The sequence below is a fragment of the Halonotius sp. F2-221B genome (genome assembly GCF_046719765.1).
Classification (GTDB): domain Archaea; phylum Halobacteriota; class Halobacteria; order Halobacteriales; family Haloferacaceae; genus Halonotius.
The window spans coordinates 55,528-103,739 of record NZ_JABEBY010000014.1 but is presented as its reverse complement, the minus strand read 5'-3'; the positions used below and the strand labels follow the sequence as shown (position 1 = coordinate 103,739).

39 protein-coding genes and 4 pseudogenes are annotated in these 48,212 nt (G+C 57.4%); 23 read left to right on the top strand and 20 right to left on the bottom strand.

Features of this window, described 5'->3' with window-relative positions; translation table 11 throughout:
• Positions 1 to 80: 80 nt before the first annotated feature.
• A pseudogene (locus HKK80_RS11415) lies at positions 81 to 377 on the bottom strand (IS5/IS1182 family transposase); the annotation flags it as partial.
• A gap of 238 nt (positions 378 to 615) precedes the next feature.
• Here HKK80_RS11415 and HKK80_RS11410 point away from each other — a divergent pair.
• From HKK80_RS11410 to HKK80_RS11385, 6 genes are all read left to right on the top strand, one after another.
• Positions 616 to 4,074: a choice-of-anchor L domain-containing protein gene (locus tag HKK80_RS11410; RefSeq protein WP_411799724.1), complete on the top strand. Its 3,459-nt coding sequence runs from the start codon at positions 616 to 618 to the stop codon at positions 4,072 to 4,074.
• Positions 4,074 to 5,753: a hypothetical protein gene (locus HKK80_RS11405; protein ID WP_411799723.1), complete on the top strand. Its 1,680-nt coding sequence runs from the start codon at positions 4,074 to 4,076 to the stop codon at positions 5,751 to 5,753. The genes HKK80_RS11410 and HKK80_RS11405 overlap by 1 nt, the downstream gene beginning before the upstream one ends.
• A 483-nt stretch (positions 5,754 to 6,236) precedes the next feature.
• Entirely contained in the window at positions 6,237 to 6,494 is a 258-nt protein-coding gene (locus tag HKK80_RS11400) for an AbrB family transcriptional regulator (RefSeq protein ID WP_411799722.1), read from the top strand.
• Positions 6,494 to 6,937, top strand: a complete 444-nt coding sequence (locus HKK80_RS11395; RefSeq protein ID WP_411799721.1) for a type II toxin-antitoxin system VapC family toxin — start codon at positions 6,494 to 6,496, stop codon at positions 6,935 to 6,937. Before HKK80_RS11400 ends, HKK80_RS11395 begins: the two co-directional genes overlap by 1 nt.
• 158 nt (positions 6,938 to 7,095) lie before the next feature.
• On the top strand, positions 7,096 to 7,224 hold the full coding sequence (locus tag HKK80_RS11390) for an AbrB/MazE/SpoVT family DNA-binding domain-containing protein (RefSeq protein ID WP_411799720.1): 129 nt from the start codon (positions 7,096 to 7,098) through the stop codon (positions 7,222 to 7,224).
• Positions 7,224 to 8,462, top strand: coding sequence for an RNA-guided endonuclease InsQ/TnpB family protein (locus HKK80_RS11385; RefSeq protein ID WP_411799719.1), 1,239 nt, complete (start codon positions 7,224 to 7,226; stop codon positions 8,460 to 8,462). The genes HKK80_RS11390 and HKK80_RS11385 overlap by 1 nt, the downstream gene beginning before the upstream one ends.
• Positions 8,463 to 8,616: 154 nt before the next feature.
• Here HKK80_RS11385 and HKK80_RS11380 read toward each other — a convergent pair whose 3' ends face one another.
• From HKK80_RS11380 to HKK80_RS11365, 4 genes are all read right to left on the bottom strand, one after another.
• Entirely contained in the window at positions 8,617 to 8,781 is a 165-nt protein-coding gene (locus tag HKK80_RS11380) for a hypothetical protein (RefSeq protein WP_411799718.1), read from the bottom strand.
• Between the two features lie 92 nt (positions 8,782 to 8,873).
• Positions 8,874 to 9,131 carry a hypothetical protein gene (locus tag HKK80_RS11375; protein WP_411799717.1) on the bottom strand — a complete coding sequence of 86 codons (258 nt, stop codon included), beginning with the start codon at positions 9,129 to 9,131 and terminating at the stop codon, positions 8,874 to 8,876.
• A 78-nt stretch (positions 9,132 to 9,209) separates the two neighbouring features.
• Complete coding sequence (locus HKK80_RS11370; protein WP_411799716.1) at positions 9,210 to 9,398, bottom strand: hypothetical protein; 189 nt, start codon at positions 9,396 to 9,398, stop codon at positions 9,210 to 9,212.
• Positions 9,399 to 9,401: 3 nt separating this feature from the next.
• A complete protein-coding gene (locus HKK80_RS11365) occupies positions 9,402 to 9,665 on the bottom strand; it encodes a hypothetical protein (protein ID WP_411799715.1) in 264 nt (87 codons plus the stop codon).
• 530 nt (positions 9,666 to 10,195) lie between these two features.
• Between HKK80_RS11365 and HKK80_RS11360 the strand changes: the two genes are divergently transcribed.
• The 9 genes and pseudogenes from HKK80_RS11360 to HKK80_RS11320 all read left to right on the top strand — a co-directional run.
• Positions 10,196 to 10,387, top strand: coding sequence for a hypothetical protein (locus tag HKK80_RS11360; protein ID WP_411799714.1), 192 nt, complete (start codon positions 10,196 to 10,198; stop codon positions 10,385 to 10,387).
• Between the two features lie 102 nt (positions 10,388 to 10,489).
• Complete coding sequence (locus tag HKK80_RS11355; protein ID WP_411799713.1) at positions 10,490 to 15,556, top strand: surface glycoprotein; 5,067 nt, start codon at positions 10,490 to 10,492, stop codon at positions 15,554 to 15,556.
• Between the two features lie 150 nt (positions 15,557 to 15,706).
• Positions 15,707 to 16,678, top strand: a complete 972-nt coding sequence (locus tag HKK80_RS11350) for a hypothetical protein (protein WP_411799712.1) — start codon at positions 15,707 to 15,709, stop codon at positions 16,676 to 16,678.
• A gap of 76 nt (positions 16,679 to 16,754) precedes the next feature.
• Positions 16,755 to 19,076: a hypothetical protein gene (locus HKK80_RS11345; protein ID WP_411799711.1), complete on the top strand. Its 2,322-nt coding sequence runs from the start codon at positions 16,755 to 16,757 to the stop codon at positions 19,074 to 19,076.
• 113 nt (positions 19,077 to 19,189) lie between these two features.
• Complete coding sequence (locus HKK80_RS11340) at positions 19,190 to 20,086, top strand: hypothetical protein (protein WP_411799710.1); 897 nt, start codon at positions 19,190 to 19,192, stop codon at positions 20,084 to 20,086.
• Between the two features lie 362 nt (positions 20,087 to 20,448).
• Positions 20,449 to 23,265 carry a BGTF surface domain-containing protein gene (locus tag HKK80_RS11335; protein ID WP_411799709.1) on the top strand — a complete coding sequence of 939 codons (2,817 nt, stop codon included), beginning with the start codon at positions 20,449 to 20,451 and terminating at the stop codon, positions 23,263 to 23,265.
• Positions 23,266 to 23,789: 524 nt separating this feature from the next.
• A pseudogene (locus HKK80_RS11330) lies at positions 23,790 to 23,978 on the top strand (IS6 family transposase); the annotation flags it as partial.
• A 78-nt stretch (positions 23,979 to 24,056) separates the two neighbouring features.
• Positions 24,057 to 24,884: an IS5 family transposase gene (locus HKK80_RS11325; protein WP_411799708.1), complete on the top strand. Its 828-nt coding sequence runs from the start codon at positions 24,057 to 24,059 to the stop codon at positions 24,882 to 24,884.
• A 39-nt stretch (positions 24,885 to 24,923) separates the two neighbouring features.
• Positions 24,924 to 25,385, top strand: a pseudogene (locus HKK80_RS11320) (DDE-type integrase/transposase/recombinase); the annotation flags it as partial.
• A 23-nt stretch (positions 25,386 to 25,408) separates the two neighbouring features.
• Here the strand turns inward: HKK80_RS11320 and HKK80_RS11315 are convergent.
• The 8 genes from HKK80_RS11315 to HKK80_RS11280 form a co-directional block, all read right to left on the bottom strand.
• On the bottom strand, positions 25,409 to 25,945 hold the full coding sequence (locus HKK80_RS11315) for a hypothetical protein (protein ID WP_411799707.1): 537 nt from the start codon (positions 25,943 to 25,945) through the stop codon (positions 25,409 to 25,411).
• A 681-nt stretch (positions 25,946 to 26,626) separates the two neighbouring features.
• Positions 26,627 to 26,902, bottom strand: a complete 276-nt coding sequence (locus HKK80_RS11310) for a hypothetical protein (protein ID WP_411799706.1) — start codon at positions 26,900 to 26,902, stop codon at positions 26,627 to 26,629.
• A gap of 3 nt (positions 26,903 to 26,905) precedes the next feature.
• Positions 26,906 to 27,280 (bottom strand): hypothetical protein, encoded by a 375-nt coding sequence (locus HKK80_RS11305; RefSeq protein ID WP_411799705.1) that lies wholly within the window; start codon positions 27,278 to 27,280, stop codon positions 26,906 to 26,908.
• Between the two features lie 36 nt (positions 27,281 to 27,316).
• Positions 27,317 to 28,108 carry a cytochrome bc complex cytochrome b subunit gene (locus tag HKK80_RS11300; protein WP_411799704.1) on the bottom strand — a complete coding sequence of 264 codons (792 nt, stop codon included), beginning with the start codon at positions 28,106 to 28,108 and terminating at the stop codon, positions 27,317 to 27,319.
• Positions 28,109 to 28,110: 2 nt separating this feature from the next.
• Complete coding sequence (locus tag HKK80_RS11295) at positions 28,111 to 28,905, bottom strand: cytochrome b (protein ID WP_411799703.1); 795 nt, start codon at positions 28,903 to 28,905, stop codon at positions 28,111 to 28,113.
• A gap of 3 nt (positions 28,906 to 28,908) precedes the next feature.
• Entirely contained in the window at positions 28,909 to 29,301 is a 393-nt protein-coding gene (locus HKK80_RS11290; RefSeq protein WP_411799702.1) for a hypothetical protein, read from the bottom strand.
• A complete protein-coding gene (locus HKK80_RS11285) occupies positions 29,301 to 29,954 on the bottom strand; it encodes a halocyanin domain-containing protein (RefSeq protein ID WP_411799701.1) in 654 nt (217 codons plus the stop codon). The genes HKK80_RS11290 and HKK80_RS11285 overlap by 1 nt, the downstream gene beginning before the upstream one ends.
• A gap of 62 nt (positions 29,955 to 30,016) precedes the next feature.
• Positions 30,017 to 30,892 (bottom strand): phage holin family protein, encoded by an 876-nt coding sequence (locus HKK80_RS11280; RefSeq protein WP_411799700.1) that lies wholly within the window; start codon positions 30,890 to 30,892, stop codon positions 30,017 to 30,019.
• A gap of 94 nt (positions 30,893 to 30,986) precedes the next feature.
• Here HKK80_RS11280 and HKK80_RS11275 point away from each other — a divergent pair, with 94 nt between their 5' ends.
• Positions 30,987 to 31,466 carry a hypothetical protein gene (locus HKK80_RS11275; RefSeq protein ID WP_411799699.1) on the top strand — a complete coding sequence of 160 codons (480 nt, stop codon included), beginning with the start codon at positions 30,987 to 30,989 and terminating at the stop codon, positions 31,464 to 31,466.
• A gap of 52 nt (positions 31,467 to 31,518) precedes the next feature.
• Here HKK80_RS11275 and HKK80_RS11270 read toward each other — a convergent pair whose 3' ends face one another.
• The 4 genes from HKK80_RS11270 to pan1 form a co-directional block, all read right to left on the bottom strand.
• Positions 31,519 to 31,914 carry a PIN domain-containing protein gene (locus HKK80_RS11270; protein ID WP_411799698.1) on the bottom strand — a complete coding sequence of 132 codons (396 nt, stop codon included), beginning with the start codon at positions 31,912 to 31,914 and terminating at the stop codon, positions 31,519 to 31,521.
• A complete protein-coding gene (locus HKK80_RS11265; protein ID WP_411799697.1) occupies positions 31,911 to 32,108 on the bottom strand; it encodes an antitoxin VapB family protein in 198 nt (65 codons plus the stop codon). Before HKK80_RS11265 ends, HKK80_RS11270 begins: the two co-directional genes overlap by 4 nt.
• Positions 32,109 to 32,153: 45 nt before the next feature.
• On the bottom strand, positions 32,154 to 32,837 hold the full coding sequence (nth, locus tag HKK80_RS11260; protein WP_411799696.1) for an endonuclease III: 684 nt from the start codon (positions 32,835 to 32,837) through the stop codon (positions 32,154 to 32,156).
• Positions 32,838 to 32,903: 66 nt separating this feature from the next.
• A complete protein-coding gene (pan1, locus tag HKK80_RS11255; protein ID WP_411799695.1) occupies positions 32,904 to 34,118 on the bottom strand; it encodes a proteasome-activating nucleotidase Pan1 in 1,215 nt (404 codons plus the stop codon).
• A 125-nt stretch (positions 34,119 to 34,243) separates the two neighbouring features.
• On the opposite strand from pan1, the gene HKK80_RS11250 reads away from it, so the two are divergent.
• From HKK80_RS11250 to rad50, 4 genes are all read left to right on the top strand, one after another.
• Positions 34,244 to 34,504: a MarR family transcriptional regulator gene (locus tag HKK80_RS11250; protein ID WP_142442678.1), complete on the top strand. Its 261-nt coding sequence runs from the start codon at positions 34,244 to 34,246 to the stop codon at positions 34,502 to 34,504.
• Positions 34,505 to 34,686: 182 nt separating this feature from the next.
• The gene (locus tag HKK80_RS11245; protein WP_411799694.1) at positions 34,687 to 34,986 is read left to right on the top strand and encodes a hypothetical protein; all 300 of its coding nucleotides are present in this window, start codon (positions 34,687 to 34,689) and stop codon (positions 34,984 to 34,986) included.
• Between the two features lie 10 nt (positions 34,987 to 34,996).
• Positions 34,997 to 36,391 carry a DNA double-strand break repair protein Mre11 gene (mre11, locus tag HKK80_RS11240; protein WP_411799693.1) on the top strand — a complete coding sequence of 465 codons (1,395 nt, stop codon included), beginning with the start codon at positions 34,997 to 34,999 and terminating at the stop codon, positions 36,389 to 36,391.
• Positions 36,388 to 39,093, top strand: a complete 2,706-nt coding sequence (rad50, locus tag HKK80_RS11235; RefSeq protein ID WP_411799692.1) for a DNA double-strand break repair ATPase Rad50 — start codon at positions 36,388 to 36,390, stop codon at positions 39,091 to 39,093. Before mre11 ends, rad50 begins: the two co-directional genes overlap by 4 nt.
• On the opposite strand, the gene HKK80_RS11230 is transcribed toward rad50, so the two are convergent.
• From HKK80_RS11230 to HKK80_RS11220, 3 genes are read right to left on the bottom strand one after another with little or no spacing between them, the layout of a single operon-like run.
• Complete coding sequence (locus HKK80_RS11230) at positions 39,094 to 39,552, bottom strand: hypothetical protein (protein WP_411799691.1); 459 nt, start codon at positions 39,550 to 39,552, stop codon at positions 39,094 to 39,096.
• Between the two features lie 26 nt (positions 39,553 to 39,578).
• Positions 39,579 to 40,091: a hypothetical protein gene (locus tag HKK80_RS11225; protein WP_411799690.1), complete on the bottom strand. Its 513-nt coding sequence runs from the start codon at positions 40,089 to 40,091 to the stop codon at positions 39,579 to 39,581.
• A 42-nt stretch (positions 40,092 to 40,133) separates the two neighbouring features.
• Positions 40,134 to 40,307, bottom strand: coding sequence for a hypothetical protein (locus HKK80_RS11220; RefSeq protein ID WP_411799689.1), 174 nt, complete (start codon positions 40,305 to 40,307; stop codon positions 40,134 to 40,136).
• 133 nt (positions 40,308 to 40,440) lie between these two features.
• On the opposite strand from HKK80_RS11220, the pseudogene HKK80_RS11215 reads away from it, so the two are divergent.
• The 3 genes and pseudogenes from HKK80_RS11215 to HKK80_RS11205 all read left to right on the top strand — a co-directional run.
• A pseudogene (locus HKK80_RS11215) lies at positions 40,441 to 41,382 on the top strand (3'-5' exonuclease); the annotation flags it as partial.
• A 90-nt stretch (positions 41,383 to 41,472) separates the two neighbouring features.
• Positions 41,473 to 47,112, top strand: coding sequence for a DNA polymerase domain-containing protein (locus tag HKK80_RS11210; RefSeq protein ID WP_411799725.1), 5,640 nt, complete (start codon positions 41,473 to 41,475; stop codon positions 47,110 to 47,112).
• Positions 47,113 to 47,241: 129 nt separating this feature from the next.
• Positions 47,242 to 48,162: an ABC transporter ATP-binding protein gene (locus HKK80_RS11205; protein WP_411799688.1), complete on the top strand. Its 921-nt coding sequence runs from the start codon at positions 47,242 to 47,244 to the stop codon at positions 48,160 to 48,162.
• The last annotated feature ends 50 nt before the right edge of the window (positions 48,163 to 48,212 follow it).

Here is a 48,212-nt window from a genome sequence, read left to right as displayed (position 1 = left end):
TGCTCAATCTCCTTTCGACGTGAGCGCTCCATTACTCCTCTATCAAGCTTAGCTAACAAAACTTTTCGTACTCATTATTCGCCGAGAAACGCACGCCACGTTTTAGTCGAGATTCGTTCAAACCACGTGCGGAGAACAGTGTAGTGTGGAAGTCTGGTGAGGCCAATCTCAGCAAGCACGTTGGGCATTTCACTGAGCAAATCCACCGCGACGCGGTATGATTTGCCCAGTTCGATACGAAGTGCATGCAGCGTGAGCATCGCCCACTCGGCGAACCCGCCACCCCTTTCGGGGTCGGCGGGTTCGTCCGGATCAGCGACAACTGCTTTAGCTTTCGCCGCCGTAACACGGGTGAAGAGACGGATTTCCGAAGTCACAATACTCCATCTCTTCGTTTTCTATCGAGATAACGAGGCTGTTGCTGCTGCGTCTAGCGAAACTACAGAGCCGAATTCTCTCGTTGGTAGCCGATCGCTTCTCTTGATTATTTTCGGGTAAATATATCACAAAATAGACAAAATGATATTCAGATATGATTTATTATAAATGTAACGAAATTAAAATGAAGGAAAATAATTAAGTATTAGTATAATTATCAGCTTAGACGATCGTACGATGCCTGATAACGACAATAACGAACAAGTAACCAACTGGTGGATTAATCGAAGAGAATTCATCGGATCATCGGTTGCATCTGGTGCTTTCTTTTCGATCGGTGGTGCTTCGTCTGTCGCCGGTCAAGAGGATCGTCCCGGTGAAACACTGTTCACAACAGCCTCGTTTTCAGAAGACAAAATCGACAGCTTTGTTCAGACGTTTGCTACGCCGGAATTCTATAATAACGTTACAAACGTTGAATATTTAGGGGAAACACCCCAATTATCGGCGTTTGCAAAATCGATGCAGGAGTTTCCACAGGACGGAAACTCTCATCTCGTTTTAAGCAGCGGCAACGCGTCTGAAGCCGATAATCCACCAAGCAATTTTGCAAGTACCAACGTTAACGGACGGAGTATACAGAACTACTCACCCGACAACTATGACGCAAATGACGTAGCAGAAATCCGTATTGATTTTACAATCCCAGCAGGTGCTGAAGGGATCAAATTTGAGTATCAGTTTGGAAGCGATGAGCCTCCAACATATACCGACAGCCAGTTCCAAGACTTTTTTGAGGCGATTCTGATTCTTCCTAACGGCACCAAAACGAATATCGGGACTCTTCCGAACGGTGATCCTGTCACTGTCAGTAATGCCATTGAGTATTCTAATGAGCCTGGCGGTGGATCACAGAGTCCAACCCCCCCACTTCCAGAACCACAAGATATCACGTACAACGCGGTGACAGAGTTGCTGACGGCGGAGCGATCACTTGGCGGTTTCCAAGGAGAAACGGCACGGCTCATCGTTCGGGTCGCGGATGCATCCGACGGTGTCTTCGATAGTGCTGTCCTTCTTGATAACCTCCGATTCGCTGGCGATATCGACGGCGGGACAGGACCAGTTGAACAGGCTTTGAATACACACCGAGATGCGGTTCGGGATTCACTTGAGGAAGCGATCCGGCTTGAGGCACAGGCTGCTGCTGACGTATATAATGAACACGGATCAGTGTATGCCGACAAGTTTGTGAACTATTTGGGATATCAAGCTGGTGTCGTTGATCCAGCAACGTTGGATGATGAGTTCCGTGACACACTTGAACAGACAAAAACGGAGACGGACGGTGATGACACCGACCGATTCGCCACACTGTACAGTTTCTACGATGAACTCTACTCGCAGGCTGCAGCGGTTCCGGAGAGTGAGCGTCAAGAACTGTTCGAGCAGTACATGCTGGGCACTCATCCGGAGCAAGAGAACTATCTCACGTACGGTGGGTTAACGCCAGCCGAAGCGTTTGAAACGTACGAACAGGAGGTGTTCCCCGAGTACAAGGAGTCGTTCCTTACAGATCTTACTGACGGCGATTTCACCAATCAAGAGCGTCAAGAAATTATTTCGTTTATTAATGCGCGGACGAGTGAAATCGAAAGCGCGCTTGGCCAGTCTGAACGTCAGGCTGAGGAGACTGTTAATGCCCTTATTGGTGACAGTGCGGTCACCGGCAAAACGTTCAGCGTTGAGGTCGCTGAAACTGGTGCGGAAAACACGGTTGAGGATCAACTGCTTGGGACAGCCGTTGTCTCGATCGGGGTTATTGCATTGAAAGCGATTAAGGCGAGCTACGTGGCAGCAAAGAGCTACAAACTTCTTGCGAGTGCGGCGAAAGGGTACAAGATCGTCAAAGTCGCCAAAGCAAGTAAGATCGCTAAAGGGCTTGCCTCCGGAACGAAGTCTGCATTACACGGTGTTCACGCGATCAATTCGGCACTTCCAACTCTCAGCTTGAAAGCATCGGGGGCAGTAACGACGAAGTCTGGGATTCTACAAAACTCCGCATACATTGGTTCAAACTTGGCCAAAGCAGAAGTCTGGGAGGCGGTTGTCGGCGGTGTGCCTGACGTAACTAGTGGTCTTGAGGGTGTTGCCGCATGGGGCGTCAACCAAGTGGTAGACGAGGAGGATTACAAACTCATCGAACAGGAGGGGGTTTCCCCACAGGTTTGTTTACAGCTGTCTCGACGACGGGCAGAGATCACTGACCTCGAAGTCTCCGATCTCAACATTACTGACGCGCTTAATCTCCCTGTGATCGGTGACGGGCCGATATACCGATACGATGACGGCTGGAATGGGGTCGAAACTGGATCTATCACCATCCGCAACACTGGGCTTGAACCGTTTACCCCGACCCCGGAGCTAACGATCGAGGCACGCAACACGCCGCCAAACGGTAAGGATAATGCAACCGAGTTCCCGGCTGTTCTTAATGAACCTGTTCCGCGGCTCGAACCGGGTGAAGAACGCACACTTGAGTTCCAGTATGCGGCACCACTGAGTGTCCTCGGCAGCGATCAGTATCGGCTTGTTGCCGAGCTGTACAACTCCGAGGATGAACTGACCGAGGAGTTCGAAACGGGTGTGTTGGATTTCGACTTTGGGGAGTCATTCGACGTACTGTCGGGTGTTCTTGGATCCGGTGAGACCGCCCAAGAAGTCCACACACCTGCCGATGATACGAACAACGTCACCTACGATCTCAACTACGAGTCTTCGGATCTCGATCTACATATCACCGATAACCAAGGTAACCACACAGGTCTCAATTACGCAACCTACGAGTTCGAAAACGAGATCCCGAACTGTACACACTCGGGCGACGATGGTGGGACTATTGGCAACGAGTATGCAACGATTGAGGATATTCAGTCGAGCGAATATACTGTTGAAGCGATTTCGAAGGAGTTTGGCACCGTTATTCAGTCACAGGATGGTGATGCGACAGCAATCAGCACCAGCGACCAAGCAGGAAGCGGCGTCGATAGCGAGTTCACCATCGATACAACCGAAGTCTCGGCGGCTGAGTTGGAGTCGACAGTTTCACTCTCCTCAACCTCGGCGACGCTGTACAAGGGTTCGGAGGCAACTGTCAGCACTGACACAACCGTTGATGAGGCAAAAGGAACCGATTCACTTCTTGGGATTACGATCTCGGTCGGTGAGTTAACAGCTGCATCCGGAGATGGCGTGATTCCTGCTGAGAATGTCTCGATCGAGATGAACAACTTCGATCTCGAAGCGGGTGACAGCACATCCGTCGGACTCACGGTTGCGATCCCATCGTCGCTTGCAGCCGGCACCTACACCGCGACGATGGAAGCAACGGCAAATGATGGTGAAACGACGGACACCGGACAGTTAGTTGTTAACGTCCTGCCTGAAGGGCCGGATGTGACAATCGGCGATGGCCAGAACCCGCCGCAGGATCTCAACGGCGACGGGTTGTATGAGGATGTTAGTGGTGATGGAACTCTCAGTCAAGCTGATGTCCAGCTCCTCTATGAGAATCTTCAGAGCGATGCTGTTCAGAACCATCCGAAGGCATTCAACTTCTCCGGGACTGATCCTCAGAGTGTGACCACCGATGACGTGCAAGCACTCTTTGCGGCACTCACGGGTGGTGATAACTGATGTCTACCGCTCGGTGGCCGCGAACCGTCGGTGTTGGTCTCCTGTTGGTGGTGTTGCTTGCGACGGCCGCTGGTGCTGCGGCACCGGCCGGCGGCTCGGTTTCGGCGTCGGATGCGGGCAGTATCGATATCGGCGTTGATGCCCCGGAGACCGTGCCAACTGATCAGTCCGCGACGGCGACTGTTACCGCCAGCGGTGCGACCGGTGGAGTCGATGTGTTTGAACTGACTCTGGCTGCTTCGGGCTCGGAGGCAACGCTTGAGGATGTCTCGGTGCTCACCGACGGTACTGCCGGGCCGTTGACTGACATTCAGTATGGGCCAAATGATCAAACTGTGACTGTCCGTGTGACGACGCTCGATGCAACCTATGAGAACGCATCGACCATCTCCTTGTTCGATGCCGATGTTTCGAACGGCGAAAACGGAACGGTTGATCTTGCGGTCACCGGTGTTTCAACGGTTCAGGATGCGAGCCTTGAACCGTATACGATCGGTCAGACCAGCGGTACTCAGATCGAGTTCACCGGCGACACACAGGCTCCGACCGACTCGATCGATATCCCGAACAAGACACTCCCGGCTGACGGCGGTACGATAACGGTGAGCAACCAGAGTGCGGATGCGTATCTTCAGTTGGATACCTCCGAGCTCCCAGAGGGCTGGACGGTCAGCGATCCACAACCGATCGGCTTTGCGTTCACACAAAATGAGTCGACATGGCTGTATCCGGTTCCGGGAACGGTCAGTCTCAACATCACGCCTGCCAATGAGAGTGTGGCACAGTCGGGTACAATAACTGCGACTGTCGACGATATCGAGAATCAGGATACATTCACCGTAACGATCGGTGACGGTGGCTCCGATGACGGCCCACCAGCGAGTACGCCTGTTCCGGAGGATGTGGCTCAACCAGCTGTTGTCAACGCCGTGATCACAGCCGGCCCCGATTCCGAACTCGACACGCTTGATATCCTTGATGGCTACGCGGACTATCTTGAGACCGGTGCTGTCAACGGGACAGAGGTCGAAACCGGGCTCACGCTGCTCGATCTCTACTCGTGGCGACTCGATAACCCTGGTGTTGAGGTCGGGCCGGTTGATCCTGATGGTGGCACCGATGAGGAGCCAGACGACATCATCGGGGGCCCGGATGATGGTAACGAGACGGATGATGAGTTGCCTGATGGTAACGAGACGGACGATGGCGGTAACGAGACCGATGACGATGCGCCGGACGACCCTGATGCAGATGAGCCGACGGCTGCGAGTCCGCTTACGATCGAACAAACCCTCGGTGCGGCCGATGCGGATAACTCAATCAACGCGATCGCCGTTGCGCATGGCCTCACAAACGGCTCGGCTCCGGTCAACCTCTCGGAGATGACATGGACGGTGACAACGCCGGATGGGACAACGACGCTTGACTACGATGATGTGCAGGCACAGTCTGCTGCCGGAACCAGCGAACCGCCGTTGTTGGAGAGCTCAGGAGACGTTATTCAAGTCTCCTTCGGGCTTGAGCTGAACGGTCTCCCACCGCTGGAGGCCGGCGAGGACGTAACCATCGAGGCCAACCCGCCGGCTCTCGACGATGATGGCGGGACGCCTACCGAGTCGGTGAGCGTTACCGGGACGACGCCTTCGAGTATCCAGTCCGGGGAATCCTACGTCTTGTAACTGCTCCCCTGCGACCGCTGTTTCTTCGCACGCGCACGATAACTTAGTCAATTCCTACGGTATCGACACACACGCTCATCCGTACAGGATGTTGTCGATGTCGTCCTCGTCTGTCTCGACATCTGATGCGATCCGGCCCTTGTTGAAATGCTGAAGTTCCGCCTCGCTCAGGCGTTTGGGTTAGCCCGGATGGATTACAACATTTATTATATTGAAACCCACTCTGAGGGGGTCTGGCAGTGTCGCTGGGATCGTCATTAAAATCCCCATACGCAACGCATACACTTCTATCCGCCACCGGCTGCAGACTCGACGGCTGCGGTTCCAGATCAGCCACCCGACCACCATCCATCGGCGATCGTGACCCGGACGCTTGCAAATATTCGGGATCGAATCAAAGACCTCTGGGACTGACTTCGTTGAGACGGTGAGCATCGCCAATTGGCCGCCCAATTTATTGCACTCGGAGTGCAACAACTGCGTATGTCAAGTGACTCAGACCCACGCGTGGAGGCAGAATCCACGATCAACGACAGCTATGGAACGACGATCCCAGCACCGATTCGGCACGCACTTGATGACGCGCTTGCGCCGGGAGATACCGTTCGGTGGGTGCTCTCGGATGGAGAACTGTCAGTCGAGGTCATTCACGAGGAGTACGGTGCGTTCGAAGACACCGAACCGTTCGACGGGCCGGCATGGGAGAGCGACGCTGCTGCTGAGAGTGCCTGGAGCGAGTGATGCAGGTGGTTTGTCTTGATTCGAATATTGTTCTCGCCGCGCGAAATGCGAATGCGACGCGTCACGACGACGCGACGGCGATATTCAGCGGGATCGATACCGGGGAGTTGCCCCGTGGGAGACTGATAAACTACGTTGTCCCCGAAATTCTCCATCCGCTCCAGAAACGTATCAGCAAGGCGGCTGCATCCGAAACCCTCGACCGTCTACAATCGAGTCGTGGCTTTGAGTTTGTCCACGTCTCGAACGCCGTTCACCTGTACGGCGAACAGTTGTTTCGAACCTATGCGGCGTCATCAGGGCCAGAGTGGGTCGATTCGATCCTGGCTGCGTACATGCAGCACGAAGATATCGAATACATCTACTCGTTTGACGATGACTTCGACGTGTTTGATGATGTGACCCGACTCACGACCGCGACAAACCCATTCACGCTAGATTGATTTGTGACGCACGGACGGTGATTGATGAGATGGTTGCGGAGGGATGGTACTGTTCGCCCGCGATGTATCGGCTGACAAGGTGACTACCTCGGGGCTTGACCCCGAGGCTGAAGCCGACAATAAGTAGATTTAATAACAACCAGTATTAATAGATAATAATGAGTAGTATGGAATGCTATCCAGACCTCAGACAGAACGGACAAGTCACCATCCCTGAAGAAGTACGAAAAGGGTTAGACCTCGAAGCAGGCGATCAACTGAAACTCACCGTCGAAAAGCTAGATTAATGCAGACAACGCTTCGCTTTCGGGCGTATCTCTCCGATGCGGTCGCTAGCGAAGCATGGCGACAGATCGACATTCTCCGACAAATCCGTAACCACGCAGTGCGGGATTACTACAAGTCAGAGTACAACGACCGACCAACGGAGTTTGACCAGAACAACAAACTCAACGACTGGACGGACCAGTGGCCGACCTTCGCAGAACCATCACAACACGCCGCACAGCAGGCAATTGGGCAAATTCACAGTGACTTAGAAGGCCTAGAAGAACGCCGAAACAAGGGCTATGATGTGGGTCGGCTTCGGTGGCAAGGTCGTGGTGAATTTCGGTCGGTGTCGTACAATCAATCCAGCCGCTTCAACGTGGATCACAACACGGGCGACGACCGATTCGTGCGACTCCGACTCGAAAAGATTGGCTGGTTCAACATCCGAGCGAATCGGCCTGTTCCTGACGCCGACGAGATTAGCGAAGCGATCCTGAAAAAACAGAAGACCGGCGAATGGTATCTCTCGCTGGTTGTTGAGGTAGATGAAACGCCGGAAAAGCCAGCCCTCAGTGAGATTGAGCCACAGGATTGTGTTGGTGTCGATCTCGGCATTACCAGCTACATCCATACCTCAGACAATCTCACTGTTGGAACGCTGGATCTCTCCGATGAATACGAGCGATTACGCCGCGAACAGCGAAACCTGAGCCGCAAGGAACACGGCTCAAGCAACTGGGAGAAACAACGGCGACAGGTCGCCAAAGCCAAGCGGAAGATTAAGCGGCGCGTCAAAGACTTCCAGCACAAACTCACAACGTGGTTAGTCACAGAATACGATCTTGTGGCGGTCGAAGATTTGAACGTAAAATCGATGTTGGAAACGCCACAGAACGCCAAGAATAAACAAGACGCCGCATGGTCGCGTTTTCTTGACTTGTTAGAGTACAAGGCCGATCTCCACGGTACGCACGTCGTTCAGGTTGACCCAGCCGGGACAACCAAAGAATGCGCCAGTTGTGGCGTAGCCACAGACAAGCCGCTGTGGGTGCGAGAACACAGCTGTCCGGCCTGTGGTCATACCCAAGACCGTGACCTCAATGCCGCGAAGAATATTCTCAATCGAGGACTGAAGCAGGTAGGAGCGGGACGCTCCGAATCAACGCCCATGCAGACTGCACTCCCTGCGTCGTCGTCTCAGCGAGAGGCTGTCGATGCAAAGTGCGTCGTTGAAGTGGGAAGCCTCCGGGCTTGACCCGGAGGTAGTTCACACGAAACTGGTGGGGAAGCTTGATTCGATTGACGAGTCAACTGAGGGTGACCGTCGTCGCCTCCAGAAGTTTCTATGGATTGATGTCTATTCGCGCTAACACAAGAGAATGTCTCCGTTGAGTTCGGTTCTGCTGATTTCACTCGCCACCGTCTGGGATCGGCTTGTCAGCTCGATAGTCTTCAGAGTCACCGCCAAAGTCCGCTGCGAGATCTTCACGCACCGCTTGCCGTAGTGCTTCAATATCCTCTCGAAGCGCCTCGATATCTTCGTCAGTCATCGGTGTCGTCTGATCTCGTGCCATTCTTCGAATCTCCGTCCGAAACTTACGACGTTGTTGGATAAATGGTCTTCGGCCCGATCAAGCGCACGTTTCGCTGGCATCGGTGGGTCGACCTACTCCGTTCTATACGTTTTGTCATCGCGGTAGATGTCGATATGAACACCCTCCTCGCTAACATCATGGCCGAATTCGCTTTCGATGTCGTGATCGTACCGAACAACGAAATGCCACTCGCCTTCGTGTTTGTATTCCAACTGGACGACGAAACGCGTAATCTCAGTCTGCGTCCGATTGTATCCTAACCGCTTGCGTGCACAATGTGAAACGGGAGTCTCGTATTCACGATCATACTCCCGCGGAGAATCCTCCATTTGTATTGAGGCTTTGGGCAACAGTAAAATAAATCTGCGGATCGCTCAAGAACGGTGTTCCCAGCGTCGTCGTATATTTTATTTGTCGTCGTACTTATCAGCGTCTGGCAACCCGGTCGGAACGAGATTCTCGAAGACACATTGCAGGAACAGCCGGTTTCGTTCTGCTTCCGGGATATCGTCCGGCTGGGCAACTTCGTAGGCGCATTTGCTCAGGATGTAGGCTAGAACTGCTGGCGGAACACCAAAGATCGTCGGATCGACCACGGGTTAGGAGGATAGTAGTTCGCGTTCCTCGTCGCTCGGTTCGGGCGCGTCGGCACCGGCTTCGACTGAGAATTCGCGCATTGCTGTCACTTCGCGGTGTAACTCGTCGTTGGGGCGGTCGATGGTGTCGAACGCAGCCTCGATATCGCCAGCGCGGGCGTGCTGGATGAAGGCGACCGGATCTTCGGACGCGCCAAGCAACCGGAAGAGTGTGGCAACGGCCTGAAACGCCGCTGGTGTGCGTCCGAAGTGGTCTGTGAGGCTCATATTTGTTTGAAGGTGTAGGATGGGTATAAAAATTGCTACGGAACTGTCTTGATCGCAACTCGCAGTCGACGACCGTATGTTTCGCTCGATCTTCGAGCGTTCGTCGGCGGCCGCCCCGTCCGACCCCGCGCCCGCCCGCCGCCGAGTGGTCGGTAGGCACTGTTTACCACCCCGATTCGCGGTCGGTCGTCCGCCGGGCGACAGCGGCCTGTGCGCGCCACCGAAACGTCCCGGCGATCGTTTTTCGAGAGGGCTCTATAACACACTACTGAGTACTTTATGACTCTATTAGAGATACGTAACGACAAGTCTACGACAGCACTGTTATGTGTAGTATGGTTCGATCAACAGTCGCCCGGTAATTTGCAGTGGTAACAACAAGATTTATTATATACCCCGAAGGAACACTCCGTCGGAGTGACACCCTAACAGATGCACGGCACAATTCGGCCGTATAGGCAGACAACTACAGTTTCACACGGATCAGCGACCGGGTTCCGCCGGACGCGCGTGAGTACGACGCGACAGCCATGAGTACAGAGATGACCGCGTCAGACGACGACGGCGGAGACGACGTAACCCGGACGACGATCAAAGTCGACGATGCGGTGTGGCGTCGTGTTCGATCGGAGGCGATCCGTGAGGATAAGAAGGTCTCGGAGCAGCTCGAAGCGATCCTTCGAGAGTACTTCGGGGTCGATGACGATGAGGACGATGCGTAAGATTATGGTAGAACACACAACAGCCGGTGATTCCGGCACGAAGCGTACAGCCCAATCGAGTAGTTATGTGGGCGCGGCTAGCCCACCTGGGGAGGTGAGAACATGAGTGGTAATAGACTCAAGCAAGGTCGTGCGATCTTCCTTGCGGCGATTATGATTATCTCTATGTCCGCAGTTGGCTTTGCCGGGAGTGCGGCGGCGGCTGTGGACAGTATTGATTCTGCTAGTGCTGAAGATGTGGATGTTGCAGGAGATACTGCAACGCAGACACTTACGCTCTCAAGTGTCGACAACGACGATACAACTGAGACAATCACTGTAGATCTCGGGAGTAATATCATTACTGATGCAGAGGTGACAGCCGATGGTGGCCACGAGGCAAGCGTCACCACTGACTTCAGCGATCCACAGTCGGCGTTCGACATCGAACTCGCGGACAACAACGTATCATCTGATGATATCGAAGTAGACATCACACATGATGTCAGTGGTCAGAGTTCCTCTGACTCAACTGATGCCCTAAGCTATACTGTCGGTGTGACCGATGGTAATCAGGGAGATCTAACATCTACTTTCACGTTTGTTGATACCAGTGAGCCGGTTCAGCTATTCGACAGTGAAGATAACGTCATCTTCACTGACGACAATATTGGCGACGCGCTCTCTGAGGCTTCTGCCGACCAAACTATTGAAGTTGACGCCAATGGCGGCCCCTACGAAGAGCAGGTGACCGTTGATAAGGACGTGACGCTGGAGTCAGTCAATGGTCAGGCAACGATTACTACCCAAACGACAAATAATAATGGTGGTGCCGGAGTCCCCACCGTCAAAATCACTTCTGACGGTGCGGAAATCTACGGCTTCGAAATCATAAGTCAGGGGGACGATGAAAGCTCGCTCTTCAGTCAGAGCCTCCAAACTGAGGATGTGAGTGATATCCATATCGAGAACAACCTGTTGAGTGCGACCAATCTCGATAATGATGATGCACCAGAGCGTCAGGGCGGCCTTCTCGTCCAGGCTGGTAGCACTGGTGTTTCGAACATTACAATCCAAGACAACGTTGTTGATGGGTCTGGCGCAGGCATCTACACGGATGCTGACGGCCAAGATATCGACGAACTCACCGTTGACGGCAACGATGTGACGAACGTTCGAGCTGATGCTGAGTTCGCACTCTCAACTCGAAACGATGGCACTATCGGAACTGTCAACGGTGAATCCGAAATCAACGCACAGATTCAGGCAGTTGTGAACAACAACCCCGGAATTGACACAACGGCCCCGATCGGCGTCTCTCCTGACCCCGACACGGTTGTTGGCGGTCAAGAAACGACTGTGGATGTCTCTCTTTCCGGTGTCGCTGATGATGCGTCTGTCAACTACGCGTTGACGACTGGCTCCAACGGAGACAATATCCAGCAGACCGGCAGTACTGACGCAGGTCAGACAACGGTCTCGCTCACCAGCTCGTTCAATAGTGGTGAGAACTACTTCTTCAACGTGAGTCGAACCTCGTCAGCAGTGGATCTCAATACTCCCAGCAACGTTGGCGGAAGCGCAGAGATCACCGCCGAAGTGCGGAACGTCACGCAGGATGTTACCGTTGACGGGAATGCAGTCTACAACCAGACGGTGACTATCAACGGCACGCTCGTTGATGTGAACGGTGATCCCGTCGAGGGTAATTCGATGGAGCTTGTGAATCCTGATGAAAACCCGCAAGCAATCTCCACCACCAACGGTGACGGTGACTTCGAGTTTACCAACGTTGATCTGACCGACGGTGGTGACTGGAAGATTAACGATACGACGACCGGTGGAGATGCAGACACCGTTGAAACGATCGAAGTTGCACCCGCCGATGCGACCGTCTCGGTCGAAGCGGCAGGTAATAACCTGCGCAACTTCGAAGAAACCTACACGATCAACGCGACCAGTGAAACTGGTGCCGCTCTGGCGGACTTCAGCAACGCTGAATCTCCCGGTAATAACGTCATCAACGTGACTGGCCCCTTCTCGGATTACTCCATTAGCGAAGGTACCGAACAGGCCAGCGGTGACGACGGCGAGGGGAACACGACCTGGATTCGGGTTGATCCGTCGACTGACGGTGGCGATGGTGTTGTGATTACGGCAACGCCGACGCTGGAGACCGAGGAAGTTTCCACCCAACTTGAAGTCTACAACGGGTCTGACTGGACCGAAGGGTACGAGGCTGACGAAGATTGGGCTGGTACCGGTGCTGATGCACCAGACCTCGTTGGGAGTGACTCGATTGCCACGCAAGATTCTGACGCGGACCTTCTTGTTAGCGTCCCGGCAGATAACATCAAAGTCAACGGACCGGCTGACACTGACGATCCGGTCTCCTTCGATGTTGAAGTGGTCGGGGGCGACAACAACCCGCCAGCAGATAGCAATTCGCTGGTCAACGCGACAGTGACGATCAGTGCTCCTGACATTGGCATCGAAGAGGAGAGCATCTTCATCGATGGCGGAGATGAGGGCGAAACCGGCCCGAGTGTCACGTTCGACAGCTTGAATCCGGAACAGGCTGGTGAAGTCTCCATCGACGTGACGGCTAACAAGAGCGACGGGACAGAAGTCACCGATTCGCAAACGCTGACTGTCGTCGGTGACAACTACAACAACCTGAGCCCGACCCAACCCACCAACGACGATTCCCGGCAGGACGTGAGCCTGCAGGTGACGAACGCCGATGGAACACCGCTGAACAACCGTATCGTCGAACTGACCGGTGTGACGTTCAACGTCAGTTCGCCTGAGACTGGCAACGCCTACGAGACCTCCAACACGCTCGCGATCAACGGGCCGGAAGGCAAGGTCTTCGTAGATGGCTATGACAGCGACGATAGTGGAACGGCTGTCCAAGACATCGGATCTGTGAACAACGGTGAATATACCGCCGAGAACGTCTCGTTCGACACTACTGGTGACATCAACCTGGAAGTCGCCAACAGTGCGTACGACGACAGCCGGGTTGATGAAGCAGCTGCGATCTCGGTCACTGGCGTTGAAGCCTACGAGGTGTCGTCGAACCGCTCGACGGCTCTCGCAGGTGCTGACGAGCCGCACACGCTGACCATCACCGAAGACGGAGCAGCCGTCAACGGCAGCGCGCTCAACGACTTCACCGTTGACGTGACCAACGGCGACACGACGACTGAAATCGCCTCGCCGACCGTCGTTGACACGAATGACGACAACACGGAAGACGCGCTTGAAATCAACGCGGCGGCGACGAACGCGAGTGCGCCGCTGAACATCTCGGTCACTGACGACAGCTCCAGCACGGGTCAGACGACGCTTGATGTTGCTGCACCCGCTGTGACGGCAGCCGTCAACGACCGCGAAGGTGATATCCTGACCGAGGGTCTCAACTCGACGGTCGATTACACGGTCGAAGACCCGCGTGACGGCTCCGCGTTCGCTGACGGTACTGTCACTGTCGAGGCAGTTAACGCGACCTTCGAAGTTGACAATGACCAGGACGGAACCGCCGAAGCGACGCTAAGCGACGGTGATGAGTACGACATCACGCTCGATGAGGACGGACAGAACACGTCCTACATCAGCGTCCAGGAGCTTGCTGACGACGCCGACTCGCCGGCACTGCTCCACAACGCACGAACCGCAGACGCCAGCATCGGTGCTGGTGACGTGGAACTGCCGGTTGGAAGCCCGAGCATCTTCCTGTTCGAGAACGGCGAGCGAGCGGACGTACCCGCAACCGTCGAACCGAACAGCGAGGTTGACTACACGTTCGAAGTGGTTGACGCCAACGACCGGAACCTCCCGCTCGATGGTGTTGGGTTCAGTGCTACCGGTGCTGGCCTCACCGAGGCTACAACTCTTGATGAAGGATTCGCCAGTGTCAGCGGTGAGGTCGACTCTGGCACGATCGATCTCGTGATCATCGATGATGTCGGGCCCGTCAATGTCGGCAGCATCGACGCACTCGACACAGCCGACCTGAACCTGACGGCTGACGCCGAGTCGGTCGAGCAGAACGGATCCATCGAATTCGAGCTCACCCGGAGCGACTTTACCAGTGAGACGAGTGGTCAGCTGAACATCACCGACGCATCTGGTGAGGAAGTCACGACAACCCCGATCGACGGGATTGAGAGCGTGACCTTCGATACTGACACGTACGAGCCCGGCGAGTACACGGTCGAGGCGACGAAGGAGTCGACATCGTCGACAGCCTTCAACGCGTCCTCGGTCGACGTGACCGTTGAGGCAGCCGACGAGCCAGGCGACACTGGCTCCCTGACGTTCAACGACCAGACACTCGGCGCTGACGGCGCTGTCACCGTCGAGGATGTCTCGACCGGTCAGAACTCGACGGTTGTTGTCACGTACGCCAACGGTAGCAACGAAGAGGTCGTTGCTGGCGTGTCCGCTGCCAACAACCTCGCCGGTGAGAACGTCTCGGTTGACATCGAAGACACTGGTGGCTTCCCAGGCGATCACACCGCGTGGGTCTTCAACACCAGTGACCTGCCGAGCGATCTCGGTATCGGAGCCAACGCCACGCCTGTCGCTGGCGCGGCACTCGACTCCGAGACCGCGACCATCAGCGAGGCAACCGGTGACACCGGTTCGCTGACGTTCAACGACCAGACACTCGGCGCTGACGGCGCTGTCACCGTCGAGGATGTCGCAACCGGTCAGGAATCGACGGTTGTCGTCACCTACCAGAACGATAGCGAGAACGTCGTTGCTGGAACGGCGACCGCCGACAACCTCGCCGGTGAGAACGTCTCGGTCGAAATCGAGGATACTGGTGGCTTCCCAGGCGATCACACCGCGTGGGTCTTCAACACCAGCGATGTCGAAGGTGTTGCCATCGGTGACGATGCGACGCCGGTCGCCGACCAGGCGCTCGACTCCGAGACCGCGTTCATCAGCCAAGCAGAGACCGGTGACGTACCGGACGAGCTCAACGCGACAGCCACCAACGCGGTTGTTGCATCGGCTGGCGTCGATGACTACACGCAGCTCTCGACGCTCGACACCCTCGATGCCTACGCCTCCTTCCTGGAGGACGGCACCGTTGGTGGCACACAGCTCGAGGGCTCACTCCCGATTCTCGACCTCTACGCCTACCAGCTCGAGAATCCTGACGAGTTCGGCAACTAAGATCACTCTCGACGGCCTCGCCGTCATCATGTGATCTCTCTCGGTTCGATTTTTATTGCACCTGACGCCCAGACCGACGTAACCGCTCTCTGATTCACAGTTCGGCTTATGTAGAAAACTACTAATAATCAGTAGTGCAACGGTTGTCCTATGTCGACCTATGGAAAACGTACCGTATTATTTATAACAGTCCTTGCAGCGATGATTCTCGCTTTTTCGGGTGGAGCTGCTGCTCAAGATACATCTCCCACGGATACCAATATCACCACAGAACTAGAAATCACCGTTAATGATAGTCAGAACGGTGAGGCGACCACAACAGTTCCACTGACAGTTGAGGATGCTGCGTCTGATGATCTACCGGCTGAACTTGACGCGACGACGGTCAACGCAGTCGTCGCTGACGCCGGTGTCGACGACTATACACAGCTGTCGACAACCGACATTCTTGATGCCTACAGCTCGTATCTCCAAGGTGATACTATCGGTGGTAGTCAACAAATCACAGCTTTGCATCTTCTTGATTTCCACCAGTACGCACTCCTTCACCCTGACGAGTTCGAGGACTTTGATGAGACAGCTGCTGGCCAACCCTCATTTTCTGTCGCAGACCAGACTGTTAGCCCGGAGGGTGGCCAGGTCAGTATCGACCATGATGGGGCCGATGCGTATCTGCAAATCCACCACGAAACCCTCTCGGCAGGCTGGTCAGTTGAGCGTCCGGCCTCCGCGACCGGAAACAGTGATGAAACAGCGTGGACTGGAAGCGTACCGAATCCAGCTACTATCACTCTGGTTCCGGATGGCGACGCCTCAACTGGAGAAACAGTTGAACTCACGGTAATTATCGATGATGAGTCTAATCAAGAGACATTTAACGTCACTATCGAGGATACTACATCTGGTGACGTACCGGCTGCGCTTGACGCGACGACAGTCAATGCGGTTGTTGCTGAGACTGATGGTGCCAGTGACTACACACAACTTGAAACCCTTGACATTCTCGACGCGTATGGCTCGTACCTTGAGGATAATACCGTTGGCAACACAGAGTTAGATAGCTCGATTCCGATTCTTGATTTATATGCCTACGCAATTAAAAATCCTGGTGAATTCCAGTAGATATTACTACACTTCGTCTAATCCTATTTTGCCTCTTTTATCAGGTTTATTTACATTACGTAGAATGTAATGCTTGATGTTTGACGATATAACCAGACGAACACTGTTGGGGAGTGTCGGGAGTACAGTTGCGTTTACAACGCTTTCTGCATCTGGAGTAAGTGCGACCAACACTGAGTCTTCGACACCATCGACTCCGGGTGATGGTAACTCGCTGGATACAGTTGGGTTTACCAGTACCGGCCCGCCGTCGATCGCTGTTTCATACGAGCAGTTCGCTGCGAACCAGCACCGTACGTCGGATCAGGTTTCAGTTTCAGAATCGACTGACACCGTGCTCACCGTTGGTGATCCCAACTCCGGCTCACTTGCACGCGGTGAAACGATCAACCTCTGGGCCGGCCGAGTGGATACAAGCGGTGCTGGTGCGACTGGAGTTCCGAATGCGGAACTTGCTCTCACTGTTGAGCGACCTGATGGACAGACGGATGAGTTCACTAACGTGACCAACGATGACGGGAATGTTGTCGTTCCGTACTCTTCGACCGCAATCCCTGGTGAGTATCAGGTGACGGTTACCGGCCCTGACAACGCTACCACATCTGATATGTTTACTGTTGGGCCTGTGTTGGAACCAATGACACAAAGTGGTCGTGCACGCCCTGTCCTACGTAATGATACTGCCACGTTTCGGTTCCTGTTGCGGGAGGCGCAGTCGCCGATCTCCGGAAAAGAGGTCACACTAACGCTATCCCAGGATGGCTCAGAGATCGACCAAACGACGGTTCAGTCTGACAGTGACGGATTTGTGACCTACACCGATACGCCACAGGAGACTGGTGATCGAACGATTGAGGCAGCTACAACCTTCACCGATGATAGCGGGTCACTCTCGTTGACCGCGTCTACCTCCTACCCGGTGAGTAAGATCGGCTACGAATACGATTTCTTTGATTTGGATGAAACGACCGCCGGCAGCCAAACTGGTCAAGGTGGCCGAATCTGGACTGCTGACGGGCCGCTATCCAATACTGAGATTCAACTGTCCTACACCAATGAAGAGGATACTATCGAGATTACAGAAACGACGACGACCGATGAACATGGTTTTTTTGCTGTGCAGTTCGCGGCCCCAACCGATACCGATGAACTAGCTGTTTCTGTTGCGACCGCTGATGGGCGAAGTGCTGCGTTGGGTACGTTTGCGGAATCGGTCGATGTTGAGGAGCCTCCTGCTGAGAGTTCACCCGATCCTGTCAACGTTGATGTTTCATTCGACAACTTCAGAACACCTCCGGGAACGACTGCCAGCGTTGAAATTAGTGTTACAGATGCTGACGGGACGCCAATTACTGATGAATCAGTTACCACCATTGCAAGATACGACTACGGTGGCGATGCAGTACCAGTAACAGCTGACACAGTTGTGACCGACAGTGAGGGCCAAGCGACCCTTGAGATTACGGTTCCAAACGACGCGCCAGCAAATGAGCGTTTGAACGTGACTGCGACAGTCAGTCAAAATGGAGATCAGTTCTCCGGTGATGATGGTACAACGATCGAGAAATTTGATATGTATACCGACCCTAGTTTAGATACTGGGGCGATTGAACTGGAGTTGGATGTTACAGATGCCGCGACCGATACTCCTGTTTCTGGGATCAATAGCTTCAATGATATTCAGTATGTTAGTGGCAGAACCGGCTCAATAACAGGACAACGACTGACCAGTAGTAGTGATGGAACTGATCTACAAACGGCTCAAGTTCCTGATGATATCTCGTATATGGTTGCGATGAATACAGTCTCAAAACAACAGGACAATGGCGGGTTCTCCGTGTATCGTGGCTACGATTATCCAGGAGAAATATCAGCTAACGTTGATGGGGAGTCAATAAATGCTGGATCAACGGTTTCGTTCACATATGAAGCCGAAGCAGCATCAGTTAAGGGGTTACTGTATGGGCAAATCGGAAGCGTACCTGTCGCTACAACCTTTGATACTTCTGTTGAAAACCCCTCAATTACCCTTCCTGAAAATATCTATGCTGACAGCTTGGATGTTCGTGTCTGGGGTGTTGGCTCTGATGGGGGTCTATACAGTGGTTCCACTAGTATCGACCTCGATTCAGGAGGTGGATCTGACTCACCGGATGAGAACCCTGATGAGGGAACGGATACCAATATTCCCTCGGAGCTTGATTCACAGGCTGTTACTGCTATCGTCGAAGAAGCTGGGGTTAACAGTTATCAAGATCTTGATGGCCTTGCCATTCTTGATTCGTATACGGCTTATCTTTCGAACAATGGAACGGTCGGTGGCACGCAACTAGAGAGCTCCCTCCCAATTCTCGATGTATATACGTACTACTTAGAGAATCCATCTGAATTCAACTAATCGCAAAGCTGCGTCTTACTCTTCAAATAGTGGTCGATGTAAGCCAGTGAGCAAGATTGGATCGAGCTCATAATAGCCACATAATTTAATACAGTGTCGACGTAGACAGAGGTATGGCATCCAAGATACGACCACGTACAGTACTCCTGCTTACGATTGCCGTCGCAGTACTCAGCATCAGCTTTGCTGGTGGTGCTGCCGCACAGGCGTCGTTCACCGTTGAGGATCAGACGATTGCTCCTGACGGTGGCCAAATCAACGTCAGCCACAACGGTGCGGATGCATATCTCCAGATCGACCATTCGACCCTGCCAGCAAATTGGACGGTCGAACGACCTGACGCTGCACAGGGGAATGTAGACGAAACTACGTGGTTCGGTGGTGTACCGAATCCGGCCATGATTACGGTAATCCCGGACGGTGAAGCATCCATCGGCGAGACAGTCGAGTTCACGGCGACAATCGATGATGAGGGCAATCAGGATACATTCAACGTCACTGTTTCCCCGGATCCGATCTCGTTCTCCGATCAGGAGATCGCTGCTTCCGGTGGGACGGTGAGCGTTGACAGCAAAGACGCCGAGTCGTACGTCCAAGTCGATCTTTCCAATGTGCCGGATGGGTGGGAAGTAACCAACCCAGATCCCGAGACGAACTACAATACAGAGGAGATCGCGTGGACATCACCGGCTGCCGAGACGCTCAGCTTTGATATCACGCCGCCGGATGACGTTGATGCGGCCGGCCAATCGATCGAATTTACTGGCACTGTTGACGATAGTTACCGACAGGATACGTTCACGGTTACGTTTGTTGAGACCCACGAGTCAGGGGTTTCACAGACGGTCGCCGATGCAGCTACATCACAGGGCAATGACGACCAACTTGATTCGCTTGACATCCTTGATGCGTACTCGACGTATCTTGAGACGGGCGAGGTCAACGGCAAGGAGTTCGACGACGGCCTTCCCTTCCTTGATCTCTATTCGTGGAAACTTGAGAATTCATAGACCGACACTCTGAACTAACCGAAGCAGTTGTACGATTTTTAGACGGTAACTCTTCTTGCCGAGTATCTGATTGCTTGATCACAGCCCACTCTGGCTCAATGCTGTGTTTGAGATGGCTGTGTCTGAATTACTTCCTCGAAATCGATTGCGAACGCTCCTGTTGTCCTCAGTTACGGTATCGATCTCTAACTGTGATCGCCTGCCGGTTGGTGTCAAACGACAGGTGCAAACAGAAAGTACTTACCGGACCCTTCTGAACGTACTTGCGTACAGGCTTGCGAAAGCAATAGCACACACTGTGCACGAAAGTAGAACAGCTGTTTGAACAACACGCGATTACGAACCTACGAACACAACCATACATGAACGATACATCGAAACGAATCAGTGCGACCTTCCTGTCTGTACTGATGATTCTCTCGGTGGCTGCTGTTGGGTTTGCGGCACCAGCCGCTGCACAAGAGTCATTCACCGTCGAGGATCAAGAGATCAGTACGGACGGCGGAGAGATCGAAATCAACCACAACGGTGCTGATGCATATCTCCAGATCGATCACTCCAGTCTCTCAGACGACTGGGAAATCGATCGTCCCGACGCTGCAAGTGGTAACGCAGACGAGACGACGTGGACCGGCGGCGTTCCGAATCCGGCATCAATCGGATTGACACCGCCGGATGACGTTGAGGATGGCGACACGTTCGATATCACGGTTACTATCGACGATAGTTCGAACCAAGAGACATTCACACTTACTGTTAGTGAGGATGCCTCTGGCCCAAGCTACACGCTTGACGGCGGCCCGGCACCTGTCGGCCAGTCGTTCAACCAGTACGCTAATCTCAGTGGTTCAATCGCCTGGCAGGGACAGGATATCACCGTCGATAGCGGTCTTCCAAACGGTGATATTCAACTTCGAGAGCGTATTGACACCGAGAACACCCGGTTGGCTGCAGAGTACAGCGTCAGCGGCGGTTCGCTGACCTTCGACACCGAGGATCGAGAAGGCGGTGACTACTACCTCACTACCGGCTCTCTGGATACCAACGATCAGGGGATTCCGACAGCGGGTGCAACCTTTGAAATCTCTGAGCAGAGTCTAACCGCTTCGTTCGATACGGATACTGTTACGCTGGAAGGACCTAACTCAGACGATGAGGACTTCGAGTTCGAGTCCAACCGATTCGAATACCCGATCAATGTCTCGACTGCCAGCGGCGACCTCGCTGCTGAGGATCTGGCCGACATCTTCGTCGCCGGCTCCTCGTTCACACTCGACACCTCGAACGTGGACGAGGATGACGACACGATCACCCTTGATGCTGTTGAGGATCGCGACGACTATGTCGTCGACTTCGAACAGTCAAACATTGACGCTGGCGAATACGAGTTCGTCTTCAGCGGCGCAGATTCGACCGCTGAAGATACCGACACCATCACGGTGACGGAATCCAACCAGGAAGCAGAGTTCACCGAGGGTGTCGAACAGCAGGCAGCCGGTGACGTTGCAGAGTTCAACCTCACACTTGAGGATACCAACGACGCGTTCGTCCAGATCGGCGGCGACGCCTCGAACTTCGTCGAGGTGCTGTACCTCGAAGAAGACGAGGATGGCCCGATGACCGTCGAGATCAACACGCGTCTGCTTGGATCCAGTGCTGCCTCCGATGCAGTCTACAGCACCGATAACGTGGACACACTCCACAGTGCCATCCACCAAGATCCCAGTACCGGGGATCGACTCGGTGATGTGCTTGCTAGTGGCGATGCAGGTGGCATTGCAGAGAGTGGGACAGACGGTCTCAAGCTCTTTGAGGACGATGGCCAAGCGATCAATAACGACTTCAACGACTACGTTGACAACATCGGCATTGCTGATGACGGTGCGAACCAGCTAACACGACCGCCGCAGCCAACTGACTACCAGATCGCTGTGGGTGGAACGAACAATGTTGATGATGCCGTGTTTGATGCTGACCCTGGTGGCGAGGCCAACAACCAGCTGGGCAGCATGACGCTTGAGCTGACACAGCCGCAAATCAACGGTGTCACGGTGCACACCGCACCTGAAGAGGCCGCAGACGATGAGACGGATGTCTCCGAACTCGTCAGCCTAGCGACACCGCGAGAAGAGATCGCTGTTGAAGACCGTATGATTGTCCAGTTCGAGGCTACTGGCATCTACGGCGGCATTGTTGCTAACGCAACGAACTACGACGACGACTTCGACTTCGATCGTCTGACGGATGATGGTGTAAGTACCCAGGTTCTCGACAACTACCTCGACACCTCCGATGAGGTTACTGTTGAGGTAGTCGCTGATGAGGACATCGGGAACCAGGAACCGCTCGAAGTTGACCTGACCGCATCTGACAGCGATACCTACCTCGTGCTCGATCAGGCTAACGATCAGTTCTTCCTGATCGCCGATACTAGCTCCGATGATGCGTTCGCCAACGGCGACGCACCGAGCGAGGATGAGGACTTCACGGCAACGATCGAATACGACGCCGACGAAGGTGATGATCGCTACGAGTTCGACAGCCCAGCTGAGGCTGGCGACAGAGCTGCCAATGCGTACCCAGCTCCGTTCAGTAGTTCTGATGCCAACTTCCCGTACCTCGCACAGGGCGATGTCATCAGTGAATCTGCTGGCCTGACGGTGGCTCCGCGCGCTATCAGCTTCGACAATCTGAACGAAGATGGTCAGCTCGAGGCACCTGCCGGTGAAAGTGCAGAAATCAGTGCAACGACGAATGTCGCCCCTGGCTCGGATGCTGAACTCCGCGTCACGTCCACTGACGCATCCAGTTCCTTCCGACAGGGCAACGATGTCAACATCACCGAAGACGGCTCGATCACGACAACCTTCGATCTGAGCGGTCAGGAAACCGGTGATGTCTTCGACACGAACTTCCGAGTTGAAGGAAGTGCTGTCGACAGTGTCGAGAGCGTTGTCGTCGAATCCGTTGATCAGGACGACGGTGAAGAGACCAACGAGACTGAGACCGATGACGGCGAAGAGATGGACGACGGCGAAGAACCCGCCGACGACGGTGAGACCAACGAGACCACCGACGACGGCGAGTCCACCGATGACGGAACGCCCGGCTTCGGTGCAGTCGTCGCCCTGATCGCGCTCATCGGTGCCGCCCTGCTGGCCGTCCGCCGTCAGGACTAACTGACGCGCTGACGTCCACTCGGGCTTCACTGACTTCTAACACCGGCCTCGTGCCGGCCTTCATTTTCGCTTATTTTCAACCGCTTAGCTGCAGCACGCGCTCATGAACACTGCCCGGCCCAATTTTATTGTTCAACCGTGGCTACTTTTGTGACTCAGTTGTAGCCGGGTTCCGTATCAGTACCAAACCTGTTATGATGTTCGTAATTAGTATGATTATTGGTCACTGTAGGCTCCCAGACTGATTTGAGTACGGCACTGTCTATCCAGCAATTTCAAAACAGCGACACATTCTCTCGAAAATAAGGCCTTTGGACAAGGTCGCACCCGAAACACATGAACAGGCGCGCTCGTTCCCTCAACCTTGCTTTACTCTCTGCGCGGCTTTGGAGATCATGAGTATTACTTACTACAACCTGTCTCACTGCCCAAACTCTGCCACAGACCGTATCGTAATGAGACTAGCCTTGTATCGGGCACTGTCTAGTTCAGTGAGCTTGAGCAATGAGTAGGCCAAGAGAGTGGTGACCACGACGCTCGCAGACCTGCTCAGGGAGACGATAGCCCTACTAGAGCAAGATGTTCGGGTGCGCCTTCACTTGATGGGATTGTCCCTGCGGGAGGTCATCGCTGTCTTGGATGTACTCGGGAGCGATCGCTCTCATGGATCTGTGTGGAACTGGACGTATGATTTCGCTGAAACACAACCTGACCGGCTGTGTTGAATCACTAGATGGTGCCGGGGTAGGTCGCTAAATCAAAGGTGTTGAAGCGGGAGGCTGCGAATGTCTATGACGCAAATCTCCCGCTTCATTAGCGAGATTGTCCCGATTTCTCAAAGAGTTACTGGCGATGGAGACGAATCCGCCGCCCCGGAAGGTGGCGGCGGATTCGCCGACTACGCCCTCGTTTCTCTCCATTGTCTACGGATTTACCTCAACACGTCCTACCGGATGACGATTGACCTCCTGAAGGAGATGCCACAAATAACGGGGGAGATCGGCCTTGACGCGGCCGATCTCCCCGCTCCATCCACGTTGTGTAAGGCGTTCGACCAGATTAGTATGAGTGTCTGCCGAGTGCTGCTGCGCCAGTCGGCGCAGCTGCACGATCCCTCAAAACACGGTGCCATCGACGCTACATTCTACGAACGCTCAGCTGCAAGTCGTCACTACTGCCAGCGAATCAGCTACCGCGTACAGAAACTGAAAGTTACGAAGCTCGTGGATACAGACTCTCAAGCCGTCCTTGACGTTCATTGTTCAACAAACCGGAAAGGAAGCGACGCAGACCTCGCCGAGCAGGTCGCCCGCCGGAACGCGGGCGATCTGCGGTCTCTCTCCGCCGACAAGGGATACGACAAGCAATCGCTCCGCGAATCCCTTCGTGACCTCGGGATTCGCCCACTCATCAAACATCGTATCTTCGCACCCTACGACCACGCGCACAACGCCAGAATCGACGAACAGCACTACAATCAACGCTCGATGACCGAGACAGTGAACTCGGCAGTCAAGCGCTCGCTCGGCTTCGCCGTGCGAGCGCGATCTTGGTTCCGTGAGTTCCGAGAAATCGCGCTGATGTGTGTCGTCTATAACATCAAGCGTGCTGTGAAATAGTGAATTCCACTGCTGTATGGCGATTCAACACAGCCACCTGACCCGGCGACGGTAGAGCCGTCGCGGGTCGCGGTTGACGAGAAACAAATTGAGGTTGCTGGTGAAGCAAAATGGCTCTACGCAGCCATCGACACGGAATTAAAATGTATTCTCGACATCGATGTGTACAGCCGCCGCGGGACTGGCCCTGCGGCGGTGTTTCTCCATCGACTTACTGAAGAACACGAAGTCGACGACACTGAATTTCTCGCCGACAGCATGTGCTACTGACTGCGTTAGCTCGGCCCAATCTGAGCGGTTCTCTTGACCACAATGATCACAACTACATCGAGAAATGGTTCCAAACCGTGACCATGCGAAATTGGCCGCTTTCACTCGATTTGGATGGGAGGTTTAGCCAACGCATGCTGCTGGCTGAGCTGATTCAAATATTACGATAACCGACAGCGACCCAATCAAGTCCCCGACGAGCAAACACCCGCTGAGGAGGTGCTCAACTAAACAGACTCATGTTCAATTAATATTTATTCACTGACTCTGCCTCTGAGTTCATCACCTGATATAGTTCTTAGATCGATGTATTCTTCGTCTCTTTCTTTTCCCTGAACAATAAGCTCAGAAGCATCTTCAATTGTGGTCTCGCTTGTTTCAGATACCTCTGGTATCTCTAGCTCAAAATCTTGATGATATGTCGCCGGCACTGTTTCCCATTGATTATCGGATCCAATACGTTCTTCTCCATTATACACGTTAATTCTAATATTGACCTCATTTGGATCTGTTCCTTGTTCTGTGGTATTGGTCGCCCTAATTTCTGAACTTAGTCCCGATGAAATTGTATATGAAAATTCCACCCAATTTAATTCAAAATTTGTTAGAGATTGGTTTTGTGTGGAATTCTCTTGATCTTGCTCTTGCTCTTGTTCTGTGGTTTGATTTTGTCCGTCCGTCTGTTCATCCGCTGGTTGGTTACTCCCACTACACCCAGCGATAGTCGTTATACCAATTACGACTGTTGCACCCGTTAAGACTTCTCGGCGGTTTACCATGTTCGGAATCATTCACTTAATCAATAATTAATTTATGGTTAAAATCGTGCAGTGTTCAAATGAAAATAGATAATAAAGTGGGCAACCAGAGTACAGGCTACAATCTTGGCAAAACGGGATATGAACTATGTCTTGATTCACGCTCTCATGGTGTAGCAGCGTTTCCATCGAGTCAATCTATCAAGTGACCGGTGACTCCTCTTGGAAACGCTCCACCGTTGGTGGGTTTTTGTTGGTTTCGAGGTGGTTACGACGGTATCAGTACTATCCTAATCGCTCACATTCAAACCAAATCAGTGTGTTCTGGATGTAAATCCCCCAACAATTAAGACCTATTAGTAATACTATGACTGTGTATGCCGAGCTCTCACACACAGATCCGTGTGAGCACCCGCGTGAAGCGGATTCTCGATCACCGTCGGCGTGCAGATGAATCGTACAACGATGTGCTTGAGCGTGTGCTTATCGGTACCGCTACTGATTCACCTGCCGAAACCTCCACTGAGTCGGATACGCGATCCGACCCCGTTTCTCTCCACCGAAAACGAGCAAAGCTACGGCGGAATGCATGGCCGTGGCGGTTGACGACCGACAATATAGATATTGACGACTAACAGGTTTCGATCGACGTGTTCTCGGTACTCCCTTGGCCGATTCAACTTGCGATATCTACTGATACTCCGCTCCGACTTCTCAGTTCGACTCGCCGTGCTCTTCGATCGCCGCTGCAAGCTCCTTGCCCGCCGGAATCAGGATCCAAAACGCAAACGCCCCCAGTAGCGCCGTCCAGAGGAACACATCGATCAGGAAGATCGAGATCGCATCAAAGACGTTCCCCGGCTCCGGCGGCGGCGCGATCAGCTGGTTGGTCATGAAAAACGACGGCGTCTGATACCAGCCCGCCAGCGTCATCCAGAGCAGCCCAGCACCGGTCAGAATGCCGAACCCTTTGATGAACTCATCGGCCATATCTCAGTGTTCGTCGGAATCCTCTTGAGCGTTTCCCATTCCCGGGGCCCGAAACCGGCTGCTGAGGACGAACACGCCGGTTCCGGCCGCCATGAGGCTCAGCCCGCCGATCGCTAACACCCCACTGAAGAGCTCCTGATCGACGCTGAGACCGACCCCCTGTAGTCCAGCCAACAGGAGTCGTCGCAGCACACTCACCTGTAGCGTCGCTGCGTCAATGAGAATAAACCCACTCAGAATACACGCGGTGGCGATCAGCGTCGAAAACACCGTGATCGTCTTATACAGCCGGATCGGGACGACAACATCCCGCCGGCCGGTTGCGGACTCCGGTGGTTCCGCCGGAGCAGACTCACCCGCGGCGTCCGAATCACTCATAGCGATACAACGGCGGCAGGGTATTTGATCCCGGCGTTATTTCGGCGGCCGCAGCATGTAGTACCGCCGGTTGAGGCCGTACATATACCCTTCACGCAGCGTCTTCAACAGCGCGTAGGTCATCACACCGAGGACAACCGGGCCGATGAAGGCGATGTTGAGCTGGAGTGCCAGCGGCAGCGGGATTAGGTTCTGGACAGCGATCGCGGCGATCGTAATCGCAAAGAACGCGCCGCCGGCGCCGAGCGCGGCCCAAAACGGCTGTTCGACCGGCCGTCGGGCACTCCCCTTGTTGAGGAACGGGAGGAAGGCGATCGCGCCGACAACGACAACGTTTGCGAGCACGCCGTAGAGCTGATCGGAGATCAGCTTTGCACCGTCAAGGACGGCCAGCCCGGGGTTTAGCGGATTGAGCTTCAGCAGGCCGAACGACCAGTAGAGATACCAGTCCGGCAGGATGATATCCGGCGTCGAACTCGGGTTGGCCGGCAGCTCAAGGCTCGGTGGCAACGCCGCCGAGATCAGTAGGATCATCCCGACGAAAAACAGCGAGATCGCCCCATTCCGGATGATCTCGTGTGGCCACGTCGGGAACCCCAACACGTCGCGTTCGACGTAGTCGGACTCCTCGCGGAGCTCCTGGTCTTCACGCCGGGCGCGCTCGAAGTACTCGTAGGTGAGCTGTGAGAGCCCGGTTTTGCGTTCCTTTCGTTCCTGCCAGGTTGGTGTTTCGTCATCCGGTGCGACGATGCCGGTCTCACCGCCGTCGGTGGCAGCCTCGCCGCCGTCAGTGCGTGTGTCGTCGGTGGTGTCGTCTGTGTTGCTCATTGTTAGTGTGGTTCAGCGATCCCCTGCACCCAGACGATGCCGACGTGGAGCGCGATCAGCGCGGTCACCACGAACGGCAGGATGAACACGTGCAGGATGTACATTCTGATAAGCGTTGCCTGTCCCAAGGTGAAGCCACCAAACAGCAGCTGGGCACCCCACTCGCCGACGATCGGGGTCGCCAGTGCCATCTCGACGCCGATCTGGCCGGCCCAGAAGGCCAGCTGGTTCCACGGCAGCAGGTAGCCCGTGTAGCCAAAGACCATCGAGAGGCTGATCAGGATGATGCCGAGCAGCCAGTTCAGCTCACGTGGCTCTTTGTAGGAGCCGGTGAAATAGACGCGCAGCATGTGGAGGAACACCGCCGCCATCATGATCTGGGCGGCCCACCGATGGATGCTTCGGAGAGCGTAGCCGAACTGCACGTCCTGCATGATCATCTTCACCGACTGGTAAGCGACCGTTGGATCGCCCGCAGCCGATGGCGAGTAATAAAACCCAAGCAGGGCGCCTGACACCGCGGCGACGATGTAGGCAAGTACGGAAAAGAACCCTAAGGAATACAGGGGGTACCAGTACCAGAACTTGTTGTCGAGATCGTACTGTTCGGTGTGGCTTTTCGGCATCTGGAGGTTGACCTTGTAGTAGGCATCCTCCAGCAGCTCCAGGTAGTCAACGATGCGGAGCCGCTTGTCGAGATACACCAGCGCGGTTAGAAAGACCGTCTCGATCGGCGTTAGGTCTTTGCGCTTGAGCCACGCGCCGTGGTCGAAGTCGTCTTGTTTCTCTAAGCTCATTGGTTATCGTTTGTAGTAGGGGTACACCGCTCGTTTCAGCGTGTCCCAGACCTTCTCGCCGCCGCCGAGTTCGACCCCGTCGACATCGTCGCTGTCGATGTAGAGATCTTCCCACTTGCGGCGACGCTTTTTCACGATCATCACATCCGGGAGGAACTCCTTGCGGTACAACGCGAGGATGAAGGCGAGATCAAGCAGGATCAACCCGAGGATCGCGCCGACGAACATGTTGCCGAACTCCGTGCCCGCCCACCCGGAGACAAGGGCAAACACGAAGAGGAACACGAAGATGACCTCGATCACGGTCAACACGACGATGGCGATCGCCGCCGCCGTCGACTCCCTGGCGGGCTCATACCGGTGGATATCGCCGTAGGTAGATCCAGATGAGGACATCAGACACCACCCTGTCCCGTGTTTGGCGACTCGCCGTACTTCAGCACATAGAAGGTGAACACGAGGCTCACCGCGATGCCGAGGAAGCTGACGATGCCGACGTAGTGTTTCTGGATCGGGACGCCAACGTCGTGGGCGAAGTCCTCCATGCTTGTTGGCCAGCCACCGCCGCCGCCACCGCCGACCTCGACGGTTGCAACGTCGTCGCCGACGGCGACCGCACCGAGCATGCCGAGCGAGGAGTGTGGCACACACTCGTAGTTCGTGATCCCGGCGTGGTCCTCGGTGAACTCGAACTCGTAGGTGAAGCCGGCCTCGCTGGACGTTTCGCTTCCGAGCTCCGCTGGCCCATCGACGGTCTGCACGTTGTGGCCGCCGCCTTCACCAGTCCATTCCCAGATGACCGTTGTTCCGGGATCGATCCAGATCCCTGCGGGGCTAAACGCGAGGTTGCCACCGTTGCCGCTGGCACCGACCTCGACTGTCACCTCGCTTTCGCCGCGGAGGTCTTCGGTGCCGCCGTCGACGCCGTCGAGGTGACTGCCGAAGTCAGCCATCTCCGACTGCGCGGCGGCGGTGCCGGTCGCTGCTCCAGCGGCTCCCGCAGCGGCTCCCGCGCCAGCCGCCGTCCTGAGTAGTTCCCGCCGTTTCATACGGCAAAATGTGGGCACGCAGCGTGCTTAAACCCACCGCTACGGCCCTCGGGGGTGACCGATCATTGGGCTTCCGTCTCACGGTCTTCGACCGGCTCCGACGGCGCGTCATCCTCCGTCGTGACGCCCGCAGGCTCGTCGATCTCCGGGCGATCGATCCCGCCGGCCTCGACGGCCCGCAGCCGGTTGCGGTACTGCTCGGCGCGGAACCGATCGGAGAGCCGCGCGTTGGCGACAAGCGCAAACAGCCCGATCCCGACAAGCATGAACAGCCCGCCGACAACCGGGGCGATAATCGTCTCAACCAGCCGCAGCAGAAACGCCCCGACCAGCGCGACCCCCCCGACGAGCTGGCCGCCGGCGATAAGCTGGATCATCAGATTCCCGAACTCGCCGGTCTGTTCGGGCACCGTCTCAGCCGACGGTAGCTCGTAGTCGGCCGGTGGTTCGCCGACCTCGTACTCCTCCATCGAACACATCGCCACCACCGGCTCAACATCCCGACGGACGCCGCCCTCGCCGTCGACGGTGCCGTCGGCCGACACCACGGCGTACCCCGTATCCGAGTAGACGACCAGTTGGTCGGCCTCGCGTTCGACCACCGCGAAGATCTCTCTGGCGGCGATCTTCGATTTGAGATCGGCTTCGACCCGATCCAGCAGCCGCTCGCCGGTGATCCACGTCTCGGGGTCGAAGGCGGCCTCCCACTCCTCGCCGCTCATCTGGGCCATCTCCGCCGGCCCGAAGTTATCGAAATCGTACTTCTCCTCAACCGCCTCTCGGAGCTCGGCCAACTCCTCGTCGTCATCCTCGACGGCTGGCTCCGCCGGCGCATCATCGTCGATGGCGGACGCCTCGGCCGTGTTGTCGGCGTCCGATGGAGCGTCGGCGGGCTCCTCGCTCGTCGGCTCTCTGTCGCCGTCGGCTGAGGAATCCATGCCTCATGGTAGGGCTGGCCGCCCTAAAGCACTTTCCGACTCCCAGCCGTTGCTGTTCGGGGGCGTTATACCGCCGTAGCCTCAAGCTCCGGTGATGGTTGCCGACGTGACGATCGCCACGCTGACCGCGCTGTCGGTGACGGCGAGTCTTCCCTTCTTTCTGTATGGGGCGTGGATCATGCTCGACAGCGAGACGGTCACCTGGGACGTACTGACCTACCATCTCAAGTTCATCGCCGTCGGCCTCACGCTGACGACGGTGCCGATGGTGACGTGGATGATGCCGCGGCTATTTGATCAGTTGGGTGGCCTCTCCGCACTCCATGCCGTCCTTGGCTTACAGGCGTATGCGATGTTGGTGTTTGCGCTCACCGGGATCGTCCGGATCTTTCAGGCGAAACGCGAGGCTGACCTCTACCGGAATCCAGATCGGGATATCGATCTCAACGATCTTCACGAGAATATGAGCGCGTGGCGCGGCCGCCTCCGGATCGGCGTCTTCGGCTACGTGATCTTCTGGTTCCTTGCGTGGAGCATCGGACTGTATCGGTACCTGCTTCGCTACTGGCTCTGAAACCACCGTTAGCACTCCTCAGCGGTGAGTTGTGATCTGGCTTGTCTCACGGTTAGCCCTCTGTGGTGATATTCGTTACATCCAACACTGATTCGAGTGGTGCTGTCTCAAAATCGCTGTCAGCAACAACGTACTCGTCGCCGGTCGAACGGGCGGTTGCGGCGATCATGGCATCGCGGTGTGACAGCTCATCTCCATGTTTAATTGCTGCATCCTGCAATCGTGTGGCCTCCAACGCCAGTTGCTCGTTGAACTCGATGGCTTCAACGCCGCCGAACCGTTGCCGTTCTTCGATCGGATCAAAGCCCGGGGAGCCTGCCGGCCCATTCAGTACCTCGAAGACACAGATCGTCGATGTCCACCATGGTTGCCGGTCGTCGAGATACTCGATGACAGCCGTGTTGTCGCGGAGATACTCGATGATCGTTGAGCTATCGAGAAATGTCATCGCCAGTTCTCCCGCGCGTTTCGAATCGACTCTTTGGCCTGCTCGGCTTCCTCGTCCGACCACGCGCCGGCTTCGATCGGTTGTTCGTTCGTTGTGACCCGCTGGAGGAACTCATCCCATGTCTCATCGTCACGCTTCAACTCATCCAATCGCTCTTTGGTCGCCGTGTCAACCGGTATTGATGTCCGACTCATACGAATTTGTTGTGAATTCAACAGTGTAGCTGTTTCGGCGACCCCTTACCACGCCTCGTTGGATGCCAGATCAACGTCGTTGTCGACCTGCGAGGATGGACAGATATCCTCCAAAACACACTCCTCGCAGTCGGGGTTGATCGCGGTGCAGGTCTCTCGGCCGTGGCTAATGAGAAGGTGGGTGTACCACTGCCAGTCGTCTTCCGGCACCAAATCCATCAACTCTGTTTCGATCGCTTCGGGCCGTTCCTCCTCGGTGATGCCGAGCCGCCGGGAGAGCCGCTGAACGTGAGTGTCGACGACGACGCCTTCGACGATCTCGTGGCCGTGCTGGAGAACGACGTTGGCGGTTTTCCGGCCGACGCCCGACAGCTCCGTGAGTTCGTCCATCGTATCCGGCACCTCGCCGTCGTGGTCGTCGATGATGGTTTGGCAGGCCGAGCGGATGTAGCTCGCCTTGTTGTTGTAGTAGGTCACCGAGCTGAGATCCTCGGCGAGCTCCTTCTGGTCGGCGTTTGCGTAGTCGGCCGCGCTGTCGTATTTTTCGAAGAGGTCGGCGGTGACTTTGTTGACGCGTTCGTCGGTACACTGCGCCGAGAGGATCACCGCGATCAGGAGTTCGAGTCGGCTCGAAAAGTTTAGTGAGATCTCGAGATCAGGATAGGTGTCATACAGCCGATCGATGACCGCCAGTGTCTGCGCCTCGGTTGAATCGAGTTTACTGCCCATACAGATGGCTGGGCCGGCGGGGTGTTGAGTGGTTCGGACTACAGAGAAAACAGCGGTCGGCGTCGGTTAGGCAAACGCCAGCGAGCTGCCGGTGTCCTCGGTCGACTCAAGCTGGATCTTCTCCCAGGCATCGAGGAAGTCCGTCCGGGTGATCTCCGTGCGGTCGTCGCGGATGGCGAACATGCCGGCCTCGGTACAGACGGCCTTGATGTCCGCGCCGGAGGCGTCGTCGGCCCGTTCGGCGAGCTCTGCGAAGTCCACGTCGTCGGCGACGTTCATATCGCGGGTGTGGATCTGGAAGATGAGCTCCCGGCCCTCGTGGTCGGGTTTCGGCACCTCGATCAGGCGGTCGAACCGCCCGGGGCGCAGAATGGCCTCATCCAGCATATCGAAGCGGTTGGTCGCCGCGATCAGCCGCACCTCGCCGCGCTCGTCGAAGCCATCCATCTCCGAGAGCAGTTGCATCATCGTTCGCTGCACCTCGGCGTCGCCGGAGGTCTTCGAATCCGTCCGTTTCGAGGCGATGGCGTCGATCTCGTCGATAAAGATGACCGCGGGCTCGTTTTCGCGGGCGACCTCGAAGAGGTCCCGGACGAGCTTCGCGCCCTCGCCGATGAACTTGTGGACGAGCTCGGAGCCGGCCATCTTGATGAAGGAGGCGTCGGTCTGGTTGGCGACAGCCTTTGCGAGCATCGTTTTCCCCGTGCCGGGCGGGCCGTGCAGGAGGACGCCGGACGGCGGATTGATCCCGACCTCCTCAAACATCTCCGGTCTGTCGAGTGGCATCTCGACGGTCTCTCTGACCTCCTGCATCTGCTCGTCGAGGCCGCCGATGTCGGCGTAGGTCACGTCGGGGCTGTGGTCGACCTGCATAACGCGCGCGCGAACATCTGTCTCGTCATCAAGTCGTTTGACGATCGACAGCGAGTTGTTGACCGCGACGCGCGAATCGGGTTCGAGTTCCTCGCGGAGCTCGTCGGTGACCTCCGTGAGCGCCTCCTGGTTGTTGCCGTGCTGTTTGATCACGACACCGTCAGGGGTCAGCTCCTGGACGGTGGCGACAAACAGCGGCGACTGCTTGAGCTTCTTGTTTTCGTGTGTTAGCCGCTCTAACTTCTGTTTGTACTTGTTGTTCTCGGCGTTGGCATCGAGGAGCTTATCACGCATCTCCTCGTTTTGTGATTCGATCACGCCGAGTCGCTCCTGTAGCGCTTCGATCTTTTCCTGTCTGGACGCCGTCTCGTCGTAGGGAAACTCGACGTCGTCCGCGGTGTCGCTCATCATTTTTTGTACGGCTGTCGGGAATAAGAGGCTTCGGGTCGCTGTCTCGCCTCTCCGTCTATGTTCATTGATAATACCGGATTATAGCAAGTATTATCATACAGCATTCACGAGTACCTCTCAGCATGAGCACACACGAGACCGTTTCGACCGACGAACCTGCCGACGGATGGGATGCTGTCCGCGACCTGCCGCCGAGTGCAAAACTCGTCGCCAAGGTGCTTGATTACAACGATACACTGACACAAAGCGAGCTGGCCGAAGAGACGCTGTTGCCGCCGCGGACGGTGCGATACGCGCTCAACCGCCTGGAGGACGCCGGTGTCGTCGACTCCCGGTTTTCCTTCTCGGATGCCCGCAAGCGGATCTACAGTCTGACGATCTAATCTCCGAGCGGTCGGCTCCCCCTCCCAGGCTGTCGAAGGCAACACCGCTGTTTCGGTATCAACCGGTCTCCCGCTGTGTGTCTCTCTCGCGTTTGTGATGTGTCCGGTCTCTCACGTTTGTGTGGTGCCTGCTGTGTGATTCTTGCCGTAGATTTATCACCGATCCCGCGGCCAGACGCCGCATGTCACTGCAGGCGACCTGTCTTCGAGCTGTGCATCGACTGCTCGCCCGGCTGCGCTGGAGCAGCCTGCGTGTCGAACCACCCTATGTGGCGGTGATCCGAGAGGCGACAGCCTGCGTCGGATCGACCGACCGTGCCGCGGCGTTCCGCGAGGCTGAGGGGTTGGATCGGCTCCGGTCGGCGATCGATGCTGCCGAGGCCGACGACCGGCCGGCCCTCGCACGGGAAGGCCGACAGGCCCTGCTCGCGCTTCGTCGCTCGGCCCCCGCTCGCGGAACCGATATACCCCCCGAGGGGTAACAGGGTGGCAATGACACGGGTGCTACACACTGGCGACACCCATATCGGCTACCAACAGTACCACTCGCCGGAGCGGCGGGCGGACTTTCTCGCCGCCTTCGAGGCCGTCATCGACGACGCCATCGAGATGGATGTCGACGCCGTCGTCCACGCCGGGGATCTGTTCCACGACCGCCGACCCGACCTCCCCGATCTGATGGGCACGCTCTCCGCGCTCCGCGATCTCAACGCCGCCGGGGTTCCGTTTCTCGCGGTCGTCGGCAACCACGAATCGACCCGTGGCGGCCAGTGGCTCGATCTCTTCGAACGCCTCGGGCTCGCCACGCGACTCGGCGACGACCCGGTCGCCATCGGCTCGACAGCGTTCTACGGCCTCGATCACGTCCCCGAATCCCGCCGCGACGATCTCGACTATGATTTTACGCTGCCGGCCGACAGCGACCTCTCCACCGAGCCGGCCCACACCGCCCTCGTCGGCCACGGTCTCTTTACCCCCTTCGCGCACGCCAACTGGGAGACTGAAACCGTCCTCGACGAATCGACGGTCGATTTCGATGCTGTCCTGCTCGGTGACAACCACGCCCCGGGTATCGAACGCGTCGACGACGTGTGGGTGACCTACTGCGGATCCACCGAGCGCGCGAGCGCGAGCGAGGAGGACGAACGCGGGTACAACGTTGTCGGCTTCGACGCCGACCAGCCCGGCCCCGAGGGTGTCGACATCCGACGAAAGTCGCTGCCGACCCGGGAGTTCGTGTTCGTGACGGTCGATCTCGACCCCGGCGAGGGCGCGGAGCGCGTCCGCAAACGAGTCGGCCAACACGACCTCGCCGACGCTGTCGTCATTGTTGAGATCACCGGCGACGGCGAGGCAGTCACGCCCGGCGAGATCGAATCGTTCGCCCTCGACAACGGCGCGCTGATCGCCCGCGTCACCGACCGCCGGGAGATCGAGACCGAAACCGAGCTCTCGGTGAGTTTCGCCGATCCCGACGCCGCCGTCGACGAGCGAATCGAGGAGTTGGGGCTGTCGGCAGCCGCCCTCGACATCGACGATGCCGTTCGGTCGCCCGATGTCGCCGACAGCAACCTCCGGGAGACAGTCAAAAGTCGGCTCACAGACCAGATCGAAAACGACCCTGCCGCGTTAGCACCGCCCGAGCGAGACAACAGCGACAGTTCCGAGGCGGTCGCCGAAGCAGACAGTGAGGGCGGCGAGACGGCTGACGACGTTGCTGCTGACGGCGACGAAGCGACTGCTACCGACGGCGACGAACCGACCGCCAACGACGCGATAGCCGATGCCGAAGGCGACGCTGCCGATAGTGCTGACGCCACTGCCAACGCTGACGACGACAGCGACACTGATGATGGCGAACTCTCGACGATGGAGGATTTCCTATGAGATTTGATCGCCTTCGCCTCTCGAACTTCAAGCCCTACGGCGACGCCGACGTGTCACTCACCGACGGCGTCACGGTGATCCACGGCCTCAACGGCAGCGGCAAGTCCTCGCTGCTTGAGGCCTGCTTTTTCGCGCTCTATGGCTCGAAAGCCCTGCCTGGGACGCTTGAGGACGTGATCAGCAACAGCGAGGATGAGGCCGCCGTCGAACTCTGGTTCACCCACGACGGCGTCGACTACCACATCGAACGCCAACTCCGCCGCAGCGGCGACCGTGTCAGCACCCGGAAATGCGTGCTGGAAGGCGACGATGGTAGTGGCGAGCCGATCAGCCGGGACGGCGCGCGAGCAGTTCGGGAGTTCGTCACCGACCTACTGCGGATGGATAGCGAGGCGTTCGTCAACTGCGCCTACGTCCGGCAGGGCGAGGTGAACAAGCTCATCAACGCCAGCCCGAGCCAGCGACAGGATATGATCGACGATCTGCTACAGTTGGGCCGGCTGGAGACCTATCGGGATCGGGCCGGCGAGGCCCGACTGGCGGTCACCGACCTGCTGCAGAACGCCCGCGGTTCGCTGGAAACCATCGACGAGCAGATCAAGGCCAAAGAGGAACAGAACCTTCACGCCCGACTCAACGATCTCGAAACGAAACGCGACGAGGTTGACGAGGAGATCGACCACTACGAGGAGCAACGCGAGCAGGCTAAAGAGACGCTAGAGGACGCCACGTCGGTGCTTGCGGAGTACGAGGAACACCAAGCCGAGATCAAGGAGTTGGAGACCGAAATCGAGGAGCTGGAAACCGATATCAGCGAGACGGAGGCCGAACGCGACGATCTCGGCGACCAACGCCGCGAAGCCATCGAACAGCGCGACGAACGCGAAACCGAACTCGACGACAAACTCGCCGCGACCGAACTCACCGCGGCGACCCCCGAAGCCATCGCCGACCGTCGGGAGACGCTCGCAGACCGCCACGAAACCCTCGGCGATGAGATCGCCGACCTCCGGGTTGAGGCGACCGGCTACGAGAATCAGGCCGACAACCTCCGGGAGTCCGCTGTTGATCTCGAAACGCAGGCCGACGAGGCCGAGTCGCGCGCCGAGACGCTCGAAGCCGAGGCCGAGGAGGCCGACGCCAACGCCGAGGAAGCCGCCGCCGAGCGCGACGAGATCGACGCCGACCGCGAGGAGTTAATCGAGCAGTTCGAGGCTGCCGACCCCGATATCGAGATCGGCGACGCCGAGGCTCACCGCGACGAACTCCAGACCGAGCGGCAGGAACTCGGCGAGGAACTCGCCGAAACGCGAACGCGACTCGAAACCGCCCGCGAGGCCGTCGCCGAGGCCGAGGATCTGCTCGCCGAAGGCAACTGCCCGACCTGCGGCCAGCCGGTCGACGACGCCCCCCACGTCGATGACCTCGATCAAAAACGCGAGCGAGTCGAGGAACTGGAAGCCGACATCGAGGAACTGGAAACCGAACAAAAGACGCTCGACGACCGCCTCGACACCGCCGAGCGACTGGTCGAGATCGAAACCCGCATCGCCGACATCGACGACAAACGCGAGCGACTCACCGAGCGGATCGAGACGTACCGCAAGACCGCAGCCGAGAAACGCGATCAGGCAGCCGAGGAACGCGATGCGGCAGCCGACAAACGCGAGGCGGCCGACGAGCGGCGTGCGGCAGCCGACGCGAAAGCCGATGACGCCGCAGCGACACGCGAGACAATCGAGGCGAAAACCGAGGAGCGCGAGTCCGTCAGCGACGCCCTCGACCGCCTCGACAGTCTCGAATCAACGCGCGAAGCGATCGACGATCTTGAATCCCGGATCGAGGATATCACCGCGCAGCGCGAAACGCTCGCCGAGCGCAACGAGGAACGCCGCGAGTGGCTGGCCGACAAACGCGAGCAGCGCGACGACCTGCTGGACTCCTTCGACGACGACCGCATCGAAACCGCCCGCGAGCGGAAGGCAAACGCCGAAGAGTATATCGAAAACGTCGACCCCGAACTCGCCGATCTCCGGGAGCGACGCGACGAGATCCAAAACGCCATCGGCGGCGTCACCGCCGACATCGAACAGCTTGAAGACTTGCGTGAGGAACGTGAGGCCATCGCCGAGCGGGTCGACCGGCTCGAATCAGTCCACGAGGAGACCGAAGACCTCGAGACGATGTACGGCGACCTCCGGGCCGAACTCCGCCGGCGCAACGTCGAGAGTCTCGAACGCATGCTCAACGAGACGTTCGATCTCGTCTACGGCAACGACGCCTACGCGCGCATCGAGTTGGACAACGAGTACGACCTCACCGTCTATCAGAAAGATGGCCAACCGCTGGAGCCCGGCCAGCTGTCGGGCGGTGAGCGCGCGCTGTTCAACCTCAGCCTCCGGTGTGCGATCTACCGCCTGCTCGCCGAGGGAATCGAAGGGGCCGCGCCGACCCCGCCGCTCATTCTTGATGAGCCGACCGTCTTCCTCGATTCCGGTCACGTCAGCCGGCTGGTCGATCTCGTCGAGGAGATGCGCGGCTTCGGTGTTCGGCAGATCCTGATCGTCAGCCACGACGAGGAGCTCGTCGGCGCGGCCGACGAACTGATCACGGTCGAAAAGGATCCGACGACGAACCGCTCGACGGCCACCCGCGCGGCCGACCCGGAGCTTGGATCGCTCGGCGGCGTTGCCGACGACTGACTACTCCGGTGGCGACGCTGTCTCGCCGGCCGAGCTGCTGTCCCGCAGTTGCTCGACCGCTCGCTCGGCGAGTTCGGCCGCATCGTAGCCGCGCTGGCCGCCGCTGTCGGCCTCGATCACGAGTCCGGCCGCGCGAAACTCCGCGAGCAGCCCGTGGAGATCGCTCTCACAGAGGTCGTAGCTATCGAGCACCGCGACCGTCGATAGCGGGCCGCGGTCGACCAACTCGACGAGCAAGCCGAGCGATTGGTCGTCGTAGGTCGCTGTCAGCAGTCGCCGGACGGCGGGGTCGATGCCGGCTGCGGCGGTCGACAACGGGGACTCCTCGGCGACGACATCGAGATCGCTGTTGGCGATGTAGCGTTCGGCACCCGAGTCGGGATCGCGCACCAGGCTGCTGTCGCCGGATTGTTTAACCAACAGATACCGGTCGCCTTCGCTGTCGCGGACGGTTCGCATTTGTTGTTCCGAGTCGCCGGACGAAATTAGCCGTTGTGGCTCTTGCCGCCCGTGTGTTCGTAGCTCCAGTATCGGTAGCCGGCATGGGCGAAAGCGAGCCCTCCGGCCGCGATGAGCACGCCGCCGATCGTTGTCAACCCCTGAAACCCGATCGCCAGCACGCCCGCGCTGATCAGCAACACGCCGGCTTTGATCCCGACGACGACCCGGATAAACGCCTGCTGGAGCTCCTCGTCGAGTTCCTCAAGCGCGTCGGCGAGCCCGCTGTCACCCTCGCCGGTCGGCGTTTCGGCCGCTGGCTCCCCATCGATCCGGTTTCGGATGCCGCCGTCGTCAGGATCGGTGGCGGTGTCGGCTGGCTCGTCGCCGACGCTGATCTCCGGTACCAACTCATCCAGCACGCGCTGTTCGTACGAGCGGTCGTCGTCGGTCTCGTCGGTCGCACTCGCCGCTGTGTCACCCGCCGCATCGTCGACAGCCGACCTGCTGTCGGCTGGATCGACCGTCTCGGCCTGCTCGTCGGGTGACTCCGAGGACACACTCGCTGTCGAATGGCTGCCAGCAAAAGGATTCCTGTCGGGCTACACCGCTTCCTGCACCGAGACCGCCTCGGTCGTTTCAACCCACGCCAGTGGGTTTTCCGCGTCGAACAGCACAACCCCGCCGTCGACCTCATAGGATTCGACGGTTTCGACGCCGGCCGGCTCGGTCGCTACCGCGCTATCCGCTTGGTGGTTGTCCGCGTGGGTAGACATGCTGTCCTTTGGTAGTTAGTGACATGGTAAATAGTTTGTCGTCACACCGAGGATTGCCGCCCGCTGTGTGGTCGCTGGGCGGGCGATCGATCGAACACCGGGTCTTTTTATCCAAACGACGCAAGGGGATGCTATGACACAGTCGGATCTCTCAACGTTTTCTTCTTCCGAGGCCGACGCCGCCGACCCGGCCGACGCCACCGACGCGGACGATGCGGCCGCGGTCGTCGCCGGCAACGGCGGCGGCCGAATCAGCGAGGTCGTCGATGTCGACGACGCGAAGTTTCCCGACTCGACTGGCACGGTCGAACTGATGGTCACACAGGTCGATTACACCATCGAGGGCAGCGGCCGCGAGGAACACCCGATCATCCACGTCTTCGGTCGCCGCGCCGACGGCACCCACGAACACGTCCGCGTCCTCGGCTTCGAACCCTACTTCTACGTCCCAACCGACTCGCTGGACACGCCGCCCGAAGAGGAGTATGATGTCGTCGTCGACAGCCGCGAGACCGACCCTGACGGCGAGCCCTTCGAGAGTATTCGCGGCGAGAAGCTGACCAAGGTTATCGGTCGCACGCCGCGGGACGTGGGCGAGATCCGCGACGAGTTCGACCACTACGAGGCCGACATCCTGTTTCCCAACCGGTTTCTGATCGACAAGGGGATCAACAGCGGGATCGAAGTCTCCGAGCGGCGACTCGGTGACAGTGGCGACGACGACAGCGACGACGAACCGAACACGATCCAAGTCCCACACACCGAGGTCGTCGCCGCCGATGTCGACAGCGATCTCCGGGTCAACATCTTCGATATCGAGGTCGACGACCGCCGCGGCTTTCCGGAAGACGGCGAGGAGCCGATCGTCTGTCTGACCAGCTACGACTCCTTCGACGACCAGTACATCGCGTGGCTCTACGAGGCCCCCGACGGGGACGGTGAGATACCCAACGACCTGCCGAACTACGACCCCTACGCCGACCATCTCGCAGTCGAGGTTCGCACCTTCGACAGCGAGGCGGCGATGCTGGATGCCTTTATCGACTACATCGACGACACCGATCCAGATCTCTTCACCGGGTGGAACTGTCTACCGGCGGATAGTCAAATTCTCAAAGCGGACGGAACCGAAGAACGGATCGAGGACGTCTCTGTCGGCGACGAGGTGCTGGGGGGCGACGACCAGCGGACAACGACCGCGGAGGTCACGAACAAATGGGAAAGCGAGAAGGAGATTCTCAGATACAGGCTTGCAGACGGAACTGATCTCCGCAGTTCGGCGGATCATCGTGTGATGGTTGGTGACGATGATCACGTCGACTGGAAGGAGGGGGGAGAGATCGAAGTTGGGGACTATCTCCTCAAGCCGCGACAATTGAACGTCGACTCGGAGCGTGTTCCGACCCTCAGTGATCTCGTCCCGGTTGAATGCCAGCGGTTCGGAAGTACAGAGCCGATCAGATCGTTCAAATCCAAACTCCCGTCCGGTGCGGTCTCGGAACTCGCATCGGAGTTCGGCCTCGCTACGGGAACGTTATACCACCCAGATACGGATATATGGACTCCAGAGCGCTGTCAACTCGCGGCTGACCGGTACGATGTTGCGCTTCCTGATGGCGGGCGGGAGTACCGCCGCACGCGGAACGACCTCGACAGAGAGCTCACCGACCACGAGCTGTATCTCGCAGGGCTCGTTCTCACGGACGGGACGATGTCGTCCGATGACGGCATCCGTTTCTACAACACGCGTGAGGAGTTACACCAACAGTTCCCCGGTGAGACGCATCTCGAACCCGACGGAAAGGGCTGCTACAAGCAGAACGTACTAGACTACACCCGGATGTACGCGTTCAACGGGCTCGGGATTCCGTTGGGCGACAAAAACGAGGGAGACGTCGATCTCTCGACGGTTTTCGAACTTCCGGAGTCGTATATAGAACGGTTCTTGGCGGGCGTTATCGACGGAGACGGCCACGTCTCGTCTTCGGTGACCGTTGCGGCCGAAAATCGGTCTATCGGACGATGGTACCTGAAGTTATTCCGCCGACTCGGCATCTACGCAGAGCAGCGCGAGAACGTGGTTCGAGTACCGGACGCGGAGCGTGAGATCCAGCGGCTCAGAGACCGGGTTCTCCCGCATCTCTCTCACTCCGAAAAGCGAGACGCGCTGAAAGCACTGGACGGCGGAAAGAGCGGCCGAAGCGAGAATATCCCGTACGCGCTCTTTGAGGCCGACGTCGGAACCGACGAACGACGGATCGGCCGAGACAAACACCGCCGAGGGATCAGCCTCAAACGACACGAAACGACCCTCGACGAGTGGCAGGAGTACGTGTTTGTAAAAGTTGAGGATGTGGAGCGTGTCGGGACAGAGACGACCTACGACATCGAGACGACCACGCACAATTTCTTCGCGGATGATTGTCTTGTTCATAACTGTGAGGATTTCGATGTCCCGTACTTCCTCGACCGGATGGAAGAGATTGATCCGGCGAGTCAGTACGATCTCTCGGTCGACCGCCTCTCTCGCATTGACGAGGTCTGGCGCTCCGGCTGGGGTGGGCCCGACATCAAGGGCCGGGTCGTCTTCGACCTGCTGTACGGCTACAAGCGCACCCAGTTCACCGAACTCGACTCCTACCGCCTTGACGCCGTCGGCGAACTCGAACTCGGCGTCGGCAAGGAACGCTACGCCGGCGACATCGGCGATCTGTGGGAGGACGACCCGACACAGCTGCTCGAATACAACCTCCGGGATGTGGAACTCTGTGTCGAGATCGACCGCAAGCAGGGGTTGATCGACTTCTGGGACGAGGTGCGCAAGTTCGTCGGCTGTAAACTCGAAGACGCACCGACGCCCGGTGACGCCGTCGACCAGTACGTGCTACACAAGGCGTACGGAAAGTTCGCATTGCCGACAAAAGGTCAACAAGAGTCCGAGGATTTTGAGGGCGGAGCCGTCTTCGATCCGATTACGGGTGTTCGTGAAAATATCAGCGTACTGGACTTAAAGAGTCTCTACCCAATGTGCATGGTAACGATTAACGCGGGCCCCGAGACCAAGGTCGACGACGACTACGAGGACGACACCTACCGCGCGCCCAACGGGACGCAGTTCCGCAAGGAGCCGGACGGGATCATGCGCGAGATGGTCGACGAACTCCTGACGGAGCGAGAAGAAAAGAAGGAACTGCGGAACCAGCACGACCCGGACAGTTCGGCCTACGAAATTTACGACACCCAGCAGGCGGCGGTGAAGGTCATCATGAACTGCTTTACGCCGGATACGGAGGTGCTGACGCCGACGGGCGTGCGCGACATCACGGAACTTGCGGTCGGCGATCAGGTCTACTCGCTCGATCCGGAGACCCAGGAACTCGAACTCAAGCCGGTCACCGAAACCCACGCGTATCCGGACTACCGCGACGAACTCGTCGACATCGAGACGAGCAAGATCGATTTCAGCGTGACGCCGAACCACCGGATGCTCGTCCGGAAAAACGACCGCAACGGGATCACCGAAGACGGATACAGTTTTGTCGAGGCCGGCGACCTGGAGGATTACTGCAACTACGAACTCCCGCACGACTGGACGTACGACGGCGGCGACCGCCTCGAAACGGTCGACCTCACCGAGTTCGTCGACGATTACGAGGTCTGGGTTCGACCCTCGGTGCATGGTCACACGTTTACTGCCGAACTCGGCTTCCAGCCGCGACGCGTGCCGAAGGCCGATGTCGACCAGGTCGGCTACGTCTTCACGCCCGAGGAGTTCGAAGCCAACCGCGAGTATATCGAATCCGTCTGCGAGCGGAGTTTCATTCACATCGAATCGGGCCGGAAATGGATCCCGCGTACCTACGACGGCGACGACTTCCTCGCGTTCCTCGCGTGGTATATCACCGAAGGCAACGTCTACACATCTGACGCGAAGGCGTTCGGCGACAACTACCGGGGCTCGGCGACGACCGTGCAGATCGCCCAGGAAGCCATCGCCGACGGTGGTTCCGCTGAGGCCGATCACCACGCCGCTATTGGCGACTTGCTCGACCGGATGGGCCTCGACTACTACGTTGACGACCGCTCCTACCAGTTCACTTCGAAGCTGCTCGGCGACCTGCTCGAAGACCTGTGTGGCGACGACAGCTTCTCGAAACGGATTCCGGAACTCGTCTTTGAGGCGAGCACCGACCAGAAAGAGCGGTTCCTGTCGGTACTGATCGACGGTGACGGCGACCGCCAGCCCAACTCGTGGCGATACAGCACGTCGAGCGAGGAACTCAGAGACGACGTGCTCCGGCTCTGTACGCATCTCGGGATCACGGCCAGCTACAACGCCGACAGCGGCACGTGGCGGATCTACGTCACCGAGGAGTCGAAAAACTCGTTCCGCATGCACCGAAGCGGCTCACGGAGCACGGCCGATGACGGCGTCTACTGTGTGACCGTTGCCGACAACCACACGCTGCTGGCGGGTCGCAACGGGAAATTCCAGTTCGTCGGACAGTCGCTGTACGGCGTCACGGGGTGGGATCGGTTCCGGCTCTACGACAAGGAGGGCGCGGCAGCCGTGACGGCGACCGGCCGCGAAGTCATCGATTTCACCGAAACCGTCGCCAGCGAACTCGATTACGAGGTGGCATACGGCGATAGCGTCACCGGCGACCGTCCTGTCGTCGTCCGCGATCCCGACGGGATCGTTCGCGTACTCCCGATCCAAGACCTATTCGAGCGCGCAACAGCGAGCACCGGCGACACGGTCGTCATCACCGCCGACGGCGGTGCGGTCGGCTCGGCTTCTGGCGGCAAGGATCGCCGTCGACTCGACGGCTGGGAGGCGCTGTCGCTGGCGGCCGACGGTGAGCCCGAATGGCAACCGATCCAGCAGGCGATCCGCCACGAGGTCGACAAACCGATTATCAACCTCCAGCACAAGTTCGGCGAGTCGACGACGACGCGGGATCACTCGTACGTGGTCGACGACAACGGTGAGTTCGTTGAGACAACACCGGATGATGTCGACGAACCGCTCCGGATTCCAGGGATGCCAGCAGTCGACACCGTCGAGACGATCGATGTCTACGAGGTACTGGACGGCTACACCCGCGAGTACGAGGACGGCCGCAGCGTCGGCAGCGAGGATGCAGCGACGAAAACCAAGCGCGTCCACGCCAACGAGGAGTGGGTCTGGTTCGGCCACGACCACCACAACGAACTCTCGAAACCAGTCAAAGTACAGCGCTACATCGACATCGACTCCGAGGACGGGGCTGCCCTGCTCAGATTGCTGGCAGCCTACATCACCGAGGGCAGTGCCTCGACGATCGAAACGACCGAGTCGCGGTTCGGTGCAAGCATTTGTGAATCTCGTGAGGCGTGGCTTGAGGGGCTCCGGTCGGACTACTACCGGCTGTTCGAGAACACGACGGCGAGCGTGATCGCCTCTGATAGCTCCGGAGCGCGTACCGTCGAGTACGAGACCTGCGAGGGTTCCCAGACCGTCACCTACGACGACGCAACGTACAAACTCCAGCTGATGAGCGAGTTGGCTGCCGTCTTCTTCCGCGAGTTCGCCGGCCAGACCTCACGCGGCAAGCGGGTTCCGGGCTTCGTATTCAATCTCCCGGCTGACGCACAGGATCTCTTCATCAACACACTCATCGAGGGCGACGGCTCCCGCGAGTTCCCGCGGTATACCGACGCCTACAGCGAGCGACATTTTGCCTTCGAGACGACGAGCCGCGAACTCGCCGCCGGGCTCTCGATGTTGCTCACGCAACGGGAACAAAAACACTCGCTGAAATACCGGGATGCGAAAGATAGCTACACGATCCGCACCTGCGACTCTTACCGCGGCGGCCGCGATCCGGTACTCACCGAGGTCGATCACGACGGTTACGTCTACGACCTGAGCGTTGCTGACAACGAGAATTTCGTTGACGGTGTCGGCGGTGTCGTCCTCCACAACACCGACAGCGTCATGCTCGAACTCGACAGCGAGGTCGACAAGGCCGAAGCAATCGAGCAATCCTTCGAGATCGAGGAGCACATCAACAGCCGCTACGATGACTTCGCCAGTGACGAACTCAACGCCGCCGAGCATCGTTTCCAGATCGAGTTCGAAAAGCTCTACCGGCGATTTTTCCAGGCCGGCCGCAAGAAGCGGTACGCCGGCCACATCATCTGGAAGGAGGGCAAGGATGTCGACGACATCGACATCACCGGCTTCGAGTACAAACGCTCCGATATCGCACCGATTACCAAACAGGTTCAGAAGGAGGTCATCGAAACCATCGTCACCGGCGATGATCTGGAGGCCGACCGCGAGGAGGTCAGAGAGTACCTCACCACTGTTATCGAGGAGTTCCTTGACGGCGAGCGGAGCGTCGAGGAGATCGGCATCCCCGGCGGGATCGGGAAGCGACTCGACGCCTACGAGACGCCGACCGCACAGGTGCGCGGGGCGCAGTACGCCAATCTCCTGCTCGGCACAAACTTCGACCGCGGTTCGAAACCCAAGCGCCTCTATCTTGAGGACGTTCACTCCTCGTTTTTCCGGCGGATGGAAGACGAGAAGGGTCTCGATCCCCGCCAGGATCCGCTCTATGGGGAGTTCAAACGCGACCCCGATGTGATCTGTTTCGAGTACGCCGACCAACTCCCCGACGAATTCGAGATCGACCGCGAAAAGATGTTGGAGAAGACGCTCAAGGGGCCGATCTCCCGGGTGATCGAAGCCCTCGATATGTCGTGGGACGAGATCAAAACCGGGCAAACGCAGACCGGCCTCGAACAGTACTGGTAGCCGTCTGCAGCCCCGGTATTTTGCTGATCGAAAACTTTTCTTTTTGCTCCTGTATCGATCACGGGGGTGAATGCGAAACCATTATGGGCGTAACGGACTATCGATTGGATACGAGGCAACGAACCACCAATGGCAACACTTGAAATCAGCAATCTTCACGCAGCAGTCGCAGAAGAGGACGGCGAAACGATTCTCCGCGGTGTCGATCTCGAGGTCAACTCCGGTGAGATCCACGCCCTGATGGGGCCTAACGGCTCCGGGAAGTCGACGACCGCGAAGATCATCGCCGGCCACCCGGCCTATGAGGTCACCGACGGTGAGATCCTGCTCCATCTCGACGACGAGGATGTCGACGACATCGACGCCGACATCGACGAGGAGGATCTCTCATGGAACCTCCTTGAGCTTGAACCGAACGAGCGGGCTGCGCTTGGCATCTTCCTCGGCTTCCAGTATCCCGCCGAGATCGAGGGCGTCACGATGACCAGCTTCCTCCGGCAGGCGCTCAACGCCAAAGCCGAGGAACGCGAGGAACTCTTCGAGGACGAAGACGAAGCGGAAGCCGAGACTGACGACGACGAGGAGGGCTACGAAACGTCCCCGATGGAAGGCCCGGAAGACGACGGCGAGGTCAGCGTCGCCGAGTTCCAGCAGATCCTCTCCGAGAAGATGGAGCTCCTCGATATGGACGAGGAGTTCATGCACCGCTATCTCAACGCCGGCTTCTCCGGCGGCGAAAAGAAACAAAACGAGGTGCTCCAGGCCGCCCTGCTCGAACCGTCGATCGCGGTGCTCGACGAGATCGACTCCGGGCTCGACATCGATCGTCTGCAGGATGTCTCGGAGGGTATCAACGCCCTCCGCGATGAGCAGGGAACCGGCATTCTCCAGATCACCCACTACCAGCGTATCCTCGATTACGTCGAGCCCGACCACGTTCACGTCATGCTCGATGGCAAGATCGCCAAAAGCGGCGGGGCCGAGCTGGCCGAACAGCTCGAAGACAAGGGGTACGACTGGGTTCGTGACGAAGCCTACGAGACCGCGTAACCCCACACGATTACGCACAGCACTATAAGCAAGCAACTACAATAACAATA

Coding starts and splice junctions, on each gene's coding strand:
- HKK80_RS11285 (WP_411799701.1), bottom strand. CDS start 29,954: ATGAAACGGCGGGAACTACTCAGGACGGCGGCTGGCGCGGGAGCCGCT.
- HKK80_RS11310 (WP_411799706.1), bottom strand. CDS start 26,902: ATGGCCGATGAGTTCATCAAAGGGTTCGGCATTCTGACCGGTGCTGGG.
- HKK80_RS11305 (WP_411799705.1), bottom strand. CDS start 27,280: ATGAGTGATTCGGACGCCGCGGGTGAGTCTGCTCCGGCGGAACCACCG.
- HKK80_RS11300 (WP_411799704.1), bottom strand. CDS start 28,108: ATGAGCAACACAGACGACACCACCGACGACACACGCACTGACGGCGGC.
- HKK80_RS11345 (WP_411799711.1), top strand. CDS start 16,755: ATGTTTGACGATATAACCAGACGAACACTGTTGGGGAGTGTCGGGAGT.
- HKK80_RS11335 (WP_411799709.1), top strand. CDS start 20,449: ATGAACGATACATCGAAACGAATCAGTGCGACCTTCCTGTCTGTACTG.
- mre11 (WP_411799693.1), top strand. CDS start 34,997: ATGACACGGGTGCTACACACTGGCGACACCCATATCGGCTACCAACAG.
- HKK80_RS11340 (WP_411799710.1), top strand. CDS start 19,190: ATGGCATCCAAGATACGACCACGTACAGTACTCCTGCTTACGATTGCC.
- HKK80_RS11250 (WP_142442678.1), top strand. CDS start 34,244: ATGAGCACACACGAGACCGTTTCGACCGACGAACCTGCCGACGGATGG.
- pan1 (WP_411799695.1), bottom strand. CDS start 34,118: ATGAGCGACACCGCGGACGACGTCGAGTTTCCCTACGACGAGACGGCG.
- HKK80_RS11410 (WP_411799724.1), top strand. CDS start 616: ATGCCTGATAACGACAATAACGAACAAGTAACCAACTGGTGGATTAAT.
- nth (WP_411799696.1), bottom strand. CDS start 32,837: ATGGGCAGTAAACTCGATTCAACCGAGGCGCAGACACTGGCGGTCATC.
- HKK80_RS11385 (WP_411799719.1), top strand. CDS start 7,224: ATGCAGACAACGCTTCGCTTTCGGGCGTATCTCTCCGATGCGGTCGCT.
- HKK80_RS11315 (WP_411799707.1), bottom strand. CDS start 25,945: ATGATTCCGAACATGGTAAACCGCCGAGAAGTCTTAACGGGTGCAACA.
- HKK80_RS11280 (WP_411799700.1), bottom strand. CDS start 30,892: ATGGATTCCTCAGCCGACGGCGACAGAGAGCCGACGAGCGAGGAGCCC.
- HKK80_RS11265 (WP_411799697.1), bottom strand. CDS start 32,108: ATGAGTCGGACATCAATACCGGTTGACACGGCGACCAAAGAGCGATTG.
- HKK80_RS11390 (WP_411799720.1), top strand. CDS start 7,096: ATGAGTAGTATGGAATGCTATCCAGACCTCAGACAGAACGGACAAGTC.
- HKK80_RS11365 (WP_411799715.1), bottom strand. CDS start 9,665: ATGAGCCTCACAGACCACTTCGGACGCACACCAGCGGCGTTTCAGGCC.
- HKK80_RS11360 (WP_411799714.1), top strand. CDS start 10,196: ATGAGTACAGAGATGACCGCGTCAGACGACGACGGCGGAGACGACGTA.
- HKK80_RS11375 (WP_411799717.1), bottom strand. CDS start 9,131: ATGGAGGATTCTCCGCGGGAGTATGATCGTGAATACGAGACTCCCGTT.
- HKK80_RS11400 (WP_411799722.1), top strand. CDS start 6,237: ATGTCAAGTGACTCAGACCCACGCGTGGAGGCAGAATCCACGATCAAC.
- HKK80_RS11380 (WP_411799718.1), bottom strand. CDS start 8,781: ATGGCACGAGATCAGACGACACCGATGACTGACGAAGATATCGAGGCG.
- HKK80_RS11205 (WP_411799688.1), top strand. CDS start 47,242: ATGGCAACACTTGAAATCAGCAATCTTCACGCAGCAGTCGCAGAAGAG.
- HKK80_RS11220 (WP_411799689.1), bottom strand. CDS start 40,307: ATGTCTACCCACGCGGACAACCACCAAGCGGATAGCGCGGTAGCGACC.
- HKK80_RS11355 (WP_411799713.1), top strand. CDS start 10,490: ATGAGTGGTAATAGACTCAAGCAAGGTCGTGCGATCTTCCTTGCGGCG.
- HKK80_RS11405 (WP_411799723.1), top strand. CDS start 4,074: ATGTCTACCGCTCGGTGGCCGCGAACCGTCGGTGTTGGTCTCCTGTTG.
- HKK80_RS11270 (WP_411799698.1), bottom strand. CDS start 31,914: ATGACATTTCTCGATAGCTCAACGATCATCGAGTATCTCCGCGACAAC.
- rad50 (WP_411799692.1), top strand. CDS start 36,388: ATGAGATTTGATCGCCTTCGCCTCTCGAACTTCAAGCCCTACGGCGAC.
- HKK80_RS11350 (WP_411799712.1), top strand. CDS start 15,707: ATGTCGACCTATGGAAAACGTACCGTATTATTTATAACAGTCCTTGCA.
- HKK80_RS11295 (WP_411799703.1), bottom strand. CDS start 28,905: ATGAGCTTAGAGAAACAAGACGACTTCGACCACGGCGCGTGGCTCAAG.
- HKK80_RS11245 (WP_411799694.1), top strand. CDS start 34,687: ATGTCACTGCAGGCGACCTGTCTTCGAGCTGTGCATCGACTGCTCGCC.
- HKK80_RS11290 (WP_411799702.1), bottom strand. CDS start 29,301: ATGTCCTCATCTGGATCTACCTACGGCGATATCCACCGGTATGAGCCC.
- HKK80_RS11230 (WP_411799691.1), bottom strand. CDS start 39,552: ATGCGAACCGTCCGCGACAGCGAAGGCGACCGGTATCTGTTGGTTAAA.
- HKK80_RS11275 (WP_411799699.1), top strand. CDS start 30,987: ATGGTTGCCGACGTGACGATCGCCACGCTGACCGCGCTGTCGGTGACG.
- HKK80_RS11325 (WP_411799708.1), top strand. CDS start 24,057: ATGACGCAAATCTCCCGCTTCATTAGCGAGATTGTCCCGATTTCTCAA.
- HKK80_RS11395 (WP_411799721.1), top strand. CDS start 6,494: ATGCAGGTGGTTTGTCTTGATTCGAATATTGTTCTCGCCGCGCGAAAT.